Origin of the sequence: Marivirga tractuosa (assembly GCF_042140215.1) — a bacterium.
In the GTDB taxonomy this organism is placed as follows: domain Bacteria; phylum Bacteroidota; class Bacteroidia; order Cytophagales; family Cyclobacteriaceae; genus Marivirga; species Marivirga tractuosa_A.
Map to the genome: position 1 here is coordinate 346028 of NZ_CP159478.1, position 57671 is coordinate 403698.

General features: G+C 34.7%; 54 protein-coding genes and 1 pseudogene (1 of these 55 cut by a window edge). 28 read left to right on the forward strand and 27 right to left on the reverse strand.

From position 1 onward, the window contains the following. On the reverse strand, positions 1–159 hold the start of the coding sequence (locus ABWH96_RS01465; protein WP_375579774.1) for an adenylyl cyclase. Its footprint begins 1611 nt before the window's first position; only the first 159 of its 1770 coding nucleotides appear in the window; it begins with the start codon at positions 157–159; its stop codon lies beyond the left edge, outside the window. 228 nt (positions 160–387) lie between these two features. On the opposite strand from ABWH96_RS01465, the gene ABWH96_RS01470 reads away from it, so the two are divergent. From ABWH96_RS01470 to ABWH96_RS01495, 6 genes are all read left to right on the forward strand, one after another. Further along, on the forward strand, positions 388–648 hold the full coding sequence (locus ABWH96_RS01470; protein WP_375579775.1) for a UPF0175 family protein: 261 nt from the start codon (positions 388–390) through the stop codon (positions 646–648). After that, positions 648–1148: a DUF3368 domain-containing protein gene (locus ABWH96_RS01475; RefSeq protein ID WP_375579776.1), complete on the forward strand. Its 501-nt coding sequence runs from the start codon at positions 648–650 to the stop codon at positions 1146–1148. The genes ABWH96_RS01470 and ABWH96_RS01475 overlap by 1 nt, the downstream gene beginning before the upstream one ends. A gap of 323 nt (positions 1149–1471) precedes the next feature. Then, positions 1472–2896 carry a TlpA family protein disulfide reductase gene (locus tag ABWH96_RS01480; RefSeq protein WP_375579777.1) on the forward strand — a complete coding sequence of 475 codons (1425 nt, stop codon included), beginning with the start codon at positions 1472–1474 and terminating at the stop codon, positions 2894–2896. A gap of 98 nt (positions 2897–2994) precedes the next feature. Beyond that, complete coding sequence (locus ABWH96_RS01485) at positions 2995–3489, forward strand: DinB family protein (protein ID WP_375579778.1); 495 nt, start codon at positions 2995–2997, stop codon at positions 3487–3489. A 371-nt stretch (positions 3490–3860) separates the two neighbouring features. Beyond that, the gene (gltX, locus tag ABWH96_RS01490) at positions 3861–5405 is read left to right on the forward strand and encodes a glutamate--tRNA ligase (RefSeq protein ID WP_375579779.1); all 1545 of its coding nucleotides are present in this window, start codon (positions 3861–3863) and stop codon (positions 5403–5405) included. Then, entirely contained in the window at positions 5402–5620 is a 219-nt protein-coding gene (locus ABWH96_RS01495) for a hypothetical protein (protein ID WP_375579780.1), read from the forward strand. Before gltX ends, ABWH96_RS01495 begins: the two co-directional genes overlap by 4 nt. 451 nt (positions 5621–6071) lie before the next feature. On the opposite strand, the gene ABWH96_RS01500 is transcribed toward ABWH96_RS01495, so the two are convergent. After that, positions 6072–6524: a 3D domain-containing protein gene (locus ABWH96_RS01500; RefSeq protein ID WP_375579781.1), complete on the reverse strand. Its 453-nt coding sequence runs from the start codon at positions 6522–6524 to the stop codon at positions 6072–6074. A gap of 153 nt (positions 6525–6677) precedes the next feature. On the opposite strand from ABWH96_RS01500, the gene ABWH96_RS01505 reads away from it, so the two are divergent. Genes ABWH96_RS01505 through ABWH96_RS01530 form a run of 6 tightly spaced genes read left to right on the forward strand, consistent with a single transcriptional unit; the run spans position 6678 to position 12742 of the window. Then, complete coding sequence (locus ABWH96_RS01505; RefSeq protein WP_375579782.1) at positions 6678–7247, forward strand: RNA polymerase sigma factor; 570 nt, start codon at positions 6678–6680, stop codon at positions 7245–7247. Then, complete coding sequence (locus ABWH96_RS01510) at positions 7244–7969, forward strand: energy transducer TonB (protein ID WP_375579783.1); 726 nt, start codon at positions 7244–7246, stop codon at positions 7967–7969. Before ABWH96_RS01505 ends, ABWH96_RS01510 begins: the two co-directional genes overlap by 4 nt. Positions 7970–7971: 2 nt before the next feature. Then, the gene (locus ABWH96_RS01515) at positions 7972–10434 is read left to right on the forward strand and encodes a gliding motility-associated C-terminal domain-containing protein (RefSeq protein WP_375579784.1); all 2463 of its coding nucleotides are present in this window, start codon (positions 7972–7974) and stop codon (positions 10432–10434) included. Between the two features lie 6 nt (positions 10435–10440). Further along, complete coding sequence (locus ABWH96_RS01520) at positions 10441–11214, forward strand: PorP/SprF family type IX secretion system membrane protein (protein ID WP_375579785.1); 774 nt, start codon at positions 10441–10443, stop codon at positions 11212–11214. After that, on the forward strand, positions 11211–11933 hold the full coding sequence (locus ABWH96_RS01525) for an OmpA family protein (protein WP_375579786.1): 723 nt from the start codon (positions 11211–11213) through the stop codon (positions 11931–11933). The genes ABWH96_RS01520 and ABWH96_RS01525 overlap by 4 nt, the downstream gene beginning before the upstream one ends. A 32-nt stretch (positions 11934–11965) precedes the next feature. Then, positions 11966–12742, forward strand: coding sequence for a TIGR00266 family protein (locus tag ABWH96_RS01530; protein ID WP_375579787.1), 777 nt, complete (start codon positions 11966–11968; stop codon positions 12740–12742). A 33-nt stretch (positions 12743–12775) separates the two neighbouring features. On the opposite strand, the gene ABWH96_RS01535 is transcribed toward ABWH96_RS01530, so the two are convergent. From ABWH96_RS01535 to ABWH96_RS01545, 3 genes are all read right to left on the reverse strand, one after another. Then, positions 12776–13114 carry a DUF86 domain-containing protein gene (locus ABWH96_RS01535; protein ID WP_375579788.1) on the reverse strand — a complete coding sequence of 113 codons (339 nt, stop codon included), beginning with the start codon at positions 13112–13114 and terminating at the stop codon, positions 12776–12778. A gap of 3 nt (positions 13115–13117) precedes the next feature. Then, positions 13118–13408 carry a nucleotidyltransferase family protein gene (locus ABWH96_RS01540; protein ID WP_375579789.1) on the reverse strand — a complete coding sequence of 97 codons (291 nt, stop codon included), beginning with the start codon at positions 13406–13408 and terminating at the stop codon, positions 13118–13120. A 218-nt stretch (positions 13409–13626) separates the two neighbouring features. Next, on the reverse strand, positions 13627–14274 hold the full coding sequence (locus ABWH96_RS01545) for a DUF4230 domain-containing protein (protein WP_375579790.1): 648 nt from the start codon (positions 14272–14274) through the stop codon (positions 13627–13629). A gap of 46 nt (positions 14275–14320) precedes the next feature. Here ABWH96_RS01545 and ABWH96_RS01550 point away from each other — a divergent pair, with 46 nt between their 5' ends. Then, entirely contained in the window at positions 14321–15343 is a 1023-nt protein-coding gene (locus tag ABWH96_RS01550) for a radical SAM/SPASM domain-containing protein (protein ID WP_375579791.1), read from the forward strand. Positions 15344–15548: 205 nt separating this feature from the next. Next, positions 15549–16754: a gliding motility lipoprotein GldJ gene (gene gldJ, locus ABWH96_RS01555; protein WP_375579792.1), complete on the forward strand. Its 1206-nt coding sequence runs from the start codon at positions 15549–15551 to the stop codon at positions 16752–16754. 71 nt (positions 16755–16825) lie between these two features. On the opposite strand, the gene ABWH96_RS01560 is transcribed toward gldJ, so the two are convergent. Continuing rightward, the gene (locus tag ABWH96_RS01560) at positions 16826–16990 is read right to left on the reverse strand and encodes a hypothetical protein (RefSeq protein WP_375579793.1); all 165 of its coding nucleotides are present in this window, start codon (positions 16988–16990) and stop codon (positions 16826–16828) included. A 130-nt stretch (positions 16991–17120) separates the two neighbouring features. On the opposite strand from ABWH96_RS01560, the gene ABWH96_RS01565 reads away from it, so the two are divergent. Then, entirely contained in the window at positions 17121–17573 is a 453-nt protein-coding gene (locus ABWH96_RS01565) for a hypothetical protein (protein WP_375579794.1), read from the forward strand. A 1-nt stretch (position 17574) separates the two neighbouring features. Here ABWH96_RS01565 and ABWH96_RS01570 read toward each other — a convergent pair whose 3' ends face one another. The 3 genes from ABWH96_RS01570 to ABWH96_RS01580 form a co-directional block, all read right to left on the reverse strand. Beyond that, positions 17575–19350 carry an ABC transporter ATP-binding protein gene (locus ABWH96_RS01570; RefSeq protein WP_375579795.1) on the reverse strand — a complete coding sequence of 592 codons (1776 nt, stop codon included), beginning with the start codon at positions 19348–19350 and terminating at the stop codon, positions 17575–17577. A 9-nt stretch (positions 19351–19359) separates the two neighbouring features. Beyond that, complete coding sequence (gene truA, locus ABWH96_RS01575) at positions 19360–20103, reverse strand: tRNA pseudouridine(38-40) synthase TruA (protein WP_375579796.1); 744 nt, start codon at positions 20101–20103, stop codon at positions 19360–19362. 248 nt (positions 20104–20351) lie between these two features. Next, positions 20352–20501 (reverse strand): hypothetical protein, encoded by a 150-nt coding sequence (locus ABWH96_RS01580; protein ID WP_375579797.1) that lies wholly within the window; start codon positions 20499–20501, stop codon positions 20352–20354. A 194-nt stretch (positions 20502–20695) separates the two neighbouring features. Between ABWH96_RS01580 and ABWH96_RS01585 the strand changes: the two genes are divergently transcribed. Then, positions 20696–21235: a DUF1697 domain-containing protein gene (locus ABWH96_RS01585; protein ID WP_375579798.1), complete on the forward strand. Its 540-nt coding sequence runs from the start codon at positions 20696–20698 to the stop codon at positions 21233–21235. Positions 21236–21240: 5 nt separating this feature from the next. On the opposite strand, the gene ABWH96_RS01590 is transcribed toward ABWH96_RS01585, so the two are convergent. The 3 genes from ABWH96_RS01590 to ABWH96_RS01600 form a co-directional block, all read right to left on the reverse strand. Further along, a complete protein-coding gene (locus tag ABWH96_RS01590) occupies positions 21241–22815 on the reverse strand; it encodes a TonB-dependent receptor domain-containing protein (protein ID WP_375579799.1) in 1575 nt (524 codons plus the stop codon). Next, the gene (locus ABWH96_RS01595; protein ID WP_375579800.1) at positions 22745–23269 is read right to left on the reverse strand and encodes a TonB-dependent receptor plug domain-containing protein; all 525 of its coding nucleotides are present in this window, start codon (positions 23267–23269) and stop codon (positions 22745–22747) included. The genes ABWH96_RS01590 and ABWH96_RS01595 overlap by 71 nt, the downstream gene beginning before the upstream one ends. Before the next feature lie 70 nt (positions 23270–23339). Further along, positions 23340–24125 (reverse strand): TPM domain-containing protein, encoded by a 786-nt coding sequence (locus tag ABWH96_RS01600; RefSeq protein ID WP_375579801.1) that lies wholly within the window; start codon positions 24123–24125, stop codon positions 23340–23342. Between the two features lie 124 nt (positions 24126–24249). Between ABWH96_RS01600 and ABWH96_RS01605 the strand changes: the two genes are divergently transcribed. Continuing rightward, entirely contained in the window at positions 24250–25311 is a 1062-nt protein-coding gene (locus ABWH96_RS01605; protein WP_375579802.1) for a PA0069 family radical SAM protein, read from the forward strand. Positions 25312–25411: 100 nt separating this feature from the next. Here ABWH96_RS01605 and cysN read toward each other — a convergent pair whose 3' ends face one another. From cysN to cysC, 3 genes are all read right to left on the reverse strand, one after another. Further along, complete coding sequence (gene cysN, locus ABWH96_RS01610) at positions 25412–26704, reverse strand: sulfate adenylyltransferase subunit CysN (protein WP_375579803.1); 1293 nt, start codon at positions 26702–26704, stop codon at positions 25412–25414. A 60-nt stretch (positions 26705–26764) separates the two neighbouring features. Beyond that, positions 26765–27670 carry a sulfate adenylyltransferase subunit CysD gene (gene cysD / locus ABWH96_RS01615; RefSeq protein WP_375579804.1) on the reverse strand — a complete coding sequence of 302 codons (906 nt, stop codon included), beginning with the start codon at positions 27668–27670 and terminating at the stop codon, positions 26765–26767. Positions 27671–27739: 69 nt separating this feature from the next. Then, a complete protein-coding gene (gene cysC / locus ABWH96_RS01620) occupies positions 27740–28330 on the reverse strand; it encodes an adenylyl-sulfate kinase (protein WP_375579805.1) in 591 nt (196 codons plus the stop codon). Between the two features lie 184 nt (positions 28331–28514). Between cysC and cysQ the strand changes: the two genes are divergently transcribed. Next, positions 28515–29285, forward strand: a complete 771-nt coding sequence (gene cysQ, locus ABWH96_RS01625) for a 3'(2'),5'-bisphosphate nucleotidase CysQ (RefSeq protein WP_375579806.1) — start codon at positions 28515–28517, stop codon at positions 29283–29285. Positions 29286–29449: 164 nt separating this feature from the next. Here cysQ and ABWH96_RS01630 read toward each other — a convergent pair whose 3' ends face one another. The 5 genes from ABWH96_RS01630 to ABWH96_RS01650 all read right to left on the reverse strand — a co-directional run bounded on the left by ABWH96_RS01630 (position 29450) and on the right by ABWH96_RS01650 (position 32957). Further along, on the reverse strand, positions 29450–29659 hold the full coding sequence (locus ABWH96_RS01630) for a helix-turn-helix domain-containing protein (protein WP_375579807.1): 210 nt from the start codon (positions 29657–29659) through the stop codon (positions 29450–29452). Positions 29660–29662: 3 nt separating this feature from the next. Next, positions 29663–30184, reverse strand: coding sequence for a hypothetical protein (locus ABWH96_RS01635; protein ID WP_375579808.1), 522 nt, complete (start codon positions 30182–30184; stop codon positions 29663–29665). A gap of 53 nt (positions 30185–30237) precedes the next feature. Beyond that, on the reverse strand, positions 30238–30816 hold the full coding sequence (locus ABWH96_RS01640; RefSeq protein ID WP_375579809.1) for a hypothetical protein: 579 nt from the start codon (positions 30814–30816) through the stop codon (positions 30238–30240). A gap of 275 nt (positions 30817–31091) precedes the next feature. Next, the gene (locus ABWH96_RS01645) at positions 31092–32369 is read right to left on the reverse strand and encodes a hypothetical protein (RefSeq protein ID WP_375579810.1); all 1278 of its coding nucleotides are present in this window, start codon (positions 32367–32369) and stop codon (positions 31092–31094) included. Positions 32370–32399: 30 nt separating this feature from the next. Further along, positions 32400–32957 (reverse strand): YceI family protein, encoded by a 558-nt coding sequence (locus tag ABWH96_RS01650; RefSeq protein ID WP_375579811.1) that lies wholly within the window; start codon positions 32955–32957, stop codon positions 32400–32402. A 561-nt stretch (positions 32958–33518) separates the two neighbouring features. Between ABWH96_RS01650 and ABWH96_RS01655 the strand changes: the two genes are divergently transcribed. From ABWH96_RS01655 to ABWH96_RS01665, 3 genes are all read left to right on the forward strand, one after another. Beyond that, positions 33519–34448, forward strand: a complete 930-nt coding sequence (locus tag ABWH96_RS01655) for an ABC transporter ATP-binding protein (RefSeq protein WP_375579812.1) — start codon at positions 33519–33521, stop codon at positions 34446–34448. Between the two features lie 18 nt (positions 34449–34466). Continuing rightward, on the forward strand, positions 34467–35795 hold the full coding sequence (locus tag ABWH96_RS01660; protein ID WP_375579813.1) for an ABC transporter permease: 1329 nt from the start codon (positions 34467–34469) through the stop codon (positions 35793–35795). A 249-nt stretch (positions 35796–36044) separates the two neighbouring features. After that, positions 36045–37106, forward strand: a complete 1062-nt coding sequence (locus ABWH96_RS01665) for an endonuclease/exonuclease/phosphatase family protein (RefSeq protein WP_375579814.1) — start codon at positions 36045–36047, stop codon at positions 37104–37106. A 6-nt stretch (positions 37107–37112) separates the two neighbouring features. Here the strand turns inward: ABWH96_RS01665 and ABWH96_RS01670 are convergent, their stop codons facing one another. From ABWH96_RS01670 to fumC, 4 genes are all read right to left on the reverse strand, one after another. Then, positions 37113–37454: a hypothetical protein gene (locus ABWH96_RS01670; protein WP_375579815.1), complete on the reverse strand. Its 342-nt coding sequence runs from the start codon at positions 37452–37454 to the stop codon at positions 37113–37115. 329 nt (positions 37455–37783) lie between these two features. Further along, complete coding sequence (locus ABWH96_RS01675; protein WP_375579816.1) at positions 37784–40249, reverse strand: bifunctional UDP-N-acetylmuramoyl-tripeptide:D-alanyl-D-alanine ligase/alanine racemase; 2466 nt, start codon at positions 40247–40249, stop codon at positions 37784–37786. Between the two features lie 134 nt (positions 40250–40383). Beyond that, positions 40384–41031 (reverse strand): SPOR domain-containing protein, encoded by a 648-nt coding sequence (locus ABWH96_RS01680; protein WP_375579817.1) that lies wholly within the window; start codon positions 41029–41031, stop codon positions 40384–40386. Positions 41032–41108: 77 nt separating this feature from the next. Further along, positions 41109–42509: a class II fumarate hydratase gene (gene fumC, locus ABWH96_RS01685; RefSeq protein WP_375579818.1), complete on the reverse strand. Its 1401-nt coding sequence runs from the start codon at positions 42507–42509 to the stop codon at positions 41109–41111. 187 nt (positions 42510–42696) lie between these two features. On the opposite strand from fumC, the gene ABWH96_RS01690 reads away from it, so the two are divergent. From ABWH96_RS01690 to ABWH96_RS01710, 5 genes are all read left to right on the forward strand, one after another. Next, entirely contained in the window at positions 42697–42858 is a 162-nt protein-coding gene (locus tag ABWH96_RS01690; RefSeq protein WP_375579819.1) for a hypothetical protein, read from the forward strand. Positions 42859–43206: 348 nt separating this feature from the next. Further along, the gene (locus tag ABWH96_RS01695; protein WP_375579820.1) at positions 43207–44304 is read left to right on the forward strand and encodes a DUF4856 domain-containing protein; all 1098 of its coding nucleotides are present in this window, start codon (positions 43207–43209) and stop codon (positions 44302–44304) included. A 5-nt stretch (positions 44305–44309) separates the two neighbouring features. Then, positions 44310–45425, forward strand: coding sequence for an imelysin family protein (locus tag ABWH96_RS01700; RefSeq protein WP_375579821.1), 1116 nt, complete (start codon positions 44310–44312; stop codon positions 45423–45425). Then, the gene (locus ABWH96_RS01705; RefSeq protein ID WP_375579822.1) at positions 45412–46749 is read left to right on the forward strand and encodes an HTTM domain-containing protein; all 1338 of its coding nucleotides are present in this window, start codon (positions 45412–45414) and stop codon (positions 46747–46749) included. The genes ABWH96_RS01700 and ABWH96_RS01705 overlap by 14 nt, the downstream gene beginning before the upstream one ends. Continuing rightward, the gene (locus ABWH96_RS01710; protein ID WP_375579823.1) at positions 46746–49178 is read left to right on the forward strand and encodes a TonB-dependent receptor domain-containing protein; all 2433 of its coding nucleotides are present in this window, start codon (positions 46746–46748) and stop codon (positions 49176–49178) included. Before ABWH96_RS01705 ends, ABWH96_RS01710 begins: the two co-directional genes overlap by 4 nt. Before the next feature lie 391 nt (positions 49179–49569). On the opposite strand, the gene ABWH96_RS01715 is transcribed toward ABWH96_RS01710, so the two are convergent. Both ABWH96_RS01715 and ABWH96_RS01720 read right to left on the reverse strand, forming a co-directional pair. Next, on the reverse strand, positions 49570–50640 hold the full coding sequence (locus tag ABWH96_RS01715; RefSeq protein WP_375579824.1) for an IS110 family transposase: 1071 nt from the start codon (positions 50638–50640) through the stop codon (positions 49570–49572). Positions 50641–51151: 511 nt separating this feature from the next. Continuing rightward, positions 51152–51670, reverse strand: a pseudogene (locus ABWH96_RS01720) (RNA methyltransferase); the annotation flags it as partial. Positions 51671–51717: 47 nt separating this feature from the next. Here ABWH96_RS01720 and mutS point away from each other — a divergent pair. Together mutS and ABWH96_RS01730 are read left to right on the forward strand one after the other, a co-directional pair. Beyond that, positions 51718–54321, forward strand: coding sequence for a DNA mismatch repair protein MutS (mutS, locus tag ABWH96_RS01725; protein WP_375579825.1), 2604 nt, complete (start codon positions 51718–51720; stop codon positions 54319–54321). Between the two features lie 346 nt (positions 54322–54667). Beyond that, positions 54668–55636: an IS110 family transposase gene (locus ABWH96_RS01730; RefSeq protein WP_375579826.1), complete on the forward strand. Its 969-nt coding sequence runs from the start codon at positions 54668–54670 to the stop codon at positions 55634–55636. 309 nt (positions 55637–55945) lie between these two features. Here the strand turns inward: ABWH96_RS01730 and ABWH96_RS01735 are convergent, their stop codons facing one another. Further along, the gene (locus tag ABWH96_RS01735; protein WP_375579827.1) at positions 55946–57649 is read right to left on the reverse strand and encodes a mechanosensitive ion channel family protein; all 1704 of its coding nucleotides are present in this window, start codon (positions 57647–57649) and stop codon (positions 55946–55948) included. Between the last annotated feature and the right edge of the window lie 22 nt (positions 57650–57671).

Sequence of the window (57671 nt, forward strand, 5' to 3'; positions counted from 1 at the left end):
CATAGAATCGTCAAACACAAGAACATTTTTACCAAATATGGAGGTATAGGGAGAGGTATCTAAAACATTAGAATCTTGGGTTGAATCGGAACATCCAGTAGCTATACTTAATAACAGTATAGAGGAAAGGGTGTAGAGGAAATAGCGGATAGAATGCATGGTTAAACAGTTAAAATATGATTTAATGTAGGTAATTATACAACCAAAGTACCATTAAATTGACTTGTTTGCAAAGTGCTTAATCTTGTTCCTAGACATGAGCAAATAGTTGCAAGAATTTTGGGATGAAAATTCCAGATTGTTTACCGTTTTAATTTTGAAGCAAAAATCCCCATAATTGAATTAAACTTTACAGGAAAACGTTAAATTTGAATAAAGGCAAATAAAATGAGTACTCAAACAATTTCCATAGATTTCCCCAATGATATTTTTTTGGCTTTAAACGAGTCAGAAACTGATTTGAAAAAGAGGATTAAATTAACCTTGGCTGTAGAATTATATAAATCACAAAAGTTGACTATTGGAAAAGCAGCTCAGCTTTCCGGAATGACACGCCTAGATTTTGAAAAGGAGCTTTCTAAAAATAGAATATCAATTTCAAATTTGACTGAAGAAGATGTTTTAGGTGATATTGAAAAATTAAAATAATGAATAACGGACTTGTCATTGCCGATGCTGGACCTATTTTTTCATTAGCAATTGTTAATGAATTAGAACTTTTGAATCAACTCTTTAATGAAATAAAAATATCAAAAGCGGTCTGGGATGAAATAACTCTTGACAAAAGCACTGAGTTTTATAATAAAATATCACTCTTTTTTAAAGATAAAGTCAGCCATATTAAAGGTTTTAATGAACTGACATTTGTTATGGATTATGGAGAATCTGAATCTGTAATTTTATATAAAGAACTTAATGCTGATTTCTTGCTAATAGATGATAAAAAGGCTAGAAATATTGCTGAAAACTTTGATATAAATTGTATTGGGACTTTAGGAATATTGTCAGTTTCAAAAGATAAAGGCTTAATAAAAGAATTAAGACCATTATTTCTAACCTTTCTTGATAATAACAGATATTATTCGATCAAACTATTGAATAAAATTCTACAAAGACATAAGGAAGATAAAATAAAACTAAAAGCATAATTGCGAATTATTATGCGCAATATCTATACACAATCGAAAGTATTTTACTTTTTATTTTAATACGAAAGATTTGTAATTTCACTACAAACCATATATACCTGCAATTAAACTTCAAACCCTCCATAAATCCCTAACCTTCTTAATAGCCACAGTCTGGCTAATAAATGGACTTGTTTGCAAAGTGCTAAACCTTGTTCCAAGACATGAGCAAATAGTTGCAAGAATCTTAAGCAAACAAAATTAAATATTTTAAGCATTTCATAAAAACCTTTTACTCTCCACTACAAAATTAGTTATATTTAACTTTCACAAAAATTGCAGATATGAACCACAGCCAAACAATACTTTTATTAGTTCTTAGTTTGATACTTCTTAATTCTTGCAACAGCAAATCAAAAGGTGATGGTTTCCAGCTCAATGGAAAGAGCAACCTTAAAATAGAGAACAAAACTTCAGAAGCTGTTACGATAGCGATTGAAAACTGGTATTTGTTGCCATGGCACGTACAAGAAATAGATACTACTATTTCCGCAGGGCAAAGCTTAGATTTTCAAATTATTACACAGGGCAAAATTTATTTTGACTTAAAAGTTGCGGGACAAAACCATAAAGTTTTTAGCAAGCCAAATGCCCAAAATCAATTGATTATATCGGAGAATGGAAATTTGGAATTTCAAGGCATATTAAAAAGCACCAACCAATTTCTTAAGCAAAAATTTAGTACTACTGGTTCAGATTGGAAACCAAGAGCAAGTTATACTCACGGAGATATAAGTTTTGTTAATTTGATTAAGGTGAATGATTCCATCACAGCTTTGCATCAACAATATTTAACAGAACATAAAAATGAGCTTCCGAATTGGTATGTAAAATTTGAGCAAAAGCGCCTACAATATTTGAATGCGCATTGGAAACTGAATAGCTTGATGTACCGAGTCCGAATGATGAATATGACGGATAGTTTACCCCCTAATTTCTTAAAAAACACAGTAGGCACATTATCCATAAATGATGCTGAAATGCTAGGAAACAATCGCTATATGAATTTTTTAAGTGACTACTTAGCTTTTCTAGGCGATCCATCATACCAAAGTCCAAAACCTTCTTCTTTGGCGGAGTGGATTAAGTTTTACGAAGATGGGTTTGACATTGCCAAGAAAGAATTGGAAGGTGAAGTAAGGGATACATATCTAGCCTTTTCATTGGGAAATATATTGGAGAGAAGAGCATATCTCTTCCAAGCTGAGTGGATAAAAGATATCAATGATCCAAAATTAAGAGAATATGTGAAAGACCTTATGAAGGCTAACCCAGTTTTACCTGAAGGAGCAAAAACACCCTATTTTTTCCTAACGGATAGGGCTGGCAATGAGTACAAAACAAGTGACTTCAAAGGAAAGATTCTGTTGATTAATTTCTGGGCAACTTGGTGTAAACCCTGCATTAAAGAATTTCCAGAAGAAAATAAATTAGTTGAAAAATATAAGGATCAGCCAGTTGAAATTGTCAATATCTGCATAGATTCAGAAGTGGAAAAATGGAAATCATATTTAGATAAGTATAATTTAAAAACCACTAATTTATATGCAAACGGAAACTGGAATGAAAAGCTTCAAAAAGATTTTGGAATTCAGGGTCTCCCGCATAGCACATTAATAGATTGGAACGGAAAGGTAGTGGAGAATAAATGTAGAAGGGCAAGTGAGAACATTGACCTTTTAATAGATGAACTATTGAAAGAAAAGTAGATTTACGTTAAAGGAAACAGATTAATTAAAGATTCTCTTTACCTTAGAATTATATTTTCTCTAAAGTATTTTATTTCAAATTTCTAAAAATCACTAGAATGAACCAAACCCACATAGATTTTGCCAACTACAACATTTGGGCAAACAATAAGATAATTGAAAGCCTATCACAGCTCAATGAAGAATTGCTAAATCAAAAAATCGAAGCTAGCTTCCCTAGTATTATGAAAACCGTTTCCCATCTATGGATGGCTGAAATGGGTTGGTTATCACGCCTTCAAGCTAAAGGATGGGAAGTCTCAGAAATCACTAATTTTTCGGGTACGCCTTATGAGCTGTTCGAATCATGGCAAAAAACTTCTACCGAGTTTAAAAGCTTTGTAGAAAACACAGATTTAGAACAAAAGCTTCCATTTGATCATAAAGGTGAAAGTTATTCCATCCCTTTTCGTGAAATTGCTCAAACTGTTTTTACACACGGCAGCTACCACCGTGGACAAGTCATTATGATGATGCGCCAGCTTGGAATAACAAATGTCCCTAAAACGGATTATATTGAATGGGTTAGACAAAAAGCAAAGGCTAATGACTGAATTTCAAATTCTATTAAGTTAAGACCTATTTCACTGATAAATTTTTCGCTTTAGCGAAAATCCTTTTGTTTTCTTTTGACTCTTTTGTGGTAGGAATTTGCTACCGATGGTATAGATTAACAAACATTACTTTTTAACGACAAAAGAGAAAAGAGAACGCAAAAGTAAATAACCTAGGTTATTTTTCAGGATGAATGATGTTTGATCAATTACAAATATTCCTAAAATTGAGTATATAGAATGGGTAAGGCAAATTGGGTGAATATTGAAGTAATATGTAATTTCCGTCAAGACAATATTTGCATTTTAGTTCAATTTTGAACTAAAATGACTAATTTTGCAGCCCAAATTGCAATAAAAAGAAGAATCTCATGAGTCAAGCTGTACGTGTACGTTTTGCCCCAAGCCCTACGGGTCCGCTCCACATTGGAGGAGTCAGAACGGCTTTATATAATTATCTATTTGCGAAAAAAGAAGGTGGTCAATTTATTTTAAGAATTGAAGACACTGATCAAAACCGTTATGTAGATGGAGCCGAAGATTATATCAAAAGAACTTTAGAATGGTTAAATATCACACCTGATGAAAGCCCTTGGAATGATGCAGGTGAATTTGGCCCTTACAGACAAAGTGAGCGTAAAGACATTTATGCCCAATATGCCCAGCAATTATTAGATGATGATAAAGCCTATTACGCTTTTGATACTTCTGAGGAATTGGATGAAATGCGTGAGCGATTAAAAGCAGCCAGAGTAGACACGCCACAGTACAATGCCATTACACGCATGCAAATGAAAAATTCTTTGACTTTATCGAAAGAAGAAGTCAAAGCAAAATTAGATGCTGGCGAGCCTTATGTGATTCGTTTAAAAGTACCTAGAAAAGAAGAGGTGCGCTTAAATGACAAAGTTAGAGGCTGGGTGATGGTTCACTCTACTCAGATAGATGATAAAATTCTAATGAAATCAGATGGCATGCCCACTTACCATTTAGCCAATGTGGTGGATGATCATTTGATGGGCATTACACACGTAATCCGAGGAGAAGAATGGTTGCCATCGGCTCCTTTGCATGTTTTGCTTTATCAATTTTTTGGCTGGGAAGATACCATGCCGGAATTTTCACATTTACCTTTATTACTGAAACCAGATGGTAATGGAAAATTGAGCAAGCGAGATGCTGAAAAGCATGGTTTCCCGATTTTCCCAATGGAATGGAAAGACCCAGCTTCAGGAGAATTATTAGCTGGTTTTAAGGAAGAAGGCTATCTTCCGGATGCACTTTTGAACTTCTTGGCCTTTTTAGGCTGGAACCCAGGCAGTGAGCAAGAGCTGTTTAATGTGGAGGAATTAATAAAGGAATTCACTTTAGAAAGAATAGGAAAAGCAGGAGCTAAATTTGATATTCAGAAAGCGAAATGGTTCAATGAGCAATATCTCAAAAATAAATCAAACCAAGAATTAGCGGAATACCTTAAAAAGGATGTAGAAGCAAATGGAATTGAGGCTTCTCAAGAAAAATTGGAGCGTATAGTACATGCTTTGAAAGAAAGAGTAACTTTCCCAACTGAGTTTTGGACACAAGGTCAATATTTTTTCAAAAAGCCGGACAGCTATGATGAAAAAGTAGTCAGAAAGAAATGGAATGCCGATGTGGATATAGCTTTAAGTTTATATGCTGATGCTCTTGAAAAAGTAGATCATCTGGATGCAGGTAATGCAAAAGCAACCTTCTCATCTGTTTTAGAAGCCGAAGGAATCGGTATGGGAAAAGTGATGCAATCATTAAGAGTAAGCATCACCGGGCAAGCCGGAGGTCCTGATTTAATGGAGATTATCGAAATATTAGGCAAGGAAGAAATAACAGAAAGGATTCGTTTAGCGTTAGATAAGCTAAAGGATCAAATTTCTGAATGATGCCAAAAAAGAAAGACGATAAAAAGAAAGAGAAAAAGCCCAGTGTTAATCCTAAATTGGAAGGTTTTGATGTAAAAATCGACTCCTTTGGTGAGATTCAAACGAGCTTTGATATTGATAGAATCAACCAGTTTTTGAATAAAGAAGTGGAAGATAAAAAGCTAAAGGATAGGGATGACCTTAAAGATATAAAAAAGAAAGACGAAGAAGAGTAAATTAGTCTTCAATTAATAGAAGAAAGGCAGGAGTTGTAGAAATATTCTATGGCTCCTGCCTTTTTCAATTGGACACCATAGTTATTCAAAAAGTAAAATAAGAATAAATTTATTAGATAAGTTCATTAATGGCTAACTCCCCCACTTTCGCCATAAGCGAAAAAGCGGGCTGGAGGGTAAAATGGCGGGCAGGCGTTGGCATTAGCGGGTAGCAGCATCATTTTACCTAGATTTTTTGCATACTTTTTCACAATGGAAAAAGTATGAATGATTAAGTTAGTATGAAAATGCAAAAATTAACAACTTAATTCTGCTCTTTGCCACACCATTGTTCAATTCAAATGTGTCATTATATCAATAAGGTTTGCTATTAGCTTTATCGAGGAAAACAAGAAAATTGAAGACAGGAGTTTCAAATATTAATCTATGACTCCTGCCTTTTTATATAATATTATTTCACAGCCTCTTCCGATTCTTTATCAGGTTCAATAGGAACATAAATCTCAACCTGTTGCTTTCCCCAGTTTCTGGCAGCTTCTTCATCAAGACCCATGTAAATATCAATTTTTCGAGTCCATCTCTTATTCATTTTATCCATCACTTTATAAGTACCCTCCAGTCCTTCAATTTTAACCTCAGAATTATGTTCTAAGATGTCCTCATTCAGAAAATCCCTAGAAATGGCGATGGCTTTCATGCCAGGTTTCAAAGTGTCTCCCCATGCTGCAAGGGCAGGATTACCTTTTTTGGTTTGTGCCTCAATAGAATTATAGGCAGTAGCGGTTACTTGAATCGTATCATACACAATGCTCTGAGTTTGCTTTTCTGATTTATTTCCATTCGTATTACAGGCAGTTAAAACTGCTGAAAATAAGATCATTATTACTTTTGTAAATCCTTTCATCGTCAAATCTTTTGTCCTCTTTATTAACTAACGAATATTAAAGCTGTTCAGATTTTTAAGTTCAAGACAGCAAAAGGAAAATTTAATTTATTTCTACAAAGCTGTATCTTTTCACATCTCTATGTATTATAAGGTTAAAAGATTTAGCATAATTTGAATGAACTGGTAAACTATAGCGAAAAATTAATGCAAGATGCCTCTGAAAAAGAATGGATCGAAAGGGCTAAAGAAAACCCAAGATGGTTTCAACCTTTATACGATAAGTATTTTTCGCAGATTTTTAAGTTCCTCTTTAAAAGGCATGCTGATGAAATCATCACAGCTGAGATTTGCTCCGAGGTGTTCTATAAAGCCTTGATAAAAATTTCGACTTATAAAGATAAAGGCCACCCTTTTTCTTCCTGGCTTTACAAAATTGCGCTTAACGAATCTAATCAAGTATTTAGGAAAAAGAAGTATCAACGAGTTGTACCGCTCGATTTATTGAAGTCAGATAATCTTTTTGATGAATTTCCTCTGGAAGATTCAAAGGATCAGCTTGAATTACTTAAAAAAGCTATTCAAACATTAAAGCCTGAGGAATTAGATCTTATCGAACTGCGGTTTTTCAATGAGCTTTCTTTTAAAGATGTCGCTCTTGTTATAAATACTACTGAAAATAATGCTAAAGTAAAGTGTTATAGAATATTGGATAAGCTCAGAATTAAAATGAACGTAAAATGAAAAATCAATACCGATATATAGAACATTTACCCAGCTTATCTGAAGAAGATATTGCAAAACACAAGAATTTTAAGAATATCTTGGACAAGCGAACAGGGGAACTTCAAAAAAGAATAGACACGAGAAAAAAAATCCTTAAAGGAGGGTTGTCTATTGCATTTATTGGGGCCATTGCTTTAGCATTAATAATTTGGGAGAATTATACTTCACAAAAAGAAGGAATCATTGCAGTGGATATTGAAAATTTGGATAATGTAATTTCCGAAAATGAAGCCCAAAAGCTGGAATTGCCTACGGCAAAAAGAGAACAGCAAGATAAGCCGAAGGCAATTACTAATCGAATGAAAACAAAAGAAAAGCCAATCAACAAGCAAACTGAAAGTTCTGAAAAGCCTTCATTTCAAATAGGATATCAGAGAGCATTACCGATAGTTGGAATGGATTCACTTTCACATTATTTAAATCAAAACCTAAACTATCCAGAAGAAGTGGATAAAAGTCAAGTGATTGAAGGAACAGTTAATGTAATCTTCACCATAACAACAGAAGGGAAAGCTTCCAAAATCCAAATCGAAAACTCTTTAGGGGAAGCTTTTGATGAAGAGTGCAAACGACTGATTTCCAATATGCCAAGATGGGAACCGGCTTTAAGAAACGGTAAAGCAGTTGACTCAAAAGTAAGCCTGCAGCTTTCATTCAAAATGGACCAATATAAAGACTAGAGATGAAAAAGCTATCAATCTTAATTTATGCCTCTTTTTATATACAAATGGGCTTAGTTTCTGCTCAAAACTTGCAAAAAGTGGATTCTGCTCAATTATCAATTGAATCAGTAACCAACTCTTTTTGGCTAGATATTGATAATAATAGGAGTCATGAGTTGATTTTGCAATCGGATATAGGAAAGGACAGTACGACCTTAATTTCCTTTAATTGGGAAACTTTAAATGAAGACACACTTTCGACTTCAGTATTCACCACTTTTCCAATTGAAATTGAGGATATGGACAATAATAATCAATTGGATATTATTGGTTTTATAAGAGACAGTTTGAACCAAATACATCTCAATGTTCTATATCAAAATCAACAAGGTTTTGAATCTGGTTTTAAAGCGCAGGTTGATGATATCAAGCAATTCTATATTCAGGATTGGAATAAAGATGGCTTAAAAGATATTATGCTATTGAAAACTTTAGCAGATTCTTTAGAACTGTCAGTCTTGAAAAATAGCGCAAACGGTTTCATTCCAGAAGCCGAGACTTTAATGAAATTACCCAAGCAATCTCAAGTCAACTTTTTGGATATTAATCTAAATGGAAGAATGGATATATTAGCTACTTCAAACGAATCCAACTCACCAATTAGGCCTTTGATTTTCTTGAACCATAAAGATTCCATAGAAGTAAAAGAGTCAAAACTTCCCATAGCCAATTATAAAAGCATCGCTTTGGGCGACTTTAATCATGATGGAAAGATGGATTTTTTCTCTACATACACAATCAATAATGAAAGTGCTCAACCAGCAGTTTTTGTAAATGATAGTGCCGATTTTGAAAATCAAATCTCACTAGATTTTTCTGCTTTCGAAGCTGAAAAGAGCTTTTTAGCCGATTTTAATGCGGATGGATTGACTGATATTTTTATAAAAGACAGTGCAAAATCTGCTATAATTTACCAGTTGGAATCAGGAGGTCAAGAGTATGAAATTATCGAAGATTTCGATATGCAAACTTTTAATTTCTATGATCAAAATAGAGATGGCAAATTAGATATGACTACTATCTCAGAAGCAGATACTGCAGGAACAATCATCTATTATTGGGAAAACCAAACACTCGAAGAAAACCTCCCGCCTTATGTTCCTAACTTTCATATTGCCTTTCAAACTGGAAAAGGAGTGACTATTGTTTGGGATAATTCGGATGATGATCATACCGCAGCTGAAAATATAACTTATGATATTTTTATAGGTCAGAACACTTACAACACAGATTTCTTAGCACCTAATTTTGATATTAATACTTCCAATAGGCTCAAGACTATGCGAGGCAATAACTACTATGGAAACGAACTGAAATTTGATAGTCTCTCTACTGGTACTTACAGTTATGGTATTCAGCCTATTGATAATTCATTAACAAGTAAAGTAATCTCGGGATTATGCCCGCCTGAATGTGGTGGGCGCTATATGGCTTGCGGTAAATTTGAAATCTGTGAATCGATAACTGAAAACCTCATCAAGACCTGTGTTGGTAAAACGCTAACAATAGGAGATTCTTCCACCATGCGACATTGGTATTCAGAAAAAGATGGGTTTTTAGGAACAACTGATACCCTAAGCATTGAAGTATCAGAAGAAGATATTATATATGCCAAAGATGTAGAATTTGTAGACTGTAATAGCTATCAGAGCTATGTTATTCAAATTATAGAGGAATCAGATTTTGAATTTGAAAATGTGGTGTTGTGTGAAGCTGGTGAGCTAGCTTTAGATTTTTCTGAAGAGGCAGATAGTGTGAAATGGTATTCTGCAAATTCAGGTTTTATTTCCAATGAATTTTCAACTAGTATTCTTAATGAAGCTAATGATCAAATATCTTATGAGGCATATTTTAATAGCTGTTTAATTGAGGGGCAATTTTCGGTCAGCTTTGATGAAAGCCAGGTTAAAATTACCAACAATACTACAGAAATAAAAAGGGGAGGAAGTGTTCAATTAAAAGCTGAAGGAGCGGTTGAATATGAATGGTCTCCAACTCAATACTTGAGCCAGCATAGAATTTCAAACCCAGTTGCCTCGCCAGAAAGTACTACTAAGTTTACTGTAAAAGGAATCTCTGCTTATGGATGCGTTTCTTATGATACAGTGGAGGTCAAAGTGATTCAAGAGGCCTTTATTCCAGAATTATTCACGCCCAATGGTGATTCCAGAAATGACCGATTAAAAATATTTGGTCTGATAGATGTAGCTGAATTTGAATTCATAATTTATGACAGAGAAGGAAATATTGTTTTCAAGACAAATGATCCTGAATTAATGAGAAATAGGGGCTGGGATGGAACCAAATCAGGCAATAAAGCAGAAGCGGGCATTTACTATTGGCAAGTTAGGGGGAAATATAATGACGGAGAACCAATTCAACTCAACGGAAAACAAAAAGGGAAGGTCTTATTGAGTAAATAATCCATCATGAAGAAAGCACTTATAACATTATGTTTAGGTATAATAGCAGGGAACTTGTATGGGCAAAATTTTATGCACGCTTTGTATAATTATACACCTAATAGAGTGAATCCTGCTTTTGCCTCTTCCGATGATTATCAAAGCGGTGTTTTCTTATTCAGGAATCAGTCGGCTTATGATGATATTAGCTTTATGACTTCCTATGCGGAATTTAAACAGCCGTTTTTTAATGAGGAGAGAAGATGGTCAGGGCTTTCAATTTCCTTGATGAATGACCAAAGCAATGGAAATGACATTTATACTTTTAATCAAGTCAGTACATCCTATGCAATTAATGTCCCGCTTAAAAAATATTCAGAGATGTCAATTGGGCTGAACACAAGCTTCCAAAGTAAATCGCTAAACACACAGCAATTAACAACTGGGAGTCAATATGTGGAATACTTTGGATTTGATACTAATCTGCCTAGTGGAGAAGGCCAAGGGGTTATTAACAAAAATTATTTTTCATTTGCTTTTGGACTTTTGTGGCATAAGGTAGATCGATATGGTAAAACACTTTTTTCCGCAGGCTACTCATTAAATAATTTAAATAGACCAGAAGACTCTTTTTATGAAAGCAATGTTAATAAGCTGCCATTTTTATCGATGTTGACTGCTTCCGCCACTTTAATGGAAAATTATCAATGGCATATTAAACAAGATTTATTTATAAGGCATAATGGTTCAATAACGGAAGTCGTTTCTGGCCCTCTTTCAGTTATGCGATTGGTAATATGAGAACAGAATCTATCAAAACAATGTTGAGATATTCCACTACAAATAATATAATGCTTGGAGCAGTTTATGAATCAGGGAATTTCGCTTTGGGCGGTAGTTTTGATATCAATATCCTGAAAAACAATATCAGTAATAGTGGCACTTTTGAAGTAATGTTATCCATTAAAAGATTAAAAAGACCAAAACGAAAAAGTAAATTTAGATTCAATTCTGACCCTAAAGAAAAAGATGAAAACGATATTGAGGAGGAGCAAGATGACAATACTAAAGATAAAGAATCCGATGACTTATTAGAAAATCAGCCCGAGCAAGAGGAAGAAAAAGATGCTATAAAAGTAAAAACATCAGCCGGAGTGATTACTTATCTTCCACATGAATTGGAAAACCTAACTTATAATTTTCAGTTTGATTTTGATGATATCAATCTGAGTAAAGAAGATGAAAGTTATATTCGGGATATGACCGAGATTTTAAGGCAAAATGAAAGGGTTAAAGTAAAACTAACAGGACATACAGATGATGTAGGAACAGAAGAGTATAATATGAAACTTTCCTATAAGCGGGCAAAAGAAATTGGAGTTATCTTATACAAAAATGGTGTTCCTAAGAATAAAATCAAGCTAGTGGCCAAAGGAGAAAATGAACCATTAACCACTAATGAAACAAAAGTGGGCAGAGCAAAAAACAGAAGAGTGCAATTGGAATTAGTTTATGAATAATTTACTATTTTAGCTTCATAAACTTTAAAATTATGCATTCACAATCACACGAAGTAGATTACAAAATTTTAGGAGATGGGGTTCAATTAGTTGAAATTGAGTTAGACCCACAAGAAACCGTAATAGCTGAAGCGGGAGCCATGGTTTATATGGATGATTCCATACATTTTGACACCAAAATGGGAGATGGTTCTAATCCCAATGAAGGCTTTTTAGGAAAATTAATGTCTGCAGGGAGCCGGATTTTTACTGGAGAGTCATTATTTATGACCCATTTTACCCATCAAGGTCAGGGAAAAGCTCATGTTGCTTTTGCAGGCCCGTACCCAGGGACCGTCATTGCACTCGATTTAAAGAATCATTACAATAATGAGGTCATCGTGCAAAAGGATGGCTTTTTATGTGCGGCCAAAGGAACTAAAGTTTCCATCACTTTAAACAAAAAAATAGGATCTGGATTGTTAGGCGGGGAAGGTTTCATTTTACAGAAATTATCAGGAAATGGTTTAGCTTTTGTGCATGCAGGAGGGACTGTAATAGAAAAACAATTGAATAATGAAACTTTAAAAGTAGATACTGGCTGCGTAGTAGCCTATGAATCTTCTTTAGATTTTGACATCCAAACCAGTGGAGGAATTAAATCTATGCTTTTTGGTGGGGAAGGAATATTTTTAGCTACTTTAAGAGGTACAGGAAAAGTTTGGTTGCAATCTATGCCGATTAGAAAATTGATACAGGCTATAGCACCATACAGTAAAAATTCCAGAAAAGAAGGAGGATCGTTGTTGGGAGAGTTTTTGGAGAGGTGATTTTTATTGCAGAGGCAGGGCTGCCTCTGCCCATTATTTTTTAATTATCATTTCAAGCCAATGAATAAGTTCATCTAAATAGTATTGAATTATATCCCAAATGATTTCATTATCAACTCCAAAATATTCATGAACAATTCTATTTCGAAAACCTCTTAATCTGTTCCATTCAATTTCTGGATTATTTAATTTAAAGTCTGGATCTATTCTATTGGAAGCCTCGCCAATTATTTCAAAATTCCTTACAACAGCATCTATTGTCTTATCATCATTTTCAAATGATTGGAAATTAAGGTTTTCAGTATATTTCTTTATTTTATATGCCGATTGAAGCATATCTCCTAACAATAAATCTACATCTCTTTTAGACATATTTTAGACATATTTTAATTCCTGTTTAATAGCATTTAGATATTTTGGCTTTATTCCGTTTTTTGAAACTAAATCGACTTTAAACCCAACTGCTTTTTCTAATTCATCTGCCAGATCGATAAATTTAACACCGATTTTCCCATCAAATTCAACTAATATATCTAAATCGCTATTTTCATTTTGATCTTCTCTTGAATAAGAGCCAAAAATAGCCATTGATTTTATAGGATAGCTTCTCAGTAGTTTTTGCTTTTGTTCCTGTAGTATATCTTTTATTTCATTGAGTGTTTTCATACTATAAATTTAACAATTCTTAATAAAACAGGATTCTTTATTATATTATTTAATCTAATGCTTATCATAGTTAGTAAAAAAAGCCAATTTCGAATTATGGCAATTAAGTTCACTATTCTATTTCCATTTTAATTCAATCTTACTCTCATTTTTTTTACTGGCCTGATCTTGGGCATTAACCTTATTTTACCCTTCAAACTTTCCTCTTTTTAAAAGCCCTAATCCAATTCAAATCGAATAGCATCTGGTTTTTCTGAAAATTTCAAAATGACGGTTACCCCAGTAATATTTTCTAAAAAAGGTTTTAAAACGCTATTACTCATCGTTTTGGCATCTGCCAATATGCCTGATTGTAGAGCGGCTTCCTTAATTTGTGATTCTGCTTTAGCATAAACCTCATCTACAAATTCGCCAGCCTTCTTTTGGTCTTTACTAGTTTTCAAATCATAAAATTTACTGTTTTCCAGATTCACTTTATAATAGCAAATTTCGGGCTGTGGTAGGTTTACAATCAAAGTATCTTGCTTTAATTCGATATCTTCTTTTTTAATTTTCTGTAAATCAATGCAAGCAACTGCCTCTCCTTGCGCAATCAAAATCGCCTTTTGATCCTGCCCACCAGGAATATAAAAATAGCCTAAATCCAGATATCGTTTGGCTACATTCTCCATCTCAACTACTTCCTTATAGTTGTATTTCACAAGTTCTAACTTCCCCAATTTTTCGATTTCTTGTAGTACTAAGGTGCTCTCAATTTGAGTACGCTCTGGGGTAGTGAAATTTCCTAACCTTCGTAGCCAGAGAAAGACCAAAAGGACTAGCACAATTATCCAGGGAATTAATCGAATTATTGCTTTAAAGTTCATGGGGATTTATTAAGTTCGTTTTTGCAATATGCAACATCATTGAAATATGCATTTTAAAGATAGCCTTAATCTACTGAAAAAGATAACATTTAAAAAAGCAATGAATACCTTTTCATTGTGGTGGAGCTATCATCAATCCAAAAATGCTGGTTTTTCCAAAATAAAGGGTAAGCCAATTTCAATCGCCATTGAGCCCACAACTTCTTGTAATTTACGATGCCCAGAATGCCCAAGTGGTTTGAGATCTTTCTCCCGACCTGTTGGTATGCTAAAGGAAGATACCTTTGAAAATATGTTGTTACAATTAAAAGAGCATTTAATTTATATGCTATTTTATTTTCAGGGAGAGCCTTATGTTAATAAGAACTTTTTGGATTTGGTCAAAATTGCTTCCAAGCATAATATTTATACAGCTACTTCCACCAATGCACATTTTTTGGATGATGAAATTGCCAAAAAAACAGTAGAGAGTGGTTTGGATCGGCTAATTATATCCATTGATGGGGCGACTCAAGAAACTTATGAATCATATAGAATTGGGGGTAGTTTGGAAAAAGTATTGGAAGGCACACGAAATGTGGTGAAATGGAAGAAACAGTTAAAATCAGCTACACCGCATATCATCTTCCAGTTTTTAGTAGTGAAGCCTAATGAGCAAGATATTCCTCAAATATATAAATTGGCGGAAGAGCTAGATGTGGATGAGGTAAAATTAAAAACAGCTCAGATTTATGATTATAAAAACGGCTCACCCCTAATTCCTGATAATCCGAAATACAGTCGATACCAACTTATGCAAAATGGATTTTATGCCATCAAAAATAAATTATTAAATCAGTGTTGGAAAATGTGGCATAGTTGTGTCGTAACTTGGGATGGAAGAGTAGTGCCTTGTTGTTTTGATAAAGACGCCACACATCAATTTGGAAATTTAAATCAGAGTAACTTTGAATCTATTTGGAAAGGTGAATCATATGAGGATTTTAGAAATAAACTTTTAAAATCTAGAAATGAAATCGATATTTGTACAAATTGTACAGAAGGCACTAAAGTTTGGACAGAAGAGTGAAGCAATAAAGCAAATCCGACAGACGTTTTACTGTAACTGATTTAAAATTATTACATATTGGTCGAATTTGTACTAAAATACTTTAAAATTTCATTTTAATAGTTGAATTTAGTGTTTGGTAAGCTTATATTTACCAATTATTTATATATTGCATTGATATATAAGTAATTAAACAGTGTATATTAAACGAATACAATAACAGGTTATGAAAAAGTTTGTGTTTAGAATCCAAAATGCCATGCTAGTAGCAGCAGTTGCTTTATTGTTTGCTTGCGGCAGTGGCAACCCGACAGCCAAAGGGCCGGGAGTATTGAGTACGGCAACAGGTTTAGAGTATAATAGCGAAGAAGGCTTTCAGGTGGCTGAATTTCGCGGTCAGCCTGACGGGCCTAACTTAGTTTACATTGAGGGAGGTAGAACGGTTTTAGGTTCCTTTGAAGAAGACATCATTCATTCAAGAGATAATATTGAAAGAACTGTAACAGTTTCTTCCTTTTATATGGATGAAACTGAGGTGGCTAACATTCACTGGCTAGAGTTCTTGCATTATGTTAAATTAGATTCCTCACGTGATTATTATGAATCAGTTAAACCAGATACAACAGTTTGGGCTAAGAAATTAGCATATAACGATCCATATGTTGATCATTACTTGAGATACCCAGGTTTTAGATATCACCCAGTTGTAGGTGTGACATGGGAGCAAGCCACAGAATATTCTAAATGGAGATCTGTAATGGTGAATTATAAATTAGCCGAAGAGGCCGGAATTGAAGTTCCAGCAGAATCAGGTGGTAGAATTCCTTTAGAGACAGGAGTTGTTTTACCGGACTATCGTTTGCCAACTGAAGCAGAATGGGAATATGCAGCAACTGCACTTATTGGTACTCAATGGGTGGATGAGGTGCAACTTTATAAAAGAATTTATCCTTGGGATGGTCATTCTTTAAGAAATCCTTACGGAAAAGAAATGGGTTACTTCTTAGCTAACTTTAAAAGAGGCCGTGGTGACTATGGTGGTATTGCAGGTAAATTGAATGACGGTGCATTCGTAACCGATTACATTTATAACTACCCTCCAAACGATTATGGTCTTTACAATATGGCTGGAAACGTTAATGAATGGGTTTGGGATTTATATCGTCCACTATCTTTCCAAGATTTTGAAGATTTAAACCCTGTAAGAAGAGATGGAAGTTTAGATCCTCAAAGTGATTACGATAATGGAGCTAACGACCCTAACGTTATTAACTCTTTAATAAATGATAATATTAGAGTATATAAAGGAGGATCTTGGGCGGATGTTGCTTATTGGCTATCACCAGGTACCAGAAGGTTTATTGAACAAGATTCTGCAACAGCAACAATTGGGTTCCGTTGTGCAATGATTAGAGCTGGCGGAAATAAATAATAGATATTCGTTTAACACAAAAAAGGCTTTCTCATTATTGGGAAAGCCTTTTTTGTGCTATTTGGATTACTTCATCCCCCACAGCCTAAAAATTTCTTAAAGTCCATACCTTCTGGTATGATGCCATTTCTTTCTTGCTCTTCATGCTCCTCTTTTTTTTCTAAGCGTTCTTTTCGCTTTTTGATTGAAGCTGTTTTGTTGTTATTAATTTTATTTTTCTTTTCTTCAGAATCCATATTTTATAAAACGGCTACTACTTGAAGTAGGTTTTCTGGCTTCTAAAATTTAAATACAAGCCCATCAATCATTCTTTTCTTTGTCTTATTCCTGCCTTTTCGTATCTTTTGACTTTAATTATTGAAAAATATGCTCAAGAAAAGAATTTTTGTAGGTCTTGCTATTAGTTTAGCTCAAGTTTTATTGTTTTATGGGGTATATCAATTGCTATTTTTATTTGAACCTTTTTTTGGCGAAGAGGCCAAACGAACTGTTTTTGAAAGTCTATTTTTAGATTGGTTCTTTAATGACTATGTATTGGTTTTTGCCTTACTTATATTCCTACAAAACACCTTAATCGTAATAACCTGGAGGAAAAAATGGACTTTTGGCTTACGAATAATAACCAGTATTTTACATCTGCTTTTTTGGATTCAAAATATGGATACTCTATATAATGAATCTATAATTTTAGGGTTTACAGGGATATTATTGATTTGGCTGGGTCCAGCTTTTGAAACTATTTTGATTACAGCTTTTGGGATAAAACACCCTTATAGAGAAAGGGATTATTACGAAGATTTAGATAAAAAAAAGCTATAGGCTAAGAAGCCATTTCTTTATATTGCATATTATGTAGCTGATGATAAAAACCGCCTTTATCTAGTAATTCTTGATGAGTGCCAGTTTCTTTTATTTCTCCTTTATCCAATACAATAATTTTGTCAGCTTCTTGAATGGTGGATAACCTGTGTGCAATTACTATGCTGGTTCTGCCCTTCATCATTTTTTCAATGGCGTTTTGGATTAATTCCTCTGTTTCTGTATCAACTGAGGAAGTGGCTTCATCCAAAACAATAATTTTAGGGTTATAAACCATGGCTCTAACAAAAGAAATTAATTGACGCTGGCCAACTGACAAGGTAGCTCCTCTTTCCATCACATTATATTCATATCCTCCTGGAAGGCGTTCAATGAACTTTCTTGCCCCTACAAGTTCTGCGGCATCTTTTACTTGTTGTAAACTTATATTCGGATTTCCCAGTGTGATATTATAAAGGATAGTATCTGAGAAAAGGAACACATCTTGCAAAACAACCCCTATATTTTGGCGTAATGCAAATAAATCATAGTCTTGTAAATCTCTTCCATCAAGTGATATTTTACCTTTCTGAATATCATAGAATCTACTTAAAAGATTTATTACTGAGGATTTTCCCGCACCTGTTGCCCCCACCAAAGCCACAGATTGACCTTCTTTAACATCAAATGAGATGTTTTTGAGCACAACCTCTTCATCATTATAAGAAAATTCTACGTTCTGAAAAGAGATATTTCCTTTAATACGTTCTGGCTTATAATTACCATTATTCGGAATATGTTCTTCATTATCCAATAAATTCAATATCCTTGATGAACTAACAATTCCCATCTGCAAAGTATTGAATCGATCTGCTATCAGCCTAATGGGTCTAAAAAACATTTGAATATAAAGTATGAAAGCAATCAACATACCTAAGGTTATCCCTGTTTCTGCTTCATTTACTACTCCTTTAGCTCCATACCAAACCAATAACCCTATTCCAGTTGCTTGAATTACTTCTGCAACAGGAAAGTAAATGGAATAATATAAAACGGATCTTATATTCGATTTTTTATGCTCATTGTTGATTTTTTTGAATTCATCATATTCTCTCTTTTCAGCAGTAAAAATCTGTACGATAGACATACCTGTTACATGCTCTTGCACAAAGGAATTTAAATTAGAAACTGCATTTCTTACTTCATTAAAAGCGACTTTAACTTTTTCTTTGAAAATATAAGTACTGAGAAAAAGCAATGGCAAAGTAGCTAAAGAAACTAAGGTCAATTTCCAACTCATAGCAAACATCATCCCTAAAATGAACAATATTTGAAGTATATCACCTATCATTGCAGCTAGTCCTTGACTAAAAACATCCGAAAGCGTTTCCACATCGGATACATTTCTAGTAACCAAGCGGCCTATCGGGGTTTTATCGAAAAATTTTAATCTTAAGCTAAGCAGATGTCGATATAACTTCAATCGGATATCACGAATAATGAATTGACCCAACCAACCTGATAAATAAGTATGACCGTATTGAACAATAGATTGCATCACTAGTAAGCCTACTAAAATGATGGTCATATTGATTAATCCTTGAAAATCACCATTTGCAATGGGGTTATCAATGGCTTTTTGAATAACGAAAGGCCTTGCTGGAGCTAAAACAGCTAAAGCTACGGTTAAGAACACCAAAAAATAGAAACGGCCTTGATAGGGCTTCACGAATTTATACAAACGCCTCAGAACGTTGGTATCAATGATATTTCCGCTTTTTATATTGTCTTTCTTCACTTCCCGCTTTTATAAATAAATATCCTCAGGATACAGAACTTCAGTTAAATAAAGTCCGTGAGCTGGAGCTGCTCTACCCGCTGATTTTCTGTTTTTAGTTTTTATAATAATTTCAAAATCTTCTACTGTGATTTTGTTTTGCCCTACATCCAATAAAGTACCTACTATTGCCCTCACCATTCCACGCAAAAATCGATTGGCTTTGATGTGGAAAACCAAAGTTTCTTGTTCTTGTTTCCAAAAGGCTTCAAATATATCACAATTGAATGTATAAACATCTGTTTTCACTTTGCTAAAGCTCTCAAAATCTTGATAGTTCAAAAGCTTTTTTGAAGCCAAATTCATTTTCTCAATAGACAATTCTTGAGTAAAAAAATAGGCTTGATTAATAGCAAAGGGATTTTTCTCTGTCACAATATGATATTGATAAGCCCTTTTAACAGCATCAAAACGGGCATGAGATTCTTCCTTAACTCTATTAACATGCTTTAAAGCTACGTCATGAGGGAGCATTTTGTTGGCTTTATATAGCAATTGCTCAGCTTCAATTTCATCTGATAAATCAAAGTGGAAAACCTGAGCAGTAGCATGTACCCCACTATCTGTTCTCCCACTTCCAACAATTTCTGTTTTTTGATTTAAGACGGTAGAGAATACTTCTTCTACTTTTTGTTGAACACCTAATGCGTTTGGCTGTTTCTGCCATCCGTGGTAGTTAGTTCCTTTATATGCTATGGTGAAAAAATATCTCATAAAAATGAAAGACAAATTTAAAGGAATTTATAGGAGAGAAATAGTTTTTTGGAAATCTATATGTCGATAAATTAATTAAATTATCCAGTATGACGGTGCTTCTATTAATCGAACTCAGGTTTTTAAGACTTTTAGACAAGCTTCAATAAATCCGTAAGGATATTTCTCATCATATTTTACAGTCTCTGACTTAAACCAGCAATTTTCAAATTATGATTTTTGAGTTTCTACGGAATTATAGAAGTAATTCATTTGTAAATCGACAATATAGCTTTTTGATTTCTAGGTTTAGGATTTTTAAACTCTTTATCTTCTAATAATTCCATCTTCTCTTTTTGATAACTTACCGTAAAGCCGATAATGAGTAATACAATAACTATTAATGCTAAGTTTTTCATAGTTAAAAATTTATAGTTTTTAAAAAACCAAGCTATGTTGCTTGTTCACTATGAGATCAATGTTTTTATAATATGTTACCTATTTTTTTCAAAAACTTTATAATCTTATGCATATAAAAGGATTAGTATTAGGTCTAAATTAGATATTATAAGCTTTTCAGCTAACTTCAATATTATTCTATAAATTTATCTTTATGAATATTAAAATTGCAATTCTAAGAGGGATAAATGTAGGTGGGAAAAGAAAAATCCTAATGGCTGATTTGAAAGAGCTAATGGGAACATTAGGCTACCAAAACATCCAAACCTACATTCAAAGTGGAAACCTTATTTTCAATGCAGATGATAAGCTTCAAAATAAGGGAATAGAACAAGAACTTGAAAATGCCATTTTGAAAAAATTCAGTTTTGAAGTTCCTGTTATAGTTTTGTCAAAAGATAACATTGAAAGTGCTTTAGCTAAAAATCCTTTTTATAAAGCAGATGCTGATATCAACAAATTACATCTCACTTTCTTAAATGAATTGCCTGAAAAAGATAAATTAGCTTTTGTTGAATCTTTGGATTTTGCACCCGACCAGTTTAAAATAATAGGAAAAAATGCATTCATTTATTGTGAAGACAGTTACCACAAATCTAAATTGACGAACGACTTCTTTGAAAAGAAACTGAAAGTAAAGGCTACCACAAGAAATTGGAAAACAGTATTAAAGCTATGGGAGCTGAGTAAATAATCAACTCATAACTTCCACTTTGCCCCTATATAGAAATTTCTTCCTGGAGCTGGCTGATAAAACCTTCCCCCAAAAGCATTCAAATCATTACCTAGACTGTAAGTAGTGTTGAGAATATTTTCCATTCCTCCGAAAAAGTTCAATTTCAAGGAGCCTGGCACTTTGAAATCAATATTAGCATTCAGAAGGTGGTAAGAATCAGCAAAAATTTCATTGTCATCTGTCAAAGGTGTTTCGCTTACAAAACGGTAATGAAGATTTAAATTCAGCCTTTTTGCCATAACAAAATTTAGGGTTTGATTGAGAGTGTGTTGTGGAACTCCTGTTAACAGGTTTCCTGAATAATCTTCTTCTCGTTTTTGATAATCATTAAATGTGAATTCATAAAAATTATAGCTTGTTCGGCTATTGATTTGATTGAAAAATTCTTGCTGCTTATCATACCAATTAATATTTAAGCCCCATTCCGTTCCCAATTGATTTGTGGCTCCTGCATTTTGAAATAGTACTACCCCATTTTCATTTGTGTAAGTCGTGATCGTTTCCCTTAATGAAGAGTAGAAAAATGTGGCATCCAATTGCACTCTTTTACCATAATATTTGTGTCCTAGCTCATAAGTTCTGCCCCTTTCAGCTTGCAGGTTTCTGTTGATACTACCCTCATTGGTTCTGATTTCATCTAATGTTGGGCTGGAAAAACCTTCACTTAATGAAGCAAAGGTCATATTTACTGGAGACCATTGATGCTTTAAAGCAATTCTCGGAATAAGCTCATTCTCGAAATTTCTGTTGAATTCGAACGGTTCTGCAAAGGCATTGACCCTTCGATTCACTTGGTATTCGAGCAAATTGCTGCTTAAACCCAATGTTAATTCCCATTTTTGATATCCTAATTGAGTTTGCAAGAAAAACAATTTTCTATCGATATTTAAGTCATCAGCAAATCGGATAGTATCTTTTTGACCATCAACATTTCCATAATTATTAGCTGAATTATCCGCATATTGCCATTCTAAACCAGCATCCCATTGCCAATCAATAGTTTCTAAATTCATATCATAAGTCCATTGATGCCGCAATGCAACTTCTCTATTTTGATCTTCTTTATAGTCCAAAATGAAAGGATTCTGAAACCAAGTATAAGTACCTGCAATATGAGTAGATTGACTTAAGTTTTCGCCAAAAAAACTAGTGTAGCCAACTCCATAAAAAAGGGTTCTTTGGTCGATAGAAGAATTTTGAGGTGCACTTCCTGCCCGGGCTTGAGTTAGGTCTTCTGTAAATTGCTCAGCGGTTAATCCTCCAGGAATTTCATAAAACAAATCATTATACAAAACATGGAAATCTAGCTGGTGATTTTCATTGATTTGATATCGTGAGGAAAGTTGGTAATTCTGCCTGTCCAAAGCATTATGATCTCTAAAACCATCATTTTGTTGGTGGTCAAAAGCATAAAAAGTTTTCCATTTTCCAGATTCAATCTGTCCTTTAACACCAGCATTCAATTGATTAAAACTTCCTCCTGATACTTGAATTTGCAGTGGACTTTCTTGCTGTGAAGGAAAATTGTTGATTTGCATTACTCCGCCCAATCCTGCACCAAATAAACTGCCAGCACGGACCTTTCACTACTTCCAATTCCTGCATTTGGGTATTGCTTAGCAAATTTAAAGCTGTAGAGCCATTTGCTTCTGTAAAAGGCAAGCCATTCCAATAAACTTTTACATCGCGAACTCCAAAAGGTGATCGAATTGAACTCCCTCTAATGCTGACTCTGTAGCTAGCAATCGCTCTTTGTTCCAAATTAACTCCAGGCAAAGTATTCCAAGCCATTACTGGATCATTGGGGGAGAAATTATCCAATTCTTTAGGGCTTAAATAAGCAATTGGCGCAGATTGTTTATTGATTTGTTCTCCTTTGCTAAAACCGGTCACGGTTACGACTTCCAAAATGGAGTCATTTTTAATTTCTTGGGCATAGCTTAAGCTAACTAAGTTTAAAAAGCAGGCGAAAGCAATTAGAAATTTATGCATGGAGATTATTAAAAATGATGAGTTATAGCTTTACAACAGCTCAAAATTAAAAGGGTTTTGATTATGTTGGTTACCAACTTCCGCTAGCACCGCCACCTCCGGTCATACCCCCACCGAAGCCACCAAAGCCACCGCCTCCACCGAAGCTACCTCCACCAGAATTGAAGTCGCCAAAAGAACCGCCATGACTCCTGCCACTTCCGCCTAAAAGCATCATCATGGTTAACATGCCCATGCTTCCACCACCCATATGGTGATTTCTAACCCTTCTGATACGAGAAATGATGGTAATGATGATAAAGAAAAAGATTAAAAATGCACCCAAACCAATTCCCTTACCTGCATCATTATTAGCTATTTTATCAGCTGTGTATTTTCCAGCTGCCAAATCGAAAATAATAGTAGTAGCTTCATCCAGACCTTTATAATAATTACTATTTCGGAAAGCAGGTTTCATATATTCATTGATGATGGTACTTGCCGCTCCATCAGGAACTACATCTTCCATACCATAACCAGTACTAATATCCATTTTTCGATCCTGAATAGCTACTGAAATTAATAAGCCATTATCTTTGTCTGCCTGCCCTATTTTCCATTCTTCAAATACTGCTACGCCAAATTGATTGGGAGTATACTGACCATAAGTAGGCACTATTAAAATAGCAACTTGAGATGAAGTGCTATCATTATAAGCTACAAGTTTACGTTCCAATTGTTGTTGTTCCCCTTTGCTCAAGGTATTTGTTAAATCATTCACCAACTTTGGAGGATTAGGTCTTGGCGGGATTTCATCTTGTGCAAAAAGTGTTGTTGCCAAGAATAATGCTATTATGGAAAAGTATATATTTTTCATCCTATATATTTACTGTATTTTAAACCTCTAAGTTACAATTGAAAGATTGTTTTAGAGAATATTTCACTTAAATATATAGCTATTATATTTAGTAATATACTAACATAATTAGTATTTTAGCATTGTGAATTCTTCCCAAAACATAAAAGGCAGAGGTGCGCAACAGCAGCTTTCCAATTCTTTTTCCAAACAAGAATTTACTACCGAATGGGATGAGGGAGTGGATGAATATACGCATTTGGATAAACCCACTACTCAAATATTTTACGAACATCCGAAAAAAATCATCAATAAAGTCAGTAGCCCCGATGTAGGCATGGATTATTCCATAAACCCCTATCAAGGATGTGAGCATGGTTGTGTTTATTGTTATGCCCGAAACTCGCATGAATATTGGGGCTGGGATGCCGGTTTGGATTTTGAATCAAAGATTATCGTAAAAAAGAATGCTGCTGAATTGCTAGAAAAGGAACTTTTAAATCCTAACTGGAAAGTAAAGCCCATTGTGCTTTCCGGTAATACCGATTGCTATCAGCCATTGGAAAGAAAGCTTAGAATTACCAGAAGTTTATTGAAGGTAATGGCGAAATATCGACATCCGGTGGGAATCATTACCAAAAATACGGGCTTTTTAGAGGACTTGGACATACTGGAGGATTTATCAAAAGACAATTTAGTGCGAGTCATTTTATCCATTACAAGCTTGGATGAAAAGCTAAGGTCTGTCTTGGAGCCCAGAACAGCTTCTTCCATAAAAAAACTACAAGCCATTAAAATTTTAAGTGAAAAAGGAATTCCTGTCTCTATTATGAATGCGCCCATTATCCCTGGCCTAAATCATACTGAAATTCCTGAAATCATAAAAAAGGCTTCTGAAAATGGTGCTAAGGATGCAGGCTATACGGTTGTTCGGTTAAATGGAAGAATAGCTGAAATTTTTAAGAAATGGTTGGAGAATTATTTTCCCGATCGATTTGAAAAAGTATGGCATCAAATAGAGAATCTTCATCAAGGAAAAGTCAACGACTACAATTGGGGACAAAGAATGAAAGGAAATGGAGCTGAAGCTGATATGATCAATCAGCTTTTTCATGCATCGAAGAAAAAATATATGAATGGTGGAGGGAAAATTATTTTGGAAACAAGCAAGTTTCGAAGAAATGGAAACTACTCTCTAGGGATTTAAAACTAAATAAAATTCAGAGATCAATATCAGGCTTGATGAAACGTAAATAGTAGAAAACCTTTTCCAAAGGTCTAAACTTTGGAAAAGGTCATATTAGAAATTAGATTATCATTCCAGCACCAACAGTTTGTTGGGTAAATTCATCAATAATAATTAATGAACCGGTATTTCTGTTTTTGCGATAAGCATCATATAGTAATGGCTTAGCCGTTTTTAAAGTGATTCTGGCTATATCATTTGCCCCTACTTCCTTATTTTCTTCATTCTTTTCAAGGGTATTGACATTCACCTTATACTTTACTTCTTTAATGATGGCTCGGGTCTCATTAGTGGTGTGCTTAATGGTATATTTACCACCTAGCTTCAAAGGATCAACATTTAACCAGCAAACCATCAATTCAATATCTTGTCCTTTTGTCGGTTGATTATTAACCTTTGCCAACATATCCCCGCGGCTAATGTCAATATCATCTTCCAAGGTCATGGCAACAGACATTGGTGGAAATGCTTCATTTAGTTCACCATCCATAGTTTCGATGGATTTGATTTTTGAAGTAAAACCAGAAGGTAAAACCACTACTTCTTCTCCTTTTCGGAATATGCCTCCACTAACAGCTCCTGCATATCCTCGGAAATCAGGATGCTCTTTGGATTGTGGACGGATTACCCACTGAACAGGGAATCTACCATCAATTAAATCTCTATCCGAGGCTACTTGAACGTTTTCCAATGTCCACAATAAAGATGGGCCTTTATACCAATCCATATTTTCAGATTTATCTACCACATTATCTCCATTTAAGGCTGAAATCGGAATAAACCTAATGTCTGGAATTTCTAATTTGGCATCAAAGCTCAAATAGTCCTTTTTGATTTGCTCAAAAACTTCCTCTTTATAATCCACTAAATCCATTTTGTTAATACAAACAATAACATGCTTGATTTGCAAAAGGGAAGCAATAAACGAATGTCTTTTGGTTTGCTCAATTACTCCTTTACGAGCATCAATTAAAATAATGGCAAGGTTAACGTTTGATGCACCTGTTACCATATTTCGGGTATATTGCACATGGCCCGGAGTATCGGCTATGATAAACTTTCTTTTTGGCGTAGCAAAATATCGATATGCCACATCTATTGTAATGCCTTGTTCACGTTCGGCTTTCAAACCATCCGTTAATAAAGCTAAGTTAACGTGCTCATCACCTCGGTTTTTACTTGATTGTTCAACCGCCTCAATCTGATCTTCAAATATTGATTTGGTATCGTACATCAAACGACCGATCAGTGTACTTTTTCCGTCATCTACACTACCTGCAGTGGAAAATCGCAGTAAATCCATGTCTAAGTAACCTGCTGTGTCTATTTTGTTATATTCTTCTGTATCTCTCATCTATAAATAATGTTATAAAATCTTATGTCTGAATTCTTCAGTCTAGATTCTAGTTTCTTTCTAAAAATATCCTTGACGTTTTCTTTCTTCCATAGCCGCCTCAGATCTTTTATCATCAGCTCTTCCGCCTCTTTCCGTTTGTCTGGCGGCAGCAACTTCTTCAATAATTTTATCTAAATTATCGGCATCTGATTCAACAGCACCTGTAATGGTCATACAACCTAATGTTCTGTATCGAATTGTTTTTTCTTCGTATTGCTCTCCATCCAAAAGGGTGTTATATGGGGATTTGGCAATCAATACGCCATTTCTTTTCACCACTTCTCTTTTGTGAGAGAAATAAATACTTGGTAAGTCGATTTTCTCTTTTTTGATATATTGCCAAACATCCATTTCTGTCCAATTGCTAATTGGGAAAATTCGGAATGACTCACCTGGTGCTTTCATTCCATTATAAAGATTCCATAGTTCAGGTCGCTGGTTTTTTGGATCCCATTGTCCGAAATCATCTCTATGAGAAAAGAACCTCTCTTTGGCTCTGGCTTTTTCCTCGTCTCTTCTTCCACCACCAAAAGCCGCATCGTATTGGCCTTCTTCTAGCTTTTCCAACAAAGTGATAGATTGAAGCGTATTTCGACTTGGATTGATTCCTTTTTCTTCAGCTGCAGTTCCTTTGTCAATCGAATCTTGAACCAGCCCCACATCCAAATTTACTTTATATCTTTCCGCTAAATTATCACGGAATTCTAAAGCTTCTGGGAAATTATGACCTGTGTCAATGTGAAGTAATGGAAAAGGAATTTTAGCTGGCCAAAAGGCTTTTTGAGCTAAATGCACCATTGTAATGGAATCTTTTCCACCAGAAAACAAAATGACTGGCTTTTCAAACTGAGCGGCTACTTCACGAAAAATGTAAATAGCTTCTGACTCCAGTTGATCTAAATGTGATAAATTGTAAGATGACATATTTATTAATTCAAAATTTTATTTCTTTTAACAATAATTCCTTTTGCAAAGGATTGCAAGAAGGCTGTTTTAATATTTAATTCTTTCTATAATTGCTTTAACTAATTCCTGATGGCTTTCTTCTAGGCTTTGATTAGCAGTATCCACTGCTACATCTGGGTTTTTCGGTTCATCAAATGGAGCGCTTATTCCAGTAAAATCAGGAATTTCTCCTTTTCTTGCCTTTGCATAGAGCCCTTTTACATCTCGTTCTTCACAAACTTCTACTGGGCAATCAACATAAACTTCGACATAGCCATCACCAATGATTTCTCTTGCCATTTTACGAATGTCTTCCGTTGGGCTAATAAAAGAACAAATTGTTACTAAACCTGCATTCATAAATAATTTAGCCGTTTCAGCCGCTCTTCTTATATTTTCAGTTCTGTCCTCAGGGCTAAAACCTAAATTATTATTTATACCAGTTCGCATATTATCCCCATCCAGCAATTGGGTAAGGAAACCTTCCTCATGTAAGCTGTTTTCAAGTGCTCTTGCTAGAGTGCTTTTACCTGAACCTGACAAACCCACCATCCAAATAATAATGGACTTTTGCTTGAGCATTTTTTCCTTATCAGAACGGCTCAAAATAGTATCGAATATGGGATAAATGTTTTCCAAATTACTATAATTTTTTGCAAAGTTAATAGGATAAAATTATAGTTATAAGCATTTCTTGCGTAATTTTGCAGTTCTCTATAAATATTTAAACTCTATTGGGTTTGTAGGCTAATAGAGGGCGATTTTTGGAGAAAAAAATTTATATATTTTCCTGTTCGGAATTGAAAATCAAGAAGTTTACCTTATGCAAATTGAAAATTTAGTAGAAGAAGTTAAGATTATTGCCAAAAATGGGGGAGCTGCCATCATGAATATTTATACTGATGCAGACCTCAGCCAAGTGGTAGATTATAAAGCAGATGACAGTCCATTGACATTGGCAGATGAAGCAGCTGATAAGGTCATCAAAAAAGGATTGGAAGAACTTTCGGTTCAATACCCAATTCTATCTGAAGAAGGAAAAAAAATGTCCTTTGAAGAAAGAAAAGACTGGAATACTTTCTGGCTTGTTGACCCATTGGACGGAACTAAAGAGTTTATCAAAAGAAATGGTCAGTTTACGGTGAACATTGCATTGATTAAAGATCATTATACAGTAATGGGAGTGATTTATGTTCCTGCTACGGATACCTTTTATTATGGAAGTGAGTTAGGTGCTTTTAAAGAAGAGGGAGGTAAAAAAACTGAATTAAAGGTAAATAATAAAAGTTCAGACAGAGTAGCCGTAAGAAGTGCATCCCATGCTTCACCAGAAGAAGATGAATTATTAGCGAAATATGATGTGAAAGATAGCATTTCAAAAGGAAGCTCATTAAAATTTTGCATGGTAGCAGAAGGAAAAGCCGATATTTATTATCGTCATGGCCCTACTATGGAATGGGATACAGGAGCAGGACAAGCAATTTTAGAAGCTGCTGGAGGGAAAGTTTTTACAGGAAATGAAGAAAAGGAGCGGTTCCATTATAATAAGGAAGACCTTTTGAATGGGAGCTTTTTGTGTTTGGGGTTTGATTAAGTTGGCAGGTTTTCTTGTTGGCGAGTTGACAGGTTGATGGCTGCTTAGGTCAGTACTGTAAGTCAGATCAGGGATGGCTGGAAGTGGGAAGTCGAGATTTGTACGGTTGTAAATAAAAAATTAGGCAGAAAGGTACTAAATTATAAAACTCAATCATTAAAATTCTAATCTTCCTCCTGATACTCCAATAAATCTCCAGGTTGACAATCTAAAGCTTTGCAAATGGCTTCCAAAGTGGAAAACCGGATGGCTTTTGCTTTTCCTGTTTTTAAAATGGAAAGATTCGCTACTGTTACCCCAATTTTATCAGCTAATTCTTTCGATTGCATTTTTCGCTTAGCCAACATCACATCTACATTAACAACTATCGGCATGGCTTATATGGTTAATTCGTTATCCTGAAACAATCGATGTCCCTCTTTGAAAACTTGAGTCAAAATGATGGCACCAAAGGCCAAAAACACATAATTAAATTCAATACCGAGACCAATTTTATCTGGGCTAAGCTTTATGAATTTTATGATGACGAGTAAAACTGAAAGTTGGCTGATTTTATAAAAAGCACTAATATTATCTTTTGTAAATGTTTTAAGGCTGTGAATATTTTTTACAATATCAATTCCATATCCAAGAATATTAAAGAGCAATACAAGAATTATAAGGTATTGCAATACTATGAAGAAGGCTAGCCAAGGGCTAATTGTGGTTAAATCTATGATGCTAAGCCCACTTTGATTTGATACCAGCTCTTGTGATTGAATTATTAATTTTTCCAATGAAAGGTTGTTTAATAAGGATCCAATAAAAATTAAGATTTGTAGTGATGCAATTAAGGCAATTAAAACTCGGAATACTTGCATGATAATCGCACTAGCGGATAAAATGACATTCTTTTTCATAGTCTTAGAATTTAATAATCGTAAAACTATAAAAAATTATTGATAAACAATAATTAATTATCGTAAATATTCATATCAATCTTAAATTCCACTTCTATATTTTCATTTACCTTCACCATTCCGAAGAACTTTTCAGGAGCTTCCAGGCCGAAATCGGTAATGCATAAATCCATTATGGCTGAAGATATTAATTGGTTGTTTTTTAGACTGTTTTTGAGGCTTACAGTATAAAATTGCTTTTCACCTGCCATCTCAATCATGATGTGGGCTATCTTATTATTGGTGATTTTTTTCAGCTGGAAAATGATATAGGGATAATCTTCATATTCTAAGAGATTATGCAAGTCATCTGTCATCTGTGGATTTGGACATTTGAAATTGAGTACTTTGAGGAAGAGTGCTTCATGCTGAATTTCAATAATATTTCCTTTCTTTATTAGTGAAACCTCAAATTCATTTTCAGGTAGTTTTGCGTTATAACTGCAATTGAAACTATTAACATTTGTGGTTCCATGAATTTCCACATAAGAATTTTGGGTATTTATTTTTACCAGTTTTTTTTCTGCTTGTCCAAAAGCAGTTGAGAAACTAATAAATGTGAAAAATAAAATATGTAAAATCGGAACCCTCATCTTTATTACTGTTTGATGTTAAATTACATAAAATTTAAGATTGTATGGAAGCTAAATTTAAATAAGCAAAAGCATTTTATTTGATTCTGATTTCTGGATCAACTTTTCCAAAGTTAGTATTCATTAAGCTTTATTTATTATCAAGCTTTCTAGTAATCAAGAGCAAACTTTGGAAAAGTTATTTATTGCATTTAAAAAAAGCGATGAAGCATTGCCCCACCGCCTTTCACTAAACAAGATGCTTTAAAATTAGAAACTAATCACAGCTTCTAACATTACGCCTTTGAAGCCTGCTCCAGAAAATCTTGTGTTTCTTGGCCAGTCCAGGCTTCATCATTATTATATTGTTGGTTTACGTATTCAACTTTAGTCATAATGTTGTCAGTTAAGAACCAACCACCGCCAAAGTTCAATCGGCTAATGTTCATTTCCTCTGTTGCACTTTCTGCCATTTTACCATTTACAGTATTGTAACGTCCGCCAATGTAATATCTTTCATTAGGGCCAAATCTGTAAAGAGCCTCAGCTGCAATTTGAGTAAAAGAACCTTCATCTGTTACTTCATTTAACCCATTTGCAACTTCATAAATTCCAAAAAACTCGAAACCACCAGCTTTAATGAATGGGTTAATTTGAACTGCTGAGATTTTAGAAAACCTTGGGTTAAATCTTGGATCAGCAAATCCACCTTGAGCGTCAACTGCATCATTACCAGCAGAATACATTACATTGTAGTATCTTGCTCCTGCCCGATCACCGCCATATAAGTATCCACCAGTGCTAGTTCCTGTATTTACATACCAGCTACCTGTTAAACGAGCTCTAAAATCATCACTAAGTTGTTTGTCAAAGCCTAACTTGGTATAGAAAGATGCTTTATTATTTGGGTTAGCTGTTGCACTTTGGTTCAGTTTACCGTTTGTTACCCCAACAACTGCAAGTAATCCATTATTTTGTATAGTTACCTCACCAAATGCCTCAGTAGAGAATGCATCCATGATATAGTTACCTACAAAAGGATTGTAAATAGCTCTTGCATTATCACTTCTTCTAAAATGTGCGTCACCAAAATTAAACTCATCCAAACCAATGGTAATGCTAGTATATTTCATGATACCCTCCATAAAACCTTCACTTATAAAGTCTAATTTATCTATTTGCATGTAGCCTCCTTTAATCCAAGCATCATTGTGGTTACGGGAAGATAGATAGGTTCTTAAGTGCATTCTAACACCATCATGTAATTGTACATCTAAATTTAAGTTTGCTGTAGGTAAATTGAAATTATTACCTAATTCTATCAATTCATAACCGGAACCAGCTTCAGCATTGTTACTTTGGCTCAATCCTTGAAATTGCATAGCGAAATCACCACCAACTCTTACTTTAACTCCTTCATACTCTACTGTATCAGCTTTTGAAGGTTCGAATACATTTAGTCCTGGTTGACCTACTGGTCTGAAAAACTGTAGGTTTCTACCGTCCTGTGCGAAAAGCACTTGCGCAAAGCCCATTAAAAGGGCGATCATTGTGAATCTAAAAAACGTTTTCATGGTTTTCTTATTTAAATTGTTGTCTTTGATTTATTTATATTGTGCATTAAATTTTATGGTCACTTCATCTCCTGTTTGAATGGTACCAAATACCGCAGTAGGTGGATCTATTTCGAAAACAGACATTTTAAAAGTAATATCTCCGCTAAACTTGATGCCATTACTAGCATCTGCTGTCACGTTCATATTGATTATTTTACTAACCCCACCAATTGTTAAAACTCCTTTAGTTGACATTGTAGTGGTGTTGCCATTTATTTTGACATTATCCATTGAGCGAAACTCATATTTAATAATTGGATGATCTTCTTCTTTTAATGCCTCATAAGCATTGTCATCCATTCCAGATTTCCCGCTTTTTAAACTTTCAACAGGAACATTAAAACTTAAGCTGTTAATACTTTTTAAAGCACCATCTTCAATAGTTACATCGGCTTTTCCATCGAACTCTTCCGCAACCATAGTCCAATCATGAACTGTGGACGTTCCATCAATGCTTAATTTAGTATTACTTTCGTTTACCGTTAATTGCTGCCCATACACCAAGGGTGCGAAAAACAGCATCATTATGATCATTAAATTTCTCATAGCTTTTGACTTTTTAATTATGATGTAAAGGTAGCAGGTAAATGTTAGCGAAACCATGACTTAGGTCATGGAAAAGTATGATTTGTTGCCCTGGGCCATCTTAAAGCATTTTTAACTTTTTCTTCATTTCTGCCTTCTATTGGCTACGATTGATATAAAGAAAAGATGTATACTAAGAGAAAGCTTTCCCATATTATTTATTTTCTGATAAAGGCAGGAATAAAAAGAGGCTATTGTTAAAAACGCAAGGATTTCATTATTCTATTAGCTTTATTAAGTAATAAATCGGGACAGAAGATTTTGAACTATTCTGAAGAGAATACTTATTTCTATAAGGTAAACTGATTTTCACTTTAATTGACTGCAGAAAAGCTATTTTCAGTATTCCTAATTAAACAAGTCCGTTTGGTTAAAACCAGAAGAGGATGACCTTCTAATTATACCTATAAAATCCTAATTAATTAAAATAAGGAACCATCCATCAAAAAAATCATGCTAATAAAAATTAGTTTATTGCAGTTTATTAATATTGGGATACATTTGTAAAAAATAATTATCAACGTGCATATACTTACCGCAAAGAACCTAAATAAAACATTTCACGAAAATGTTGCGCTTCATAATGTAGAACTGGAGATTCCAAAGCAATCAATTTTTGGTTTATTGGGTCCAAATGGAGCTGGAAAAAGTACTTTTATTAGAATCGTGAACCAAATTATAAATGCTGATTCAGGGCAGATTCAAATTAATGGGGAAGATTTGGCACCCAAGCATATCGGCACCATTGGTTATTTGCCTGAAGAAAGGGGTTTATACAAAAAAATGAAAGTTGGAGATCAGCTTTTATATTTAGCTCAACTGAAAGGACTATCTAAAAAAGAAGCGGTCCAGAAAATTAAAGCTTGGTTAGAAAGATTTGAAGCATCAGATTGGTTAGGAAAGAAGATTGAAGACCTATCTAAAGGGATGCAGCAAAAAGTACAGTTTATTTCTACTGTCATGCACGAGCCCGAATTAATTATTTTGGATGAGCCATTTTCTGGATTTGATCCCATTAATGCAAATTTAATTAAAGATGAAATCTTAAGATTAAGAGAGAAAGGAAGTACTATTATATTCAGCACGCACCGAATGGAGTCTGTTGAAGAAATGTGTGATTACATTGCACTCATTAATAAATCAGAAAAAATATTGGATGGCGAAAAAGCAAAAATCAAAAATGATTTTAAGTCCAACCAATATACATTGGTTCACAGAGGCAATGGAATTTCTACTAGTGATGCATATAATTTGGAAAACAAAAAAGAATTAGGGGAAGGCTTAATCCAATCTACTCTTAAACTGCCAGAAGGAATTTCCTCCAATCAGTTATTACAAGAATTAATCAATCAAAAAGTGGATATAGTTTCTTTTCAAGAAGAAATCCCTTCTATCAATGATATTTTTATCCAGCTGGTAAAAGGAGATAAACAAAACATTCCAACATCATAACCTTAAAATAACCATTAGATGAGTAAGATAGGCTTAGTAATTAAAAGGGAATTCGACAGTAGAGTAAAAAAGAAAAGTTTCTTATTGGCGACTATTTTAGTGCCATTGCTTTTTCCTGCAATCATAGGTGGGATGCTCTATTTTGCAATTGAGGAATCAAAAAATGCAGAACAACAAAAAGTTTATGTTTTAGACGAATCTGGCACTTTCAATTTTGAAAGTGATAAAAAATATGCCTTTGAAGAATTGAATATAAACTTAGAAGAAGCCAAAACCATATTTACTGAAAGTGAGGCTTATGCACTTTTATACTTTCCTCAATTTGAATTAGATAATCCAGAAGGCATTACCATGTATGCCAAAAAGAACCCCAGCCTTCAGGCAAGTTCTTATTTCGAAAACCAAATTGAATCTCAAATTCGCGATCAAAAGCTGAAAGAAAGTGGGATTAATGAAGCGGAACTAGAAAGCTTAAAGACTAATATCAGTCTAAGCACAATCAATGTATCAGACACAGGTGAGGAAAAAGCGAGCAGTGCTGGTGTTGCTTATGGAATTGCTTATGCTTTCAGTTTTCTTGTGTATATGTTTGTTTTGATTTATGGAACTCAAATTATGCAAGGAGTTATTGAAGAAAAATCAAGTAAAATTGTTGAGATAATTGTTTCCTCGGTAAAACCCTTTCAACTTATGATTGGGAAAGTAATTGGGGTAGCATCTGTTGGCTTATTGCAATTTACCATTTGGGTAGTCTTAATTTTTGTTCTTTCCTCTGCTGTTTTCAGCATGTTTGATTTAAATCCAGCTGATATGCAAACCGCTCAGCAAAGCATGTCTGGCATGAACGGTGGAAATTCCGAAGCACAAGCCATGATGGAAAATTCCAAAGCAGGTAAAATACTTAACATCATTTATGATATTCCTTATTTATATTATATTTCAGTATTTGCTTTCTTCTTTATAAGTGGATATTTACTTTATGGGGCTTTATTTGCAGCAGTTGGTTCTGCAGTGGACAATATTACTGATGCACAGCAATTCACCATGCCAATTACCATGCCTATGATTATTGGGTTTTTAGGAACTTTCATGTTCGTGATGCCTGAACCAGATGGTAATGTGAGTTTTTGGCTGTCTATTATTCCATTTACCGCCCCAGTTGCCATGATGGCTAGAGTTGCATTTGGGGTACCAGCTTGGGAATTAGCATTGAGTATGGGCTTAATGGTAGTAGGTTTTCTTTTCACAATTTGGATGGCTGGAAGAATATACAGAATTGGAATCTTGATGCACGGCACAAAAGTGAATTACAAGACCTTATTAAAATGGGTGAAAACTAATAGTTAACTACTCACTTTGGTTATTTAAGTTATTTAAATCCGGTTCTGTGTTTGGGTGTTTTTCACCCAAACTACTGCTGGGAAAGCTAAACCTCAATGAAAATTGAAGGTGTTTTCACCATCAATAGATATTAGTTGAATCTGAAGTATGGAGTAATGGTTTTTTAGATTAAAACCTAGATTGTGTAATTAATTTTTATTTGAAAGGTTGATAGTTTATTTTTGGTTACCTTGATTCATATTAAGATGAAAACTATTGATAATTAAGATCTTACATATTGTAATTTATGTTTTAGGAGGAGTTTTGGTTTTTATCAGCTTACTTCCTTTGATAAGGAATGATTTTTGGACTTTTAGGGTTTTTGAATTTCCCAGATTTCAAAAATGGGTTATAAACCTAATTTTATTAATTGCAGCATTTATCCTGTTTCCTTCTGATGCATATTTCTCCTTTGGATTTATTATTTTATTAATTGCTAATCAAGTTTATTTAAGTTACCAGATTTATCCATACTTGCCTTTTGCAGAAAAGCAGATTGATTCTGTAAGTATGGATACAAAACCTACCATTAAATTATTGATCGCTAATGTTTTTCAAGAAAACCGTGAATGGCAGAAACTTACTGATATGGTGCAAGGAGAGCAAGCAGATGTAGTTTTGCTCTTAGAAACTAATAAATGGTGGAAAGATAAATGTGTTGACACATTTGGAAATGAATATGCTTTTCAAGTTTTGGAAGATAGAGAAAATACCTACGGCATGCTCTTATTTTCAAAATTTGAATTAAAGAACACTCAAATTCATTATTGGATCAAGGAAGAAATACCTTCCATAGAAACTGATATTCTATTGGATAATCGGCTGATTAAGCTATACGCAATTCACCCTGAGCCTCCAGTTCCTTCTGAAAATCCAAAATCTACTGAGCGAGACGCAGAAATCCTTCTGGTTGGCCAGAAAACAAAAGCCGACCAAATGCCAACTATAGTAGCAGGTGATTTAAATGATGTCGCCTGGAGTTATACCTCAGAATTATTCTTAAAAATAAGCGGACTTTTGGATCCAAGAAGAGGAAGAGGGCTGTTTAGTTCTTTTCATGCTAAACATGCTTTAGCTCGTTGGCCATTAGATCATGTGTTTTGTTCCGGACACTTTCGATTACAAAAAATGAAAAGGATGGGGGACATTGGCTCAGATCATTTTCCAATATTATTGCAATTGCATTTGGCTAAAACCGATGATGACAGCGATGAATTGGAAGTATCAAAAGAGGAAAGAGAGCTTTCAAGGGAAAAAATAGAAAACGGAAAAGATTAATAATTTCTAGTCTAGCTCTTTATCAAAGTGAAAAATAAAAGTATTAAGTTGACCCTCTAAACTTTTATGAGATAATTCAATTACTAATTCCTCATCAGTTAAAGATTTTATTTGCATAAAACATCCATCTTCTCTGTAGAAATACCTATCTCTTATAGAGCCAACCAATTCAAAATTACATATGTTTGGCCAATATTGATTACCCTCTCCAATTCTAGAGATTAAATTTTCGGATATTAATAAGGAAAAATCTAATTTCAATAACTCATTCGTTATTTGATTAGTCGCATTTTTACATTTCCATTTTCCATGAATGTATTCTAATAAATTTGGATTATTAACTTCCATATTAATTTGGTACTTTTCTTATCAATGGTTTTCTAGATTGAAAACCAAAGTGATCCATTTTCCTTTTGGTTATAGATCTTTCATATTTTTTTAAAACCTTAGAAGTTTCCGTTTTTAGCTTCGAAAGTTCATTTGATAGGAGAGTGTTGGTAATACCAATATTGCCTGGTGAATTCATGGGAACCCACCAAAAGGCAATTATTGATATAACTAAGAAAAACTTCATCCCCTAAATTTTTATTAAAGTTGGAGGATTTATTTTCTAAAGGCAATACCTAATTATGGGTATTTATTTATAAAAGTGAGTTTAAACTATTTGAGAGGAGAATTTATTCAGCATAAAATACTCTTTTCACTCTTTCGCTTATGTTAGTGAGTATTTCATAAGGGATGGTTTCTATAGCCCTTGCCATATCTGAAATGTTGGGATCATCCCCAAAAACTATTACTTCATCTCCAGCATTACAATCAATGTCTGAAACATCCACCATAGTCATATCCATGCAAACATTTCCAATCACAGGTGCCAATTTCCCATTAATTTTAACCTTGCCTACGCCCTGACTGAATTTTCGATTAAATCCATCGGCATAGCCTATTGAGATGGTAGCGGTTTTAATATCTTCATTAGCGAAGCCTTTTCGTGCATAGCCAATAGTTTCTCCCTTTTTGATATGTTTTACTTGAGAGATGACTGTTTTTAATATAGAAACTGATTTCAATTGTCCTGCATGCAATCCTGTAGGATCTACCCCATATAAACCGATTCCTAGCCTTACCATATCAAATTGATAATCAGGAAACCGGCTGATTCCAGGGCTATTTAAAAGGTGTAATAAAGGTTTGTATCCAAGAAAATCAACGATTTCATCTGCTGATTTCTTAAAAGACATAGCTTGTTGGGCTGAAAACCCATTATGCAAAGCCTCATCAGATGCTGCCAAATGGCTAAAAATTGAAGCCACCTTAAGTTGAGTGTTTTGTTTTAGGAGATCTTTTAAAATCAGGATTTCATTTGACTCAAAACCAAGCCTGTGCATGCCCGTGTCTAGTTTCAGATGTATTTTTAGAGGATTGTTTTGGTTTCGAGTATAGTTGGCATAATCCTTAAATATACTTTCGCTATAAAGCTCTGGCTCTAGATTGTATTGATGTAAAAGGTCAAATGATCTAGGGTCAGGATTCATCACCATGATAGGTAATTGAATTCCATGTTGACGTAAAACTACTCCTTCATCTGCATAAGCAACAGCCAAATAATCCACATTCTGAAATTCCAACCAATTAGCAATTTCATGGCTACTACTACCGTAGGCAAAAGCCTTAACCATCACCATTGTTTTTACATTGGGCTTAAGTCTAGAGCGATAGAAATTAAGGTTATGTGTGATTTTATTTAGGTCAATTTCTAATACTGTCCCATGGATTTTTTGCTCTAGACGCTGTACTATGGATTCGAAATTAAACTTTCTTGCACCTTTAATTAGGATTAATGCTTCTTGGAAAGGATTCCCTTTTTCGTATTCTAAAAATGAAACTGTATCAGGAAAAATTTTCAACTTTCCTTCATAGAATTTCTCTAAGGTTAAAATTTCCTTGCCAATTCCTATTACTAAGTCAATATTTTCAGAAGCTAGTCTTTCCGATAATTGCTGGTATAATACATCTGAGCGTAATCCAGTTTCTAGTAGATCTGATAAAATGATAATCCTTTTTTGATATTGCTTTTGTTGTGCAAAAAACTGTAGTGCAGTATCAAGCCCTACTAAATCATTATTATAGGAATCATCCACTAAATAGGTGTTATTTTTACCCTTTTTTGTTTCCAACCTCATATTAAGAGGCCGAATATCATTTAGTGTATTTTGAATAACCTTTATAGGCAGACCTTGGTGGAGCAATAGTAAAAGGCAATGTGTAATATTTTCTAAAGAAGCATAGTCTTTGAAGGGCGCATGAAAAATATGGAATTGTTCATTATATGGAATTCTTATGGCTGTTCCGTTTTCTCTTTCTTCGGTTTCTACAAAATAATTGGAAGTATTATCCTCAAAAGACCAACCTATAAACTCTTTTTCTTCCAATTTTGGTAGGTTATGTAAAGCATTCGAAATTTCAGGGAAATCTTTACAAAAGATAATGGTAGATGCATCTTTAAATAATTGTGCCTTTTGGTTAGCCTTTTCTTCTAAGCTTGGAAATCCTTCGTCATGAGCTGTTCCTAAATTAGTATAGATTCCAATATTGGGTTTTACAATTGCTTCAAGTTTTTCCATTTCACCCATTTTGGAAATTCCTGCTTCTATTATCGCATAATCTTGATAATGATTTAAATGCCATAAAGAAAGTGGTACTCCTACCTGAGAATTAAAGCTTCTTGGGCTTCTATAAACTGAATAAACTGATTCTATTAATTTACCTAACCATTCTTTAACGATAGTTTTGCCGTTGCTCCCTGTTATACTTATTAACAGGCCATTAAAACTTTTCCTTTTGTGGCCAGCTAAAGCTTGTAAGGCATCAACACTATTGTGAGCTTTGAAAAAATTAGCGTCAGGATAATTTCGTAAGTTGAAATCTTGGTCAATAATAAAGTTTCTAATGCCTTTGGAATAAAGCTCATCTATGAAATGATGACCATCATGGCGTTCACCTTTTATAGCAACAAATAGATTTTTATTATTGGCTATTGCATTTCTGCTGTCAATGAAAATATTCTCAATAGTATGATCTTTTCGGAGCTGATAGGTGTCTCCATTTAGGATATTACTTAGCGATGAGAATTCAATTTTCAAGGATAGATAGGGATGAATTATTAATTTAATACTATAAAAAAAGCTTGTTCAAAAGTCAATTATCACTAAAAAGTAACAATATAGAGAACCACAAAAACCGGAACTCTTAACTTCTAAACAAGCTCAAGAAAATGTTATTTTCCAGCGTTTTCTGGCTTAGCTGATAGGTTTTCCAGTACTTCTTTCAAAGGAACTCTTTTTCCATCTTTATAAGGCACAATCCAAGCTTCCTTAACACCCATTTGTCTTAAAGTCTTTTTGAATTTGTCAGCTTCCCAATAATCTCTAAATCTACCTAAAGTAATTCTTTGCAGCCCCTCCTCTGTAGTTTCACCACTGAAGTTAGGATTGTTTTTGAAGTACTCTGACATATCAATATTTTCAAAAGCACCAACTTGAACCTTGAACCAAGTACCGCTATCATCTAAAGCTTGTGGTTCATTATTTTGTTCTTTTGCTTTTTTCGCCATTTCATTTGCTCTTTGTCTTTGAGCTTCTGCCATAGCTTTTGCCTCTTGAGCTTCTTCTTTTGCAGCAGCAATCTCCGCATTCTTATTGCTTAATTGGCCTTCCAAATTTTCTACTTGAGAATTTAAACTGGCAACTGAGCTTTTCAGGCTTTCATTTTCTTCCACCATGGCTTTCATCTGCTCAGGATTTCTCTTGAGCTCCTTAGCCATTTTCTTCATTTCTTTCTTTTCTTTTCTGCTCAATTGCGCAGAAACTGAAAAAGCCATGCAAAAAATCATAAGGATGGCGATTAAACTTATCTTGCTTTTCATATCTATGTAATTCGGTTTATTCAATTTTTATACAACTAAAGTAAGTAAATAACTACTATAAAGACAAATAATACTATTTATTGTTTTTTTAAACTGCCTATCATGTCTTCAGGTTTTACCCACTCATCAAACTCTTCAGCAGTTAAAAATCCAAGATTAATCGCTTCCTCTTTAAGCCTGGTGCCATTTTCATGGGCTTTTTTAGCAATTTTAGCAGCTTTTTCATAGCCAATTTTTGTATTAAGGGCAGTTACCAGCATTAAAGAATTATCTAAATGTTCTTTAATTCTTTCGTAATTAGGTTCAATTCCCACTGCACAATTGTCATTGAATGAAACACAAGCATCACCAATCAATCGAGCGGATTGTAAGAAGTTTGCTGCCATTACAGGCTTAAAAACATTCAATTCATAATGACCTTGAGTTCCGCCAACTGTAATGGCCACATCATTACCCATCACCTGTGCACAAACCATAGTTAATGCTTCTGCTTGAGTAGGATTTACTTTTCCAGGCATAATTGAAGAGCCTGGCTCATTAGCTGGAATAATGATTTCACCAATACCAGATCTTGGGCCAGAAGCCAATAATCTAATATCGTTTCCTATCTTATTTAATGAAACAGCTATTTGCTTCAATGCTCCGTGTGATTCCACTATAGCATCATGTGCTGCCAATGCTTCAAATTTGTTTTCTGCAGTTCTGAAAGGCAAGCCAGAAAAATCAGCGATCTTTTTAGCCACTAATTCCGAATATCCGTCAGGAGTATTAATTCCAGTTCCTACTGCAGTTCCACCTAATGCAATTTCTGAAAGATGGTCTAAAGTATTCTTTAGAGCTTTTATGCCATGATCTAATTGGGAAACATATCCTGAAAATTCCTGACCAATTGTTAAAGGAGTAGCATCCATTAAATGAGTCCTTCCAATCTTGACCACTTTTTCAAATGTCTTGGATTTTTCTTTTAAGGTGTCTCTCAACTTTTCAATTCCAGGAATTGTAGTCTCAATTACCATTTTATAACAAGCGATATGCATGCCTGTTGGGAAAGTATCATTTGATGATTGTGATTTATTGACATCATCATTTGGATGCACTATTTTTTCATCATCATAGGATTTGCCAGCCAAAATTTGCGCTCTGTTCGATACTACCTCGTTTACATTCATATTGGATTGAGTACCAGAACCAGTTTGCCAAACCACTAAAGGAAATTGGTCATTATGCTGATTATCTAATATTTCATCACAAACTTTAGAAATAAAATCTCTTTTCTCTTGACTTAAAACACCTAATTCATGATTGGTGTGAGCGGCAGCTTTTTTAAGATATGCAAACCCATGCACTATTTCCAGAGGCATGCTTGCTTCAGCACCTATTTTAAAATTATTTCTACTTCTTTCAGTTTGGGCTCCCCAATACTTATCAGCAGGCACTTTTACATCGCCCATTGTGTCTTTTTCAATCCTATATTCCATTACCAAATACGTTTTTCGATTAATAGCGTAAAATTACAATTAATCACATGAATTGCTATGATAAACTGCTAAAATAGACACATTAAAAAATTGATATAATCAAATTATATATTAAATAAATTATAATAATTTAGTTTTTTACATAAAATGACAATATTTTTGTATCACAACAACAAAAAAGGCTTAAATGAATAATCTTTACAAAAGGCTAATGGTGAGCATACTTATGATTTTTGTATGTGTTCTATCAGTAAGCTATTGTCATCAAATTAAAGATGGAAGCAAAAAAGTAATGTCATCCATAAATGACATAACAAAAGTATCTGCAGCTTATGCTGTATTTCCTTAATATTCAAGTATACTTTTCTACTCAACTTTTTTATATAAAGTTTAAACTATTGGGCATTGAGTGTCCAATTGTTGTATCCCATTTTATATATAAGTTTAATTTATTCTCTAATTCGGTTTGATTCGATCCAAATTGAGTAGGTATACTGCTACTTAATAATTGAAGATGTGATTTTTTTCAACTGTTGCATTAACAAAAACCTAGCTTGAATGTCTTGAAATTGGTTTTTTCGAAATTATTTAAATCTAATCTAAATAAAATTGCTTTTTTATTTGTAACCAATCTAAATAAAATTAATTTTGCATCATCATTAGAATCAATCTAAATACAAATATTAATTTTGCACAAATGAACAAGTTAAGGTTATTAGGATTAGCACTTTTAGCAGTATTTGCTTTTACAGCATGTGATGACGACAACACTGCTGGAGAAAATGATGAGAATTATGAAATTCCATCTACTTATGATTTTGAAAATGTAAGCTATACTGGTCAAATCCAGCGTTTGGATATGTTAGCTGAGTTAACTTCTTATATGAAAACAGCTAATGATGGAGCTGTTTTAGATGCTCAAGCAATGTTGGATATGTATGCAAATGAAAACAATGCTTTTGAAAATAGTGAATTGAACGAGGCGGATTCCAAAGAATTAGAGAACAAGACAGTTGATGCAGACATCAGCTTGTTCAAGACCTTTATAAGAGACTTTGCTCAAGCTACTGTTGATGCAAATGGAGGAGTAGGGAGTAACGGAACTCCGGGTGTGGTAACTTCAAATGATGGCTCAAAACAATATTTCTTTGACGCAAATGGTGTGGAGCATATTCAATATATAGAAAAAGGTTTAATGGGCTCTTGCTTTTATTTCCAAGGTGTTTCTATCTATTTGGCTTCTGGTAAAATGGATGTGGATAATGAAGAAATTGAAGAAGGAAAAGGAACTGCAATGGAGCACCACTGGGATGAGGCTTTTGGTTATTTAGGCGTACCTACTGATTTTCCTGCTAACACTGACGGAGCTAGATTTTGGGGGAAATATTCAAATGGAAGAGATGGATTGTTAAGTACTAACGAAGCAATCATGAACGCCTTCATTACGGGTAGAGCAGCTATCTCTAATAAAGATTTAGAAACTAGAGATGAGCAAATTGAAATCATCAGAAATGAGTGGGAAAAAGTTTCAGCTGGAACGGCTGTTCACTATTTGAACGAAGCAAATGCTGCCTTTGCAGATGATGCAATCAGAAATCATACACTTTCTGAAGCTTGGGCATTTATTCATGCTTTAAAATATAACCCAAATAAGAAATTAACTAATGCTGAGGTAGATGGAATATTAGAAGAACTAGGTGATAATTTCTACACCATTTCTACTGATAACATCAATGCCGCAAAAGCAGCTTTAGTTGAAGCTTACGGATTTGAGGATATTCAAGACCAATTATAATATAAATGCGAAATTTAAAATTTTCTTTCTTCATATTAGTTTTATCTACTTTCACTGCCTGCGATAATGAATCAGGCAGTGAAAAAGTAGATTTCGACAGAGAAGCCTTTCTTGTAAATATGGCTGATAATGTTATCCAACCATCCATTGAGGATTTTGCATCCAAAGCAGAAGGGCTTACGGTAGCAACCAATTCTTTTAATATTAACCTTTCATTAGAAAGCCTTAATGTTTTAAGAGATGAGTTGAAAGAAAGCTGGTTAAGCTATCAGCATTTGGCTTTTGTTCATGTAGGGCCTGTTTCTAATGTAAATTTAAGAGATAGAGTAAATATATTCCCTACCAAAACGGATGTGATTGAAGAAAATATAAATTCACAAAATTATGTTTTGGGTTCTGCTGCGAATGTTGCTGCAAAAGGATTTCCTGCATTAGATTATTTATTATTCGGAACTGCAGATTCTGATGAGCAAATATTAGCCTACTTTGGCGATCCAGATTCAGGAGAAAACAGATTACAGTACCTTTCTGATGTAGTAGAAGATATCCAAACCACCTCAAATCTAATTTCGGAAGGTTGGCCTGATTACAGATCAACTTTTGTTGGAAACACAGGAACTGATGTTGGAAGTGGAACCAGTTTATTAGTCAATGAATATAATTTTCAATTCGATATCAGGATTAAAAATGCCAAAATTGGTTTTCCATCAGGTGGAAATCCAAGGACAGGAGGAGTTCTTTCTCCAGAAAATGTAGAAGGATATTATTCTGGATGGTCTGGCGAGTTGGCTGAAAAGGCTGTTGAATCTTCAATTGCGGTATTTAAAGGAGAACATTTTAATTCTTCAGAGGACGGCCTAGGCTTGGATGACTATTTGGATGCTTTGGATGCCAAAGATAGAAATGATGCTTCATTGTCTATTGCAATTATTAGTCAATCAAGGGCTGCGCTTGAAGAAATGGAAAAAATTGAAGCACCTTATAGCGAAGTAGCTAGTACTGAGGGAAGTCAATTAGTAGAGGTTTACAATGCATTACAAACTGTAATTCCGCTTATTAAAGTGGATATGACTTCTGCCTTATCAGTTTCAATAACATTCCAAGATAATGACGGTGACTAATTGGTTGCCAACATATCGACTTAACAAACCTAAGCATATTGCACCATTAGCTACCTTTAGGGTAGCTTTTGGTGTTATGATGCTAGCTTCCATTATCCGATTTTGGGCCAATGGATGGATAGCAAAACAATATATAGAGCCTGAATTTTATTTTCCTTATTACGGCTTTGAATGGATAACATCATGGGGAGACCCAGGCATGTACATCCTTTTTGCAATTATGGGAATTGCTGCTATTGGAATTGCCATAGGAGCTTTTTATAGATTCAGTGCCTCTTTATTTTTCCTAGCCTTCACTTACGTTGAGCTCATAGATAAAACCAATTACCTCAATCATTACTATTTTGTAAGTATTATTGCTTTTCTTTTGATTTTTGTGCCGGCAAATAAGGCTTATTCCATAGATGCATGGCGCAAAAAAAAGCAAGATTTCTATGTGCCTGCATGGAGCATTCATATCATCATTCTTCAGTTAAGTCTAGTTTATTTCTTTGCTGGATTAGCTAAATTACAGCCCGATTGGCTGTTGGAAGCTCTTCCATTGAAAATTTGGTTGCCATCAAGGGCAGATACGCCTATAATTGGTTTTCTTTTAGATTATAAGTGGACAGCTTTCATATTCAGCTGGTTTGGTGCTTTTTATGATTTATCAATTCCATTTTTCTTATTGTGGAAAAGAACAAGGGTTTTTGCTTATGTAACGGTCATTGCTTTTCATTTCATGACAGCTGCTCTTTTTCAAATAGGGATGTTTCCATATATCATGGTAGTTAGTACTCTAATCTTTTTCTCAGAAGATTTTCATAAAAAATTATGGGCTAAGCTTTTTCCTCAAAAAGAAGAAGAATTGCCCACTTCTGCTGGCTTTGCAAAGCCAGTTGTTTTAAAATATTTCTTTATCCTCTATTTCAGTTTGCAAATTCTATTGCCATTTCGCTATATGCTTTATCCTGGTAATTTATTTTGGACAGAGCAGGGCTATAGGTTTTCTTGGAGAGTAATGTTGATGGAAAAAGCAGGTTATTCCCAATTCCATGTAAATATTCCTGAAAAAAGTAAATCAATCGAAGTAATCCCTGGACAATATTTAACTCCAGTTCAGGAAAAAATGATGAATACTCAACCTGATATGGTCTTGCAATTTGCTCATTTTTTGCGAGACAAATATCAAACTGAATTTGATGCGGAAGCAGAGGTTTATGTAGAAAGCTATGCCGCTATAAATGGAAAAGGAAGCCGTCCATTTATAGACCCAGAAATAAATTTGGCAACAATTAAAAAGGGATATCAACATAAAAACTGGGTATTACCCTATAATCAATGAAGAAATTATTTATCCATATTATCATTTTATTGATTAGTATTTTTTCAAATACGACCTATGCTCAGGGTGTAAAAGGAAATGTAATCAATTCAGAAAGCAAGAATGGAATTGAGCTGGCAGAAATATTTGTTTTAGACAGCAATTTTAAAACGGTAACCGATACTGACGGTAATTACGAATTGAATCTTCCTTCAGGTAATTATAAAATTGCTGCATTTTACTTGGGCAGGCAAAGTGAAATTAAGGAAATCAAAATTGATAATAATTGGGAAACCATCAACTTTTCCCTGACGCCATTATTAGAAACTTTGAAGGAGGTAAAAGCAGTTGGTAAAAAATCAGAAGTATTTAATGTCACAAGGCTAAATCCTGTTGAAGGGACCTTAATTTATGAAGCCAAGAAAAATGAAGTGATTTCTATTGATCAGATAAATGGAAATCTTGCCACCAATAATGCGCGTCAAGTTTTTGCAAAAGTTCCAGGCTTAAATATCTGGGAAAGTGATGGTGGTGGACTCCAATTGGGTATCGGTGGACGAGGGCTTAACCCAAATAGAACTTCAAATTTTAATACCAGACAAAATGGATATGATATTTCTGCAGATCCATTAGGCTATCCAGAGAGCTATTATACTCCACCAGTAGAGGCACTTTCACAAATTGAGGTTGTTAGGGGTGCTGCTTCTCTTCAATATGGGTCTCAATTTGGGGGAATGATCAATTTTATTTTCAAAAAAGCTCCCGAAGAAACTCCTATTCAGTTTCATACCAGAAATACTGTAGGTTCTTTTGGCTTATTGAGTTCATACAATAGCCTTTCAGGAAATACTGAGAAGATGGACTACTTTGTTTACTATCAAAGAAAACAAGGTGATGGCTTTAGAGATAATGAATCCTTTGAATCCAATACCTTATTTGCAGATGTAAACTTTGATATTGGAGATAAACTTTATCTGTGCTTTGAATTCACTCACATGGATTATCTTGCTCAGCAAGCAGGAGGCTTAACAGATAAAATGTTTGAAGAAGATCCGAGACAATCCGTAAGAGAGCGTAATTGGTTTGGTATTGAGTGGAATATTCCGGCTATAATCTTGGATTACAGAATCAATGATAAGACAAAACTGAATTGGAAAACATTTGGCTTAGTAGGTTCAAGAAAAGCTTTAGGTAATCTGGAAAGGGTTACCCAGGTTGATTTCCCTGAAGAAGAAAGAAATTTGTTATGGGATGATTACGAAAACTTTGGCTCTGAATTGAGATTTTTACACCGATACGATTTCATGGGGCAAATTCAAGCTTTGGCAGTTGGGGCTAGATATTTCAGAGGTAATACTCAACAACGACAAGGTCTTGGCCCTGCTGGATTTGATGCTGATTTTCAATATAACAACCCAAATAATTTAGAAGACTTATCCTTCAGATATCCTTCAGAAAATATTGCCCTATTTGCTGAAAATATTATTAATCTTAATAGTAATTTGAGCATTACTCCTGGTTTGAGATGGGAGTACATCAGCACTAATAGTTCTGGCTATTACCGTAATATGGTTGAGGATTTAGCTGGAAATGTGATTTTTGATACCACCATCAATGAATCTAAAAATTTAGATCGTTCATTTATACTTGCAGGATTAGGTGTTAGCTATAAAACTCCAGCTGATTTGGAAGTTTATGGAAATATTTCGATGAATTATAGAGGCATAAACTTTAATGATTTAAGAGTAAACAATACCAACATATTGGTAGATCCAAACCTTCAAGACGAAAGTGGCTATAATGCAGACTTAGGATTTAGAGGTAATTATAGCGACTTCCTGAACTTTGATTGGAGTTTATTTTACCTAGCCTACAATGATAGATTGGGAGCATTATTAAGATATGATGATGCAATCGATGGCTTTCCAAGAATTTACAGATACAGAACTAATGTTGGAAATGCTGCTATCGCTGGAGTGGAATCCTATACTGAAATGAATTGGAGCAAATTCCTTAATCCACACCCTATCCACGAGTTTTCGACCTTTTTGAATGCAGCCTTCATCAGAGGTCGATATGGAGAGGATAATATGGAAAGCTCAATAGCTGGAAATAAAGTGGAGTTGGTGCCTGACGTGAATATCAAAACAGGTATAAATTATAATTGGAAAAGCTTTTCTTCTACTTTACAATTTACCTATTTAAGTGAGCAATTTACAGAAGCTACTAATGCTGAAAGAACCGCAACTGGTGTGGATGGCATTATTCCTTCTTTCCACGTTTTGGATTTAAGCGCCAAATACAAATATAAATTTGCGCAGCTAGAAGCAGGAATAAATAATTTAACCAACAATTATTATTTCACCAGAAGAGCAACAGGTTATCCCGGCCCTGGAATCATTCCTTCCGCAGGAAGAAATTTTTATGTTACCCTTGATTTAAAGTTTTAGGTAGAAATTAATCACCAGTCACCAACTTCTCTTAGGATGGCGGATGCTATAATGCCTCCGCATCATTCATTTTTGTTATCTGATATTTTTAACCTTTGCGTAATCCCCTATTGGGGCTTAGGGGGCTAGTCTTGTAGTCAGCGTCTCACTCGTGTCTAATACTGAAGCCTCCTGAACCTTCTATTTCAAGTGATAAAATTCTTTTGTCTTTTTATTAAACCTGTTCAATTTATTCCCAGAAAGTAAATTTGTCTGCTTGTTATTTATAGTGCTTGAATCTTTTGTAGTGTATGTATCAAATCCTCCAGAGGAGGAAGTAATTTCCACCAGCCGGAGATTCTGTGTTGAAAACCAAATGATTTTTCATTAAATTTACAATTAGGAAAACAAATCAAGAGCGGACTTGATCCAGCTCGGTTAGGGCGGCCTCTCGGGGCTGCTCTAATAAAAATTTATCCTTGTAATATTCTGGATTATATCTTTCTTCTTTCTTCCATAGTGTATAAATCAGTATCAGCAATTTTCTTTGAACAGCTACATAGCTCTTCATTTTAATTTTTTGCCTTTCAAATAAGCGATTATAAAAATTACTTGATTGTTCGTCATTTTGAACTGCCGTTAAAGCTGGGAAGTAAAGTGCTTTTCTAATATGTTTATTTCCTTTGTGAGAGATGCGAGGTTTAGTGTTAACTGATGTGCCTGATTGTTTGTTGTTGACATCATAACCGGCATAACATACCAATTGACGACTGTTTCTGATAAGGTTAAAGCCATTTGTTTCTGCTATTACAATGGTTGCTGTAATAAAACCAACTCCTTTTAGGGAGCATATGTATTCAATTTTCTTTTTTAACCATGGGGTTTGACCGACTATTTCTTTCATCTGAGTTTCTACTTGGTCAATCAGCTTATCCAAGAACTTAATGTGTTGCTTGGCTCTCTTTAATGTAAACTTATCGACTTCTGCCATGTGTTCTTTGGCATGTTGTTGGTTCTTGGCCCTGGTTCTTTCATTGAGTAATTGCTCTCTTTCTCTGCTCAGGCCTTTTAATTTCAATAAAGAGACATCCGGTTTTGTCCAGTTGTCAATCTTTTTTAATAAACCAAATTCAGCAATGTGTCTAGCACTGATTTTATCGTCTATGCGCCTCACATCGGTACTACGGCAATAATTAGCTACTTTGTTCGGCAGAACAACAGCAAGTTCAAAACCATTATCGTAAAGCGTGTAAGCCAATTGCTCATGATAAACACCGGTTGCTTCCATGACAACTTGAAGTGGGAGATCATTAAGTTGATGTCTTTTAACCCAATTCATCAATTTCTTGATATCCTTTTTGGTATTGGCAAAATGACCACTTGATACAGTTTTAAATTCAAAATCCTCTTGCAGGGTCATCAGAACGATATCCAGCGTATCCATTGAAACATCGATTCCACAGCATTGTCTAAGTACTTTCATGGCTTTAAAGTTTAGTTAAACATCAGCAATAAGATACTCTTATGGATCCTGTCTCGTGTTAATGCAAGATATTTCAATTGATGAAATTCTTTAGATTCTAGTTCGGATTTTACAAAGAGTAAAAACAAGGCGAGGATTATCTCCGGCTCAACATAGCTCATGGCTTGTTTAGGCAAGCGCGTTACTCTCCACCTTGTCCAATTGCTTTATTAAAAATACTAATTACTTTTAAGAATTGTAAACATACGAGGCAGGCGGAAGGGCAGCGATGGAAAGGAATGAAAACTGACCCTGTCGCCAGCTGGTGACGAATACTGGTGCCTCCGGCATATTCTATTTCATGTGATGGGAATTCCTTTTGACTTCTGAAGTAAATCCGTGAGAACTATCCCCTTCAGGGGATTATAGGGGTGTCAATTGATACACCTAAAAAAGATTGATGAAATTTATTATTTACTACCATTCTCAATCTGTGCGTTTTCCCCCTTTGGGGGTTAGGGGCCAGTGGGCCTTTCAAAACCGAATGCCAAAGCACCACCCCAATACTCACCGAAATATTCAAAGAATGCTTGGTGCCAAATTGAGGGATTTCCAAGCAATGATGGCTATTGTCCACAACTTCCTGTTCTACTCCATATACTTCATTTCCGAAAATAAAAGCATATTTTTCATCAGGGTTAGGCGTGAATTTTTCCAGACTTAAACTGTTTTCTGCCTGTTCAACGCTTAAAACTTGATAACCCTCTTTTTTTAGTTGTTCAACTGCATCAAGCGTATTTTCAAAATGCTCCCATTCCACAGTATCGGTTGCGCCTAAAGCCGTTTTATTAATTTCTCTATGAGGAGGCTGAGCTGTGATGCCGCACAAATAAATTTTTTCAATTAAAAATGCATCTCCCGTTCTGAAGGCAGAACCTACATTATTCATGCTCCTGACGTTGTCCAGCACCAAAACGACTGGGTTTTTCTTGACCTTCTTGAATTCATCAACTTCCAATCGATTTAATTCTTCATTGGCTAATTTCCTCATATTTTATCATCTTTGAAGTGCAAAACTAAGAACATTTCCCTAAAAGCATGGCGAAGACTCAAGAAGCGAAGGAAACTCCTTTAATGAAACAATATAATCAGATAAAAGCGAAATATCCTGGTGCGCTTTTACTGTTTCGTGTGGGTGATTTTTATGAAACTTTTGGGGAAGATGCCGTAAAGGCGAGCAAAGTCCTTAATATTATTCTGACGAAAAGAGCAAATGGCTCAGCTTCTCACATAGAGTTGGCAGGTTTTCCACATCATGCGATGGATAATTACTTACCAAAACTGGTACGAGCGGGACATAGAGTAGCCATTTGCGATCAATTGGAAGATCCGAAATCCGTTAAGGGCATTGTGAAAAGGGGAGTTACAGAGCTAGTCACGCCAGGAGTTAGTTTTGATGACAACGTTTTAGAAACAGGAAGAAACAATTATCTCGCGTCAATTCATTTCTCTAAGAACACCTTAGGAATCGCTTTCCTTGATATTTCTACAGGCGAATTTATGACCGCTTCGGGAAATGCATCCTATATCGACAAATTATTGCAAGGCTTTCAGCCATCAGAAATAATATTTTCCAAATCAGCCCGAGATGTATTCTCACAAAAATTCTCTGATGATTATAACATCCACCATCTGGAAGATTGGATTTATGCCTATGACTTTGCCTACGAAAAACTGACCAAGCAATTTAAAACCAATTCCTTAAAAGGTTTTGGAATTGAAAATCTGGAAGAAGGAATAATTGCTGCCGGAGCGATTCTCCATTATCTGGAAGAAACGGAGCATAAAAAAATTGAGCATATTGCTTCTATTTCTAGAATTGAAGAAGAGAAATATGTGTGGATGGATAAATTTACCATTCGTAATCTAGAATTAGTTTATCCACAGCAAGAAGGTGGTATTCCATTAATTCAAATTCTGGATAAAACCTTGACCCCAATGGGTTCCCGGCAGATCAAAAAGTGGATGGTTTTGCCTGTTAAAGATAAAGCCGTTATTGAAGAACGCTTGCAAATTGTGGAGGCATTCCATAACAACAATGACTTGACCGAAAGCTTAAGAACTTCTTTGAAATCCATGGGAGATGTGGAAAGATTAATTTCCAAGGTAGCAGTTGGCAGAGTGAATCCAAGGGAGCTGAATCAATTGAAAAAAGCTTTGGGATTAATGGCTCCTTTGAAAAAAGCATTGGAAGAATCTGGGGAGTCTGCTTTGAAAAAACTATCCAATCAAATCAATCCATGTGAGTATTTATACGAATTGATTGATGAACAACTCATGGAAGATGCTCCTTTGCTAACTAATCAGGGAAATCTGATTAAAGAAGGAGTGGATCATGATTTGGATGAATTAAAGAAAATCGCTTTTTCAGGAAAAGATTATTTACTCCAACTGCAAAAGCGGGAAATGGAGAAAACAGGCATCACTTCTTTGAAAGTAGCCTATAATAAGGTATTTGGTTATTATCTGGAAGTAACCAATTCCCATAAAGATAAAGTGCCTCAAGAATGGATTCGAAAGCAAACTTTGGTGAATGCAGAAAGATATATCACTGAGGAGCTGAAAGAATACGAGGAAAAAATCTTAGGAGCGGAAGATAAAATGGTAGTGATTGAGCAAAGAATTTTTCAATCCCTATTGCAAAATGCTATGGATTTTGTCAGTCCTATTCAGCAAAATGCCAGAATAATTGCACAAGTGGATTGCTTATTGAGCTTTGCAGAAATCGCCCGTTCCAATAACTATGTAAAACCACAGATTTCTGAAAGTACTGTTTTAGATATAAAATTAGGTCGCCATCCTGTAATTGAACAGCAATTACCACATGGAGAAGAATACATTCCCAATGATGTGTTCCTTGATAATGAAAGTCAGCAAATCATGATTATTACCGGACCCAACATGGCAGGTAAATCTGCCTTGCTGAGGCAAACTGCTTTGATTGTTTTAATGGCGCAAATGGGCTGCTATGTTCCGGCTAAATCTGCTGAGATTGGATTGGTAGATAAAGTTTTTACCAGAGTTGGGGCTTCAGATAACTTATCAAAAGGAGAATCAACCTTTATGGTGGAGATGACGGAAACCGCCAGCATTCTAAATAATCTTTCCGATAGAAGTTTGGTGCTAATGGATGAAATCGGACGAGGAACCAGTACCTATGATGGCGTCTCCATAGCCTGGAGCATAGTGGAATTTTTGCACAATCACCCAAAATCAAAAGCCAAAACGCTTTTTGCCACGCATTATCATGAACTGAATCAATTAGCCCATGATTTTCCAAGGATCAAGAATTATAATGTTTCGGTGAAGGAAATAGATGGAGAAATCATCTTTTTGCGGAAGTTGAAAAAAGGAGGAAGTGAACATAGTTTTGGTATTCATGTGGCGCATTTGGCCGGAATGCCCAATCCTGTGGTGCTAAGAGCCAATGAAATTATGCATCATCTGGAGAAAGATAAAATCAGGGACAAAGCTAACCGCAAAATGCATGAGGTTCCTAAAAATAATTATCAACTCAATATGTTCGAAGCCGACCCTGTTCTTTCTGAAATAAAAGATTTATTGGATAAACTGGATATCAATTCCATGTCACCAGTGGAGGCTTTGCTGAAGCTGAATGAATTAAAAAGTAAATTGAAGTAAAGAATTTAATTAAACAGCAGAGGCTTTTTGAAATGGTAGGAGCTGGGAAGCTCGCACCAGCGATTGTATTTATTTGTAAACCATTAAGATAGAATAGAACGTCATCGTAAGTTAGCTCTTTCAATTGAATAGGTTGAAAATGAGAATTATATTTGGTTGTTAAAGTTAGCAAAAGAGAAGGAACAAGACTATTAAGCGTCATTGGTCATCTAGACCCTGCGGAATGCAAGTCCCTTCTCTTACCTTACTTAACCTTGGACAGTTCATTAGGCACGAAGCCTGTTTTTACGATTGATAAGTGAAAAGTAAGTCGCTAACAATTTTCCAACTAAACAAATTTAAAAAGATGATTGTAGGAATCGACACTTCAAATGATTTTTTTGATGCTACCGCCTTAGAAGATGATAGCGTTATTTTTCAAAGACAATTTGCCAACAATGTAAAAGGATTTAGATTATTTTTAAATGCCGTTAAGGATTATACCGTAGAATTGGTCTGTATTGAGGCCACAGGGCCTTATCATTTGCGTTTTGCCATGTTCTTGAATGAGCATAAATTTAACATATCTGTTGTAAATCCATTGGTGATTAAAAGATATGCTCAAATGAAAATGTCCCGAGCTAAAACAGATAAAAAAGATGCCTATTTAATTGCATTTTATGCCAAGGAACAAAAGCCTGAATTATGGAAAGCCCCTTCTGAAGCATCATTGGAGATTAGGCAATTGGATACACATCTTGAACTGCTTATGAAGCATAAAAGAGCTTTAGCTAATCAATTACATGCATTTAAATCCACAGGCACTATGGTCAAAGGATTGGAAAAGCAAATGGAAGAACAAATCAATCAATTAAATGATGATATTAAAAAGATTGAAAGAAAAATAGAATCCCTTGTTCGATCCTCCTATCAGAAGATGGCAGATCAATTACAAAGCATACCTGGCATTGGTAAAAAGAGTGCTTATATGATGATTGTGTGTACAAATGGATTTTCCACATTTGATAATTACAAACAGGTTATTTCATTTTTTGGTCTGGCACCCAGACATTACCAATCAGGCACCAGCGTTAAGGGTAAAACCAGGATATGTAAAATGGGTATGTCAAGGGTTCGTAAAATTCTTTATATGGCAGGTGTAACAGCTATTAAGTGCAACAAAACTTGTCAAGACCTTTATGATAGGCTCAGAGCAAAAGGCAAAAGTCATAATTTAGCTATTATTGCAGTGGTCAATAAATTGATAAAACAATCATTCGCTATTGCTAAAAACAATACTTATTATCAAGCTGACTACATTTTGCAATCTGCATGAAAGACAAAATTTTATTGTAAATGAATTTATTAAAAACTTGACTTTTATCACAGTTCATTCCTGCGAAGACAGGAATCTTGTAATATTGAAACTTCGTTTCAATAAACCTGACTGATATTCTAGATAATGATAAAAAGGCAAGTGGTACTCTTGCCAGCTATATATATAGAAATAAATATTTTAACCGGAGGTTAAAACCAATAGATTCCTGCCTTCGCAGGAATGACGCACGGAATTAGATTATTAGAATAGTTGCTGTCCCCTATACTGAAAATATTGTTTTCACAATGATTGATTACTTATAAAAAGCTAGCGCGAGCTTCCTAGTTCGTGCTCGTGCTTATCCAATGGCTCCTCCGATTGCCGATGATAAACAGTAAGATGTGGATAAGGGATTTCAATCCCGAGTTCATCAAAACGATTTTTAATTCTGCGTAACATCTCTCGTTTTACGATCCATTGTTTTAGCGGTCTGGTTTTTATTAAAAATTTGATCACAATTGCTGATTCAGCAAATTTATCCACCCCAAGCATCTCCATATCACCTATAATAAGTGAGCCAAATTCCGGATCTTCTTTCATCTTTGTGCCAAGCTGATGAAGCACATTTATAACTTCATCCACTTTTTCATTATAAGAAACACCGATATCTAACATAACACGCGACCAATGATGGGTTAAGTTGCTGATGTCATTGATTTGTCCGTGAGGTATAAAATGGGTTATCCCTTCCAAGTCTCTCAATACCGTTAATCGTAAGGTCATATTTTCTACCACACCAGTAGTATCATTAATTTTCACCACATTACCGATTCTATATTGATTTTCAAGTAAAATAATAAATCCGGAAAGATAGTCTTTCACCAAACTTTGAGCACCTAATGCTATGGCTAAGGAAAGTACGGCAGCACCTCCTAATACAACAGTAAGATCAACCCCAATTAGCGAAAGAACTACCAGAAAGGTAATAATCACCACTAAAATCGTGATGATACTCCCTGAAGCTAGTTTTAAAGTTTCTAAACGGTCTGCACTTTCTGCATTTGTTCTGCTTTTTATGAATTTATTTAGAATAAGCTTAATGCTCCATCTTGTCAACATCCATATCACAAAAAAGGCCAGCAGTATAATAGCGATGGACGGAAGATTAGTTTTCAGCCAATAGACCATTCTATGTGGTGCAATGGGGCTTTTAAGAAAATCCAACTCTGATTTTGCATGGGACACCTGTTTTTCCGCTTTTGTAACTGCTTCAACCACTGGAGGGCGATATGCTTCTAATGACTTTATTCTGACTTTTAGGCTGGAGATTAGGACCGAGTCTTGAGAAAACCTTCTCAAAATTTCCTTCAGATACCATTTAACACTAGCCTCATCAGCTTGATTTTCAAGAACCGTTTTTAATTCTACTGATAATTCAGTCAACAATTTAGCCAGCTCAAGATCATCCTTATGCATGCGTATTAATTGATCAACCAAAAGGAGTTTATGTTTGGAATGCAACAATATTGCTTCCTTGGCACTCAACTCCTGAAGAGCAGCTAGTTCTTTGCGGTTTTGAGTTTCTGAATTTGTGCCAGCATGTCCGGAAGTATCAGCCCGGGAAAGAATAAGGCTTATCGAATCCTCGCTAATAGGGATTTGTCCAATAGTAACATATTCCACAAGCGCTTTTTGCTTTTCTAATTTACCTTCTACTAAGATAATCATCAGCAATATAGCTTGGCGACTTCGAAGATGGAGATCAAGTGAAGAAAGCACCTCTTTCAACTTTTCTTCCTGATTGCTGCGGTCATTCATTTTCCCCAATTGTGAATCTAGTTTTTCAAATTCATGGGTTAAGTCAACGATTTCTTTATCTAGATGCTTGCTTCGGCTTTTTAACTGAATTAGTCGATGCTGATCATTGGATATTAACTTTTGAAAGCTAATGATTAGTCCTGCTCCTGAACTTTGTAATGCTGGTAAATTGGAGTCTGTTACCTTTTCTTGAGCCGAAAGAGCGTTAGCCATCAAAAACATGATGAAAAAGCAT

What these genes read in the sequence shown, in the direction of transcription:
- ABWH96_RS01470 (WP_375579775.1), top strand. Translation starts at nt 388, where the DNA reads ATGAGTACTCAAACAATTTCCATAGATTTCCCCAATGATATTTTTTTG.
- ABWH96_RS01475 (WP_375579776.1), top strand. Translation starts at nt 648, where the DNA reads ATGAATAACGGACTTGTCATTGCCGATGCTGGACCTATTTTTTCATTA.
- ABWH96_RS01480 (WP_375579777.1), top strand. Translation starts at nt 1,472, where the DNA reads ATGAACCACAGCCAAACAATACTTTTATTAGTTCTTAGTTTGATACTT.
- ABWH96_RS01485 (WP_375579778.1), top strand. Translation starts at nt 2,995, where the DNA reads ATGAACCAAACCCACATAGATTTTGCCAACTACAACATTTGGGCAAAC.
- gltX (WP_375579779.1), top strand. Translation starts at nt 3,861, where the DNA reads ATGAGTCAAGCTGTACGTGTACGTTTTGCCCCAAGCCCTACGGGTCCG.
- ABWH96_RS01495 (WP_375579780.1), top strand. Translation starts at nt 5,402, where the DNA reads ATGATGCCAAAAAAGAAAGACGATAAAAAGAAAGAGAAAAAGCCCAGT.
- ABWH96_RS01500 (WP_375579781.1), bottom strand. Translation starts at nt 6,524, where the DNA reads ATGAAAGGATTTACAAAAGTAATAATGATCTTATTTTCAGCAGTTTTA.
- ABWH96_RS01510 (WP_375579783.1), top strand. Translation starts at nt 7,244, where the DNA reads ATGAAAAATCAATACCGATATATAGAACATTTACCCAGCTTATCTGAA.
- ABWH96_RS01515 (WP_375579784.1), top strand. Translation starts at nt 7,972, where the DNA reads ATGAAAAAGCTATCAATCTTAATTTATGCCTCTTTTTATATACAAATG.
- ABWH96_RS01520 (WP_375579785.1), top strand. Translation starts at nt 10,441, where the DNA reads ATGAAGAAAGCACTTATAACATTATGTTTAGGTATAATAGCAGGGAAC.
- ABWH96_RS01525 (WP_375579786.1), top strand. Translation starts at nt 11,211, where the DNA reads ATGAGAACAGAATCTATCAAAACAATGTTGAGATATTCCACTACAAAT.
- ABWH96_RS01530 (WP_375579787.1), top strand. Translation starts at nt 11,966, where the DNA reads ATGCATTCACAATCACACGAAGTAGATTACAAAATTTTAGGAGATGGG.
- ABWH96_RS01535 (WP_375579788.1), bottom strand. Translation starts at nt 13,114, where the DNA reads ATGTCTAAAAGAGATGTAGATTTATTGTTAGGAGATATGCTTCAATCG.
- ABWH96_RS01540 (WP_375579789.1), bottom strand. Translation starts at nt 13,408, where the DNA reads ATGAAAACACTCAATGAAATAAAAGATATACTACAGGAACAAAAGCAA.
- ABWH96_RS01545 (WP_375579790.1), bottom strand. Translation starts at nt 14,274, where the DNA reads ATGAACTTTAAAGCAATAATTCGATTAATTCCCTGGATAATTGTGCTA.
- ABWH96_RS01550 (WP_375579791.1), top strand. Translation starts at nt 14,321, where the DNA reads ATGCATTTTAAAGATAGCCTTAATCTACTGAAAAAGATAACATTTAAA.
- gldJ (WP_375579792.1), top strand. Translation starts at nt 15,549, where the DNA reads ATGAAAAAGTTTGTGTTTAGAATCCAAAATGCCATGCTAGTAGCAGCA.
- ABWH96_RS01560 (WP_375579793.1), bottom strand. Translation starts at nt 16,990, where the DNA reads ATGGATTCTGAAGAAAAGAAAAATAAAATTAATAACAACAAAACAGCT.
- ABWH96_RS01565 (WP_375579794.1), top strand. Translation starts at nt 17,121, where the DNA reads ATGCTCAAGAAAAGAATTTTTGTAGGTCTTGCTATTAGTTTAGCTCAA.
- truA (WP_375579796.1), bottom strand. Translation starts at nt 20,103, where the DNA reads ATGAGATATTTTTTCACCATAGCATATAAAGGAACTAACTACCACGGA.
- ABWH96_RS01580 (WP_375579797.1), bottom strand. Translation starts at nt 20,501, where the DNA reads ATGAAAAACTTAGCATTAATAGTTATTGTATTACTCATTATCGGCTTT.
- ABWH96_RS01585 (WP_375579798.1), top strand. Translation starts at nt 20,696, where the DNA reads ATGAATATTAAAATTGCAATTCTAAGAGGGATAAATGTAGGTGGGAAA.
- ABWH96_RS01590 (WP_375579799.1), bottom strand. Translation starts at nt 22,815, where the DNA reads ATGCAAATCAACAATTTTCCTTCACAGCAAGAAAGTCCACTGCAAATT.
- ABWH96_RS01595 (WP_375579800.1), bottom strand. Translation starts at nt 23,269, where the DNA reads ATGCATAAATTTCTAATTGCTTTCGCCTGCTTTTTAAACTTAGTTAGC.
- ABWH96_RS01600 (WP_375579801.1), bottom strand. Translation starts at nt 24,125, where the DNA reads ATGAAAAATATATACTTTTCCATAATAGCATTATTCTTGGCAACAACA.
- cysN (WP_375579803.1), bottom strand. Translation starts at nt 26,704, where the DNA reads ATGAGAGATACAGAAGAATATAACAAAATAGACACAGCAGGTTACTTA.
- cysD (WP_375579804.1), bottom strand. Translation starts at nt 27,670, where the DNA reads ATGTCATCTTACAATTTATCACATTTAGATCAACTGGAGTCAGAAGCT.
- cysQ (WP_375579806.1), top strand. Translation starts at nt 28,515, where the DNA reads ATGCAAATTGAAAATTTAGTAGAAGAAGTTAAGATTATTGCCAAAAAT.
- ABWH96_RS01630 (WP_375579807.1), bottom strand. Translation starts at nt 29,659, where the DNA reads ATGCCGATAGTTGTTAATGTAGATGTGATGTTGGCTAAGCGAAAAATG.
- ABWH96_RS01635 (WP_375579808.1), bottom strand. Translation starts at nt 30,184, where the DNA reads ATGAAAAAGAATGTCATTTTATCCGCTAGTGCGATTATCATGCAAGTA.
- ABWH96_RS01640 (WP_375579809.1), bottom strand. Translation starts at nt 30,816, where the DNA reads ATGAGGGTTCCGATTTTACATATTTTATTTTTCACATTTATTAGTTTC.
- ABWH96_RS01645 (WP_375579810.1), bottom strand. Translation starts at nt 32,369, where the DNA reads ATGAAAACGTTTTTTAGATTCACAATGATCGCCCTTTTAATGGGCTTT.
- ABWH96_RS01650 (WP_375579811.1), bottom strand. Translation starts at nt 32,957, where the DNA reads ATGAGAAATTTAATGATCATAATGATGCTGTTTTTCGCACCCTTGGTG.
- ABWH96_RS01660 (WP_375579813.1), top strand. Translation starts at nt 34,467, where the DNA reads ATGAGTAAGATAGGCTTAGTAATTAAAAGGGAATTCGACAGTAGAGTA.
- ABWH96_RS01670 (WP_375579815.1), bottom strand. Translation starts at nt 37,454, where the DNA reads ATGGAAGTTAATAATCCAAATTTATTAGAATACATTCATGGAAAATGG.
- ABWH96_RS01680 (WP_375579817.1), bottom strand. Translation starts at nt 41,031, where the DNA reads ATGAAAAGCAAGATAAGTTTAATCGCCATCCTTATGATTTTTTGCATG.
- fumC (WP_375579818.1), bottom strand. Translation starts at nt 42,509, where the DNA reads ATGGAATATAGGATTGAAAAAGACACAATGGGCGATGTAAAAGTGCCT.
- ABWH96_RS01690 (WP_375579819.1), top strand. Translation starts at nt 42,697, where the DNA reads ATGAATAATCTTTACAAAAGGCTAATGGTGAGCATACTTATGATTTTT.
- ABWH96_RS01695 (WP_375579820.1), top strand. Translation starts at nt 43,207, where the DNA reads ATGAACAAGTTAAGGTTATTAGGATTAGCACTTTTAGCAGTATTTGCT.
- ABWH96_RS01700 (WP_375579821.1), top strand. Translation starts at nt 44,310, where the DNA reads ATGCGAAATTTAAAATTTTCTTTCTTCATATTAGTTTTATCTACTTTC.
- ABWH96_RS01705 (WP_375579822.1), top strand. Translation starts at nt 45,412, where the DNA reads ATGACGGTGACTAATTGGTTGCCAACATATCGACTTAACAAACCTAAG.
- ABWH96_RS01710 (WP_375579823.1), top strand. Translation starts at nt 46,746, where the DNA reads ATGAAGAAATTATTTATCCATATTATCATTTTATTGATTAGTATTTTT.
- ABWH96_RS01715 (WP_375579824.1), bottom strand. Translation starts at nt 50,640, where the DNA reads ATGAAAGTACTTAGACAATGCTGTGGAATCGATGTTTCAATGGATACG.
- mutS (WP_375579825.1), top strand. Translation starts at nt 51,718, where the DNA reads ATGGCGAAGACTCAAGAAGCGAAGGAAACTCCTTTAATGAAACAATAT.
- ABWH96_RS01730 (WP_375579826.1), top strand. Translation starts at nt 54,668, where the DNA reads ATGATTGTAGGAATCGACACTTCAAATGATTTTTTTGATGCTACCGCC.
- ABWH96_RS01735 (WP_375579827.1), bottom strand. Translation starts at nt 57,649, where the DNA reads ATGGCTAACGCTCTTTCGGCTCAAGAAAAGGTAACAGACTCCAATTTA.